The following is a 57,671-nucleotide window of genomic DNA, read 5'->3' as shown; positions in this document are numbered from 1 at the left end:
GCTGTGACCCCTCCTTTCTTCGTTGACTGGAATGGCGACACGGACTTCAACTTGGGTCAAGGCTACCTTGTTTCCTACGAAGCACCTGAAACTACAAAAACATTTACCGGAGTGTTTAATACCAATGATGTCAACAAAACTAATCTCACTAAAAGCGGAGATAAGTATAGCGGATGGAACCTGCTGGGCAACCCGTTTGCAAGTTCATTAACCTGGGGCGATGGGAACTGGACACTGGGAGATGTGGCCGAAGTTGCAAAAATTTGGAACAATACCGGAAGTTATTCCGATATTATCAATGATATTATCCCAATGGCACAAGGTTTTATGGTTCAAGTAAACACTACAACCAGCCTAACCATTCCTGCTGCTTCACGTGTGCATAGTTCACAGCCATTCTACAAATCAGGCCATGAGCAACTATTATTGGTAGCTGCTGAAACCGATCACGGTACGGCACAGGAAAGCAAGATTATGGTTAATCCAATGGCTACCGAAGGTTTTGACTTTAAATACGATTCACGCTTCCTGGCAGGTTATGCTCCATTGTTTTACTCGGTAGTTGGTGATGAGCTTCTCTCTACCAACAGCATTCCCAGTATCGAAGCGGGTTTGGATATCCCCTTCGGCTTTGTGAAGAATGCAGCCTCTGCCTTCACCATCGAACTGAAAGAAAGCACAGCAAGTCGTGCAGTTTATCTCACCGATAAAAAAACGGGTACGGTAACCAACCTCAGCGAAAAACATGTTTACAGTTTCACGTCAAGTGCCGGAGATGATGTAGACCGCTTCCTGGTGTCGTTTGGTGCCGTCGGTATCGACCAGATTGCTACCAATGAAGGCGCTAATGCTTATGCATACGACGACATAATTTACATAGAAACGCCTTTGAAAGAGCGGAGCTTAGTAAATGTGTTTAACATTTCCGGACAGTTGGTATTGCAGGGCAAAACGGAGGGCAGCACGCTCACAACCCTCGATGCATCATCATTACAAATGGGCATCTATGTGGTGCAAGTAATATCGAACGAAAAAGGAATCAACCGCAAGGTGTTCATCACGAAATAAGAAGATTTTAAGTTGCAACTATCTATAAACGAATAAAATACTTTAATATGAAAAAGACAGGAAAAATCACTAAAGGGATTCTGCTGCTCACTTTGTTTTTGGGCTGGGGATTATTTGCCAACGCTCAGATGGGTGATCCGCCGCTGCCCCCGGGTGGCGGACATAACCAAAACAACAACCAACCTCCGGGTGGTGGAGCTCCTATCGGCAGCGGCGTTGCCATTTTGCTTGGCCTGGGCGCAGCCTATGGCGGACGCAAAGTGTATAGCCATTGGCAGCAACAAGAAGAGACGATAGAGGAATAGCAATTCTCTTTTTAAAATTTAAAAACTCCCGCCGGAATAAGCCTGCGGGAGTTTTTTTTATGGAAATCAGGAACAGAAAATATTAGTAATTATTTGGTTGGCAACGCTTCCACTAAATTGTTTCGATCCCTTCACCAGTTCACCTCCACCAATGCCCCATCCCCGACACGGAGAAGGGAGCTCTCTTTCGTAGAATAGCGGGAAAACCAAACGAAGCGTTTTGTTTGGCGAACTCCTATAAAACCCGGCAGAAGTGCTTTCCTCTCCAAATGGAGAGGGGTCGGGGGTGAGGCAAAAAATTAAGTTTTCAATTTCCTTAAAAGCAAATATTTATTCGTGCTAATTCACAAAAATTCGCGTGAATTCGCGGATTGTTTTCTTGCCCGCGAATTACCGAAGATACTAATCGGATCGATCATTTTCGGTAGCATGTTTTTCTTTTTTCATTCGTTTAGGCCCATACCAAAGCCAAAATCCTGTAATTGTAAACGTCAGCAGGGCAAGCCCCATAATGGAAGTGTAAATTAATTTGATTGGTCCGCCGGTAGTTCCAAAATATTGGTCAAGGATTGAGCCATCATGAATACCTTCAACAAGATCGGAAACTCTTGTCTGGACGTTCAAAACCTCTCCTGTAGTGCCGTCGAGCTGAATCCCCCAATATCCATCAACAAAAACGAATTTAACAATCCCGTATTTTTTTCTTATGTCAATTTTCACAAGCTCAACCGATAATTCAGATGAAACGGAGTCGTGAAGGACATTGCAGGCAATGGTATGCAAGCTGTCGAGAGGGAGCCAATTTTTTAAATCTGTTGATGTACCAACAGGCGTTTTTGGCAAAATCAAACCACCACTATTCTTTTTCCATCCAAGCATAAGTCCTGTGGTACAAACGATGAAGAGAAAAATGAAAAGAGCCGCACCCAAAGCTCTATGGATTTTTCTAAATTCACGCAATAATTTAGTTTGTTTTTTCCTTTTTCTTTTCCGTATCATCATTGGACATCATTAATTTGCCAAAACTATAAAGGTTTTGCACATGACACGTTTCTCTCCGTCGTTTCATTTTCTGCTTTCCTGGCGCCATCGGCAGTTTCACAGGTAAGATTTCAAATTCAAGATTCCCCGGTCTTTTAACTATTTTCGCAGATTGAAAATGACAATTACGCTACTTTGAAAAAAGCCATTGTTTCGGTTATCAACGATCTTGTTACCGACCAGCGCGTTAACAAAAGCTGCCTGGTACTGCAGGAGCTGGGCTATGAGGTGCTGCTTGTGGGGCGCCGCCGCAAACGAAGTCTGCCGCTGCCATCTCGCCCTTATGCCATGCACCGCATGCGGCTGCTCTTTGAACATGGGCCGCTGTTTTACGCCTGTTACAACGTTCTGCTTTTCTTTGTGCTGCTCTGGCGCCATGCCGATCTGCTCTTTGCCAACGACCTCGACACACTGCTGCCCAACTATTTGATTTCGAAAATCAAAAACATTCCAATCGTTTACGACAGCCATGAATATTTTACCGAAACGCCCGAACTGGTCAATCGCAAGTTTGTGCAGGACGTCTGGAAAAAGATTGAAGCCACATTGTTGCCACGCATCAAAACGGTAATCACCGTCAACGACTCGATAGCCAAGCTCTTTCGCGAAAAATACCACAAAGAGATTCACGTGGTGCGCAACATCCCGCCGCAGCAAAAGGATGCTTCTGCTCCGGCTCCGGTTTCATTAAAGCTTGCCAACGACAAGCCCATGGTGCTGTTGCAGGGATCGGGCATCAACATACAACGCGGCGCCGAAGAGCTGGTGGAAGCTATGCAATATGTGCAGCGCGGACAATTGCTGATTATCGGCGGTGGCGATGTAATCGGACAGCTAAAGCAGATGACACTTGACCTGCAGCTCACCGACAGAATAACTTTTATGCCACCCATGCCTTTTGAAAAGCTACGCAGCTACACCCGCCTGGCTACAATCGGACTTTCGATAGATAAAGATACCAACATCAACTACCGCTATTCGTTGCCCAACAAGCTCTTCGATTACATCCATGCCGGCGTACCCGTAATGGTGTCGCCGCTTACGGAAATAAAAAAGATAGTGGATAAATGGCAGGTTGGCGAAATCATCAGCAGCCACGAGCCGCGCAGCATCGCCCTTCACATCGACGCTATGCTAACCGACACCGAAAAGCTGCAGCTCTACCGCCAAAACTGCCTTGCAGCAGCAAAGGCGCTCAACTGGGAAAACGAAAAGCAGGTTTTGATAAAGATTTTAAAACAATATGTCTGAAAAAAAACTCCACATTATCTCCTTCGACATCCCCTACCCTGCCAACTACGGCGGTGTGATAGATGTTTTTTATAAAATAAAAACTTTAAAAAAAGCTGGCATCGGCGTCTTTTTACATTGCTATGCTTACGGACGCAACGAATCACCGGAACTTGAAGCGCTCTGCGAAAAGGTGTATTATTATCCCCGCCGCACCGGCTGGCGCACCAACATAAGCCTGAAACCCTACATCGTAAACAGCCGGAGGTCGGAGCAGCTTATCAAAAACCTTTTGGCCGACGATTATCCGATCCTTTTTGAAGGGCTGCATTCGTGCTTTTATCTTAACGATCCACGTCTGGAGCAGCGCACGAAAACCTATCGCGAAAGCAACATCGAGCACCATTATTATTTGCATTTGGCTAAAGCCGAAAAAAATATTTTTAAGAAACTTTTCTTCACCATCGAAAGCTGGCGGCTGAAGCGCTTTCAGGAAAAATTAAAGTACGCCGACCTGATGCTGGCGGTGTCAGCTAGCGATACGGCCTATTTGCAGAAGCACTTCCCGCAGCACCACGTCGAATACCTTCCGAGTTTTCATCCCAATGACGATTTTGAAGTACAAGCAGGCAAATCCGATTTTTTTCTTTATCACGGCAAATTGTCGGTGACAGAGAATTATAACGCTGCCGAATATCTGGTGGAAGAAGTTTTTGCCGGGCTACCGGAGCAACTAGTGATTGCCGGCATGGATCCGCCAACGCATCTCATCCAAACATGCAGCAACCACAAAAATGTACGCCTCATCACCAACCCGGACGATGCAACGATGTTTGGTCTTATTCGCGACGCACAAGCCAATATCCTGGTTACCTTTCAACCCACCGGTCTCAAACTCAAATTGCTCAACACGCTTTTCAAAGGCCGTTTTTGTATCGTAAATCCTGAAATGGTGCAGGGCACCGGTTTGGACTCACTGTGCGAGATTGCCTGCTCTACCGACGAACTCAAAGAAAAAATAGCATTGGTGGCTCATAAAGATTTCGACATGCAGGAAGTGGCAAAACGACGAGAAGTGCTGATAAAAAATTATTCCAACACAACAAATGCACAAAAGCTAATTACGTGGGTTTTTAAATAGCGATCCACGAATTCACTCGAATTAGGCTAATGAACACGAATAGGAAAAAGAGTTAAAAGTCACACCGTGAATAACGTCAGGCCAATCCACAAATATCCTGAAAAAGTTGTTTCTGCTCAAATAACATTCACGGTGTGACTGTTATAGGAAGTGACTTTTCAAAATATTCTTCAATAAATAAATTTGCCAGCTTAATAAAAAATAATATCTTTGCCGGCCAATTGAAACAGAAAAGTTCTTTACAGAGTTAAAAATATATTGCGGGGTGGAGCAGTGGTAGCTCGTTGGGCTCATAACCCAAAGGTCATAGGTTCGAATCCTATCCCCGCTACTAATACCAAAAAAAGCCGGTACCATCACAGTTACCGGCTTTTTTGTTCTATGCTATCGCACAAAGCGAAAGTATTGGATGATGAAATTTGAAACCAAAAACGCTGCAAACAGTTAATTAAAAAAGCGCACTTATGTCACACAAAGCCGGATTTGTTAACCTGCTCGGGAAGCCCAACGTGGGCAAATCGACGCTACTCAACGCGCTGGTAGGCGAAAAACTTGCGGTGATCACAAACAAAGCGCAGACTACCCGCCACCGCATCAAAGGCATCGTGAGCACCGACGACTATCAGATTGTTTTTTCGGATACTCCCGGCATCCTGCAACCACATTACAAACTGCACGAATCGATGATGGATCAGGTGCGTGAGGCACTCGAAGATGCCGACATCGTGCTCTACATTGTGGAACCCGGCGAGAAGGAACCTGCAGAAGGAATCAAAACGCTCGACTCGGAAAAAGGCCAGCAGCTCATTGTCGTGATCAATAAAGTGGACACACAAAAGCAGGAGCAGGTGCAAGAATCCATCAACCACTGGTCGGAGATTTTTCCGAATGCTTCGGTGATACCGGTTTCGGCGTTGCACAATTTCAACATCACGGCAGTGCTCGAACAAATCGTTGCCAAACTGCCAGAGCATCCTGCCTATTATCCCAAAGATGAGCTCACCGACAAAAGCTATCGGTTTTTTGTTTCGGAAATCATTCGCGAAAAAGCATTGTTGCTCTATCGAAAAGAAGTTCCGTATTCCGTGGAGGTGGTGGTAGATCAATTTAAAGAAACGGAAAGGCTGGCACACATTGAGGCCTTTATTTATGTAACGCGCGAAACCCAAAAGATCATCATCCTGGGCAAGGGCGGCAAAGCCATCAAGCAGTTGGGAACGCTTGCGCGAAAAGATATCGAAGAGTTTCTGGGTAAGAAAGTTTATCTGCAATTGAGCGTAAAAGTCGACAAAGACTGGCGCGACAACGAACAAGCCCTGCGACGCTTTGGATATTAGCAGTATAGGTTTGTCCGAATCCTGCAATCATTTTGAGAGTTTTAAGCATTACATTTTTAATATTAAAAAAATAAAACATGGCAAATATCCTGGCAATAGTAGGCCGGCCTAACGTGGGCAAATCGACACTTTTCAACAGACTCACCGGCCAACGCGCCGCCATCGTGGAAGAAACCAGCGGCGTAACGCGCGACCGCCACTACGGGCAAAGCGACTGGAACGGCAAGCGTTTTTCGGTGATCGACACGGGCGGCTATGTGGTAGGCTCCGACGACATCTTTGAGGGAGAAATCCGCAAACAGGTTGATCTGGCCATGGAAGAGGCCGATGTAATCCTGATGGTGGTAGACTCCCGCGACGGTCTTACACCCCTTGATCAGGACGTAGCCGACATCCTGCGGCGCTCACCAAAAAAGGTTTTTGTAGCTGTGAATAAAGTAGATAGCCCAAAAAACGTACATGAGATCGCCGAATTTTATTCTATGGGGCTGGATCAGATTTTCCCGGTATCGGCCATCAACGGTGGCGGCACCGGCGATCTGCTCGATGAAATTGTAAAGCACTTTGAGGAAATCCCCGACGACAACCTGGACGACCTGCCGCGCTTTGCAGTAATAGGCAGACCCAACGTAGGCAAATCGTCGTTCATCAATGCGCTGCTGGGCGACGAACGAAACATTGTCACCGATATTCCCGGCACCACCCGCGACGCCGTCAACACACGCTACAACAGCTTCGGCTTCGATTTTCACCTGGTGGATACAGCAGGGCTGCGCAAGAAAAGCCGCGTACACGAAAACATCGAGTTTTACTCGGTGATGCGCTCGATTCGCGCCATCGAAAACAGCGATGTATGTCTGCTCATGGTAGACGCCACCACTGGTTTTGAAGCACAGGACATCAACATTCTGCACCTGATCGAGAAAAACAGGAAAGCAGTGGTGATGGTTATTAATAAATGGGATTTAGTTGAGAAAAGTTCCAATACACATCTGGATTTTGAAAATGAAATCCGCAAAAAGACGGCACCTTTTACCGATTATGAAATCGTTTTCACTTCGGTCATCAGCAAGCAACGCATCTTTAAGGCGCTGGAAGCCGCCAACGAGGCCTTTCAAAACAGCCGCCGCCGCGTTGCTACTTCGAAACTCAACGATTTACTGCTGCCCATCATCGAAAGCTCGCCGCCACCCGCTACCAAAGGCAAATATGTGAAGATAAAATACATCACACAGTTGCCGACCAAATTTCCGGCATTTGCTTTTTACTGCAACTCTCCGCAGTACGTCAAAGAGTCTTACACTCGATTTTTGGAAAATGCAATCCGCAAACATTTCGATTTTAAGGGCATTCCGATACAACTTTATTTTAGAACTAAATAAACGACGCCTGCTATGGCAGATGGGGTAAGAATAGATAAATGGCTCTGGGCTGTGCGTGTTTTCAAAACGCGGAGCCAGGCCGCTGATGCGTGTCGCACGGGAAAAGTGGTGATTGCAGGACAACCTGTAAAAGCTTCGCGTGAAGCAAAGGTTGGCGACGAAGTGGAGGTAAGAGTAAGCCCACAGCTAACGCGAACACTTCGCGTGAAGGAGCCTTTGCAAAATAGGGTAGCTGCCCGATTGGTGCCCGATTTTGCCGACGACCTCACCCCACCCGAAGCCTACGAACGCCTCAAAATCATCAACCAACTTAACTTCGAGCGCCGCGACCGGGGAACCGGAAGACCAACTAAAAAACAACGCCGCGACATCGACCGGCTCAAAGAGGAATAAAACGAAATTACAAATGACAATAAAACAACCGCCGGAAGTCGGTGTAAACAATCACAAATAAATCTCTATATTAAAAATCCAATATTTAAAACCTCAATGGAATTTTGAGTTTTAATTTTTTGGATTTTATTTGTTTTTTTGAATTTTGCTATTTGATATTTAAAAAACTATGCTTACGCAACGACAGCTTTTTTTTGAACATGTGGCTCTGCCCTCGCTATTTCCGATGGGACTTGAGATTGTTTCGGCCGAAGGTATTTACATGTATGGCTCCAATGGAACACGCTACACCGATCTGGTTTCGGGCGTTTGTGTCAACAACCTGGGGCACCGCCATCCGGCCATTGTGCAGGCGGTAAAAGATCAGTTGGACAAATACATGCACCTGATGGTGTATGGCGAATTTATCCAGTCGCCGCAAGTAAAGCTGGCGCAGTTGCTTACGCAAAAGCTGCCAACATCGCTCAACTCTGTTTACTTTGTTAATTCGGGCAGCGAAGCTGTGGAAGGCGCGCTAAAACTGTCCAAACGCATAACAGGTCGCTCCCGCCTCATCGGCTTCACCAACAGCTACCACGGCGGCACACACGGCGCCTACAGTATGCTGGGCAACGAACAACTCAAAAATGCCTATCGTCCACTGCTGCCTGACATCGAATTTCTACGTTTTAATAATTATGACGACCTCAAACGTATCGACAGCAAAGCGGCTTGTGTGCTGGTAGAACCCATGCAAGCCGAAGCTGGAATCATCGTGCCGGACCAGGAATATATGATGGCACTGCGCCAGCGATGCACCGAAACCGGAACGCTGTTGATTTTTGATGAAATACAAACAGGGTTTGGCCGCACCGGAAAATTATTTTGCTTTGAAAATTATGGCATCGTCCCGAATATTATCTGCATGGCCAAAGGAATGGGTGGTGGCATGCCCATCGGCGCGTTTGTTGCCGACAAAAAGTTGATGCTCGCTTTTACCAACAACCCCGACTTCGGACACATCACCACCTTTGGCGGGCATCCGGTGAGCGCCGCAGCAGCGCTGGCCAACCTGCAGGTGCTTACCGAAAACCCCGAGCTGATAGCTGAAGCCGACGAAAAAGGAGCGCAGTTTGAAAAGGCGCTTTCGCCACATCCTGCCGTAGTAAAAGTGCGCCGAAAAGGGCTGCTGATGAGCATCGAGCTGAAATCTCCTGAGACAAATGCACGTGCTATGAAACTTCTGCTCGACGAAGGCATCGTCACCGACCCATTCTTCTTTATGCCGCAGGCTTTTCGCATCGCGCCGCCGCTTATCATCACCCGCCAACAAATCGACGAAAGCATCGGGAAAATATTGCAAGTGCTGGATAAGGTTTAAAATCATCCACCAATTCACACCAATTAAGCTAATGAACACGAATAATTAGCGCTAATTTGCTTCTTTGGCGGAAATTCGCAGACAAAGGATTTTAACCATTATCAATTGGAATTCTGAATAATTTTTCCATCCCGAAAGATTAATAACTTCAAAATAAAATTTCTCTTTGCGCGCCCGACAATCCAACAGCTTTCTCATTTCGTACCGTCTTATTAATTTCATCCCGGATTCGGCGCCAGCGAAATAGCTTTGGTTACAGCCATGAGGCCGTAGCGTTTGCGGATGCGATCGAGCGCCTGGTAGAGACTCACCATTTCGGGCGTATCCTCGAAGAGGTCGAGTTGCTGCACGCCACTTACCAGATGGCTGAAGCGTACTCCTATGAGGCGAATGAGCATGCGCCGCTGGTAGAGCCGCTCGAAAAGCTCCAGTGCCACACGCGTAAGCACATGATCGAATGAGGTGTAGGTGATGGTTTTTTGCAGGGTGTGGGTATCAAAGTTGGCATAGCGAATTTTTACCGTGACGCAGCCGGTAAGCTTCTCTTTCTTGCGCATTTGGAAAGCGATTTTTTCGATCATCGTACTCAGCACTTCACGCAGGCGCTGCACGTCGATGGTGTCCTGCTCAAAGGTAGTTTCGGTGCTGATGGATTTGCGCTCGGAGTAAGGCACCACAGGCGCGGTATCGATACCGTTGGCTTTCTTCCAGATGTCAAGACCATTTTTGCCCATGAGCTTCTCCATCATCTCAGGCGGTATCAGGCTCAGGGTGCGAATGTCGGCTACGCCCATCGAACGCAGCAACTGGTAAGTCTTGAGGCCTACCATCGGGATTTTGCGTATAGAAAGTGGTTCGAGAAAAGGACGCACCCGCGGCTGCTCTACCTGCAGCTCGCCGTTAGGCTTGGCCTCGCCGGTGGCTATTTTCGACACGGTTTTGTTTACCGAAAGGCCCAGCGAAATAGGCAGTCCCGTTTCGCGTATGATGCGTGCCCGCAGCTCGTGCGCCCATTTCATTGCACCAAAAAAACGCTCCAGCCCCGTCAGGTCCAGGTAATGCTCGTCGATAGAAGCTTTTTCGTACAGAGGCGCCTGCTCGGCAATTACCTCGGTAACCAGCCGCGAGTACTTGCTGTAGTTCTCCATGTCGCCACGCACCACCGTGGCATGGCTGCACAGATTCAAAGCCAGTTTCATGGGCATAGCCGAGCGCACTCCAAAACGCCGCGCCTCGTAGCTGCAACTGGCCACCACTCCCCGATCGCTGGAACCGCCAATAATCACAGGCTTTCCCTCCAATGATGAGTTCATCAGTCGCTCCACCGACACAAAAAAAGCGTCAAGGTCCAGATGGACAATCGTGCGGCCCAGGACGGGAAGGTTTTCGTCGGTCAACATTTTCTTAAAGTTTCTATTGGTATTCCGAAAAAAGGTTTACTTTTGATTATTTTTTAATCATTATTTCGGCTACAAGATAAACATCTCGAAGTTGCCAACAATTGATTGTTAATAAATATTTGGAGGTAAAAAATGCATTTCAGCACCAACATCCGCTTATTGCGAAAGCGCAAAGGCCGCACCCAGGAAGATGTAGCAGCGAGCCTAAACATCAAACGTTCGACCTACAACAATTACGAAAACCAGATCGCGCGGCCAGGCATCGACAGCCTGCTGATTTTTTCGGATTATTTCGGCGTGGCCATCGACACACTTATCAAAGTAGACCTACGCAACCTCACGCCCAGCCAGCTCTCGCAGCTCGAGAAAGGCTACGACGTCTACATCCGCGGCAGCAGCCTGCGCGTACTGGCTACCACCGTAGATCAGGAAAACGACGAAAACATAGAACTGGTGGGCGAGAAAGCACGCGCAGGCTACACCAATGGCTTTGCCGATCCGGAGTTTATCCGCATCCTGCCCACCTTTAAGCTGCCGTTTTTATCGAAAGAAAAAAAATACCGCACCTTTCAGATTCAGGGCGACTCGATGCTTCCCATCCCACCCGGATCGTACGTTACAGGAGAATTTATTCAAAACTGGAACTTCATCCGCAAGGGCGAGGCATGCATCATCCTCACGCTAAACGAAGGTATCCTTTTTAAAGTCGTCGAAAACCAAATAGAAGAGAAGGGTTTGCTGCGCCTGCACTCGCTCAACACCAACTACATCCCTTACAGCATCCACATAAGCGAGATCAAAGAGGTTTGGAAATTTGTTCATTACATCAGCGCCGAGCTACCCGGACAAAGACCCACCGAAAACGAGATCATCGACAGCATCCGCGAGATACAAAAAGATGTGAAGGGGATTAATGAGAGGATGAGTTCAATAGAGAAATCCTAATAGCCATAAAGGAATTGCGTTAGAAACTACATGCTCAATATCATCTCTTACAACCCAGGCGTCGGGCGCACCCTCCAGTTGTTTTGATGTTTTAGCCTTTCCGCCAATTTCCAGCAGTATTTTGTCGTCCACCAGGAAATCGCCTGTCTTTGGCAAGGTTACATGATGGGCCATGCTCAGGTGGCTCAGCGCAAAAGTTTCGCGCAAGGTACCCATCGAAGGCTCCTGACTGCTAAGAGCGTATAACAGATTGCAGTTATTCAAAAAGATTTTTTCAGGTTTTTGTAATGCAGCTATGCTCTTACCTGCGGGATAAAGCAATTTTAGTAATCTTGCTTCATCAAGAAAATATAAATAGTTGGCCAGTGAGTTACGATGTATGTTGGTTTTTTCGGCCAGCTTTACCAGGTTTGGCTTAAATGGAACCTGCTGCGCTATTATGATAAGAAGCTGCAGGATTTTTTTTCCGTTTCTTATATCAAAGCCTTGCTGGTCTGCCATGTCGTACTCCACAATAAATCGGGTAAGCTGGCGCAGGCGCTGCAGGTATCCCTCCTGGTCTTCGGTATAAAACGGATAATATCCAAATTTAAGATAATCGCCAAAATGCTGTAAAGGACGAAAATCAGGTGGCAGGCTCAATTTATTTTTTTGCTCCGTGTCCATTATCACTTTCAGGTCGATTGGCTCCATCTTTATTATATCCCGAAAATCGAGGTACTCACGATAGGATAAGCCTACGAGTTCGTGCATCAAGGCGCGGCGGCTCAGATCGCCTTCTTGCCGCGAAATATCTATGATGGATGATCCTGTGAAGATGATCTGCAAATCAGGATACCGGTCGTAGATAATTTTTATTTCTTTTCCCCATTGGGGATATTTATGAACCTCGTCCAACACCAGTATCTTTCCACCCTCTCTGTAAAATTGGGCTGCCGTGTCAACCACTGTATTGGTTAAGAAATAGAGATCGTCAAGTGTAAAGTAAGCGGCCTTGTTTGCTGGACTTTTCTGTTCGTTGAGCCACTGAAGCAACATGGTAGTTTTGCCCGTACCTCTGGCACCTTTGATTCCGATAAGCCGATTGTTCCAGTTAATTTTATCAAAAAGGTATCTTTTAAATTTCAGGGATACCTTACTGGTTAACAGTTCTGATTGATTAAGCAATTCGTACATAGCACAAGTGTTTGTGCAAAAATACAATATTTTGCACATCCGGATGTGCATTTTTGGCTTTTATTAAAGTGGAACAAGGTATGAGTGTTAGTCTGAAATCACTAGAGAAGTCTTTTTCACTGCGGAAATGCCACTGCTCCGGCGATAATGAAAAGAAAAAATCATGATAAAATGATTACCTATCAGATTAAGTCTATTTTTGGTTCCTAAAAATTAGTAAGCTGTCAATTATGAAAAAAAAACTACTTACATTCATTACTCTTCTGATCGTAACTTTGATCGGCAATCTTGCTTTTCCCGCTCCTGTTAGCCTCGAGAAGGCTCAAACTGTAGCTATCAACTTCTTAAAAGTTGATGCTAAATCATCTACACTTTCCCTGGTATATACCAGAAAATCTTCATTCTATGTCTTCAGTCACGCCAACGGATTTGTAATAATCGCTGCTGATGACCGGGTTGAACCCATTCTTGGGTACAGCACAGAAAGTACATTTCTTGTGCCTGAAAACAATACCGACACTATCGTCGGAAATAACTTTTGGGGATGGATGCGAAACTACGAAGCACAGATTGCTTACGTGGTTGAGAATAATATCTCTGCTACGGAAGAAATCACTGCATCGTGGCAATTGCTAATAGATGGCAATAGTCAAAATCCGAAAGGAGGAGTAGGCTATTCAACTGTTGATCCTCTTTTAACAACTACCTGGAATCAGACTTGGCCATATAATGCAATGTGTCCTGCCAATCCCTCGGGGCCTGGCGGTCATGTTTACACAGGCTGTGTAGCCACGGCTATGGCTCAGATTCTCAAGTATCACAATTATCCTGACCAAGGATTGGGAAGTTATGGATATACATGGGGGTCTTATCCCTACAGTGGTGCCGACTTTGGAGCTACCACATATAATTGGACAAACATGCCCGATAATATTACATCATTAAATAATGATGTAGCTACCATTATGTACCACGCTGCTGTCTCTGTAGGAAGTATGTGGGGACCTGGAAGTACTGGCGTAGGATATTCAAGTGATCAGGACCCTATGACAAGGGCCTTCCTGAATTACTTTAAAATGGCATATTCTACGATCAGTTATGTCGAGAAATCGGCATATACTGATGACCAATGGAATACCTTGATACAAGGGGAGCTCCTTGAGAGTCGTCCCGTTTATTACCGTGGCGATGGTGTAGGCAGCCATGCCTTTGTCTGTGATGGCGTTGATGATGCAAATATGTACCACTTCAACTTCGGTTGGGGAGGAGCGTACAATGGCTACTACACCGTAGCTTCCATCAATCCAGGAGGCTATAACTTCACAAGCAACCAAGATGCTATCATCGGCATACAACCCAATGACGGCAGTACCTTGGTAGAAGACGCTACCTGGGGTTCAGTTGAAAAAAACAGCAATGTTTGCATTCCCGATGCCATAACCCTGACCATAGATCCTGGTGCCACAATAAGTTTTGGAGAAAACTGTAAACTCCAAGTATTTGGCCAAATCACCTCAATAGGTGATAGTAGCAACTATGTGGTCTTCACCGCAGCGGACACAAGTCTAGGCTGGAGTGGTATCAAGTTTGATAATGGATACATGGGAGGAGAGGTGATGGCGGACAATGATACCAGTAGATTGAGCTATACCCAAGTGGAGTATAGTCAGAACTCTGGTATCTATTGTAAGAGTTTTGGTAAAGTACTCATAGACCATAGTAAAATCAATAACAATTATGTTGATGGTTGGGGTGGTGGAATTTCCGTATGGTATACTGCCATTAATATAACTAACTCTGAGCTCTACAAGAATCATGCCACAATTAAGGGGGGGGTATTTATATTAATAATAACAACAATTTACCTGCTACCATTAGTTACAATAACCTCTACAACTGTTCATCAGATATAATTGGAGGGGGAATATATTTAAACAACGTCAATTTGTCGTTAAATAACAACACCATCATTGGCTGTCAAGCTGTCTTAGGGGCGGCAATTGGAATGATGTTTGGAAGCCCAACACTGAGCAATGAGAAATACTGCAACAACGTAACGCCAGATCCTGGCTATGGCACAATATACATCGAAAGTGCTAATCCGAATATTGTAAACAGCCTCCTTGCTAATAATACAGCAAGTGGGATTTATATGGAGAATTCCATGTCTAATATAATAAACACTACCATAACAAACAATAACACTAATTACGCAGCTGGTATGGTTTTTGATCTAAATTCAGATGCAAACGTCAGAAATTGCGTTATTAATGGAAACGAAGCAAACAATCCTATGTACGGCAATCAAATCCTTATTGTTGACGATGAATCAGACCCTTATTTTGATCATTGTAATATCCAAGATGGAATAGGTGGTTTTGGTGGGCCTGGTAGTAGTAATTATGATTCCACCCACTACACCAATAACATCGATGCTGATCCATTGTTTGTGGATCCAAGTATCGGTGCGGGGGCTGGATATAATGGATTGACCGCTGATTGGGGACTCCTCGTAAACTCGCCATGCATAGACGCAGGTGATACTACGGGAATCCTACAGCTACTCCCACTACTGGATTTAGCAGGAAATCCTAGGATTAATGGCACCATTGATATGGGTGCCTATGAATATGTAGATGTTCCGATTCCGTTAGCTATTCAAGCAATAGCTATGCCTGATACCATTTGTCAAGGAGAAAGTTCTTTACTACGTGCTATAGCTTCAGGTGGAACTGGACAATATACTTACAGCTGGACATCTAATCCAGCTGGATTTACTTCTACACTGGCTAATCCTGTTGTTTCCCCAGACACCAACACTATCTATTTTGTGGAAGTAAATGATGGAAACACTTTCATCAGTACAGATGTATTGGTAACTGTAAACACTAGTTTACCGGTCAGTGTTGATATCGTTGTTGATAACAACCCCGTCTGTTCTGGAATAGCTGTAACGTTTACTGCTACTCCTATTAATGGTGGATCCTCACCTACTTATCAATGGAAGAAAAATGGAATTATTGTTGGTACCAACTCACCAATATATTCTGTTATTCCTCTGAATGGGGAGACGATAAACTGTGTTTTAACCTCTGATTTACCATGTACAACTGGAAATCCCGCTACTAGCAATGCTATAACCATGATTGTTCATGCTTCGCCAATTGTAGAAGCTGGTAACGACCAAAGCATTGCTTATGGAAGTTGGACAGTACTAAATGGTTCAGCTTCAGGAGGAAGCGGTAACTATAGTTATCATTGGGAACCAGCAGCGATGTTGATTAACGCCAACATGCAAAACCCACAAACAATAAATCTTACATCATCAGTAATCTTTACCTTGACGGTAACTGATGTAGCTACTGGATGCACAGGGACTGATCAGGTAATGATTACAGTTACTGGTGGACCATTAGCAGTGACTGCTTCTGCAAATCCAGCATCTATTTGTCAGGGAGAAACTTCTCAACTCACTGCACTTGTTTCAGGTGGCAGTGAAAATTATACCTTTAGTTGGACTAGCAACCCAGTTGGATTCGTCTCTACATTGCAAAATCCAATCGTATCACCTATCATTACAACTACCTATACGGTGCAGGTGTATGATGGGTATAATACCGCCAATGCATCTGCTTCAGTTGGGGTAAATCATTATCCCCTACAGGCGAATAAGCCTGTTGGTGCAGATAGCATCGATCTGAACTATGTGAGTAGTTCTGAATACTCAACCGAGCCGCTAAGCAATGTTAATTACTATTCTTGGATTCTCGAACCTGCCCACATGGGCAGTATTTCAGGTAGCGGGACTGAGATTACCATCACCTGGAGTGGAACGCTCGGGCAAGCAAACCTGAGTGTGGTAGGCGTAAACGATTGTGGTCAAGGAGCGGTTTCCCAACCCTTGATTATACAAATAGATAACAGTGTAGGAATTAAAACCCCTGCGCTGTATGACCTGAAAATTTTTCCAAATCCGTCCACAGGAGTTTTCACGATTTCTTCCTCCAAAAGCATATCGGCAGTTTATCTGTACGATGTGAGCGGGAGAATTTTTAAAAGTCTCTCTGAACCGTTGCATGAAGGAATGTCCGTTACAATGGATTATTCCTATCTGCATAGCGGCATTTACTTCGTTCATGTGTACATGGAAGAGCAAATTGCGGTGCGAAAGGTAGTGGTGAATTAAGAATGGATAGGCAGAGCCTATAAAAATAAAAAGACCGAGGCTCAGCCTCGCCCAAACACCGATATTTTATTTCCTTCTGGCGTTGCAGGTAATTGCGCTAAGCCTTTTAAACTTCGCCATTCGATTTTCTGCGGTTCGATTGTTTTAGCCCCCTAAGAAGTTGGACAACGAATCTCGAATGTTGAAGTGGGCGATGTTCGATGAATCATGATGCTCCGAAAGAAGAGGAAAAAAAGAATAGAAATTGTGCTCAGCTCTTTGCGCCAAGCGCCTTGCTTTTTTTCCTTCGATATTCGATATTCTGCGGTTCGAAATTCAAAATTTGATAATCTTAAGGGTTGCATCCCCTTCAGGGCTGCGAACCCAGTGGTTCTTCCAACTTATCGACCCACCAACTTCTTCACCTCACCAGCGTTGCCTGATAGGTCTTCTTATTTCCCCGCTCGTCAGTTACCTCCAACTTCAGACGGCTGCTGCCTTTGGGCATTCGCTCATCGATGGTATAAATGAGCAGCTTATTTTTGGCATCATAATCCATCAATATCCATTTATCGTTGATGGTGCCCCGATAGTCGGCAATCCCCGAAAGGGCATCCTCGATACGAAAGGTGATATTTTTTTGACCTGAAACATTTTTGCCATTGGCAACATTTACCGCAGCAATGGTCGGCGCCACCGAATCGATGACCACAGCGTAGTTTCCAAACGAACGTATCGGAGTCACCAGCCAGCCCTCCTCCCACTTTCCGCCAACAGGAATCAGGTCGCCTTTGAGCGGCACCTGCACCACCAGCGCTTTGCTTGCGCTGCCTGATGGAAGACCCTGAGGCTTCAAATATATTTTACCGTAATCGTGCATCGGCGCGCCCGAATGATTCACTTTGTAAAGTGGCGTATAAAATCCTTCGCCCGCAGCCGATTGGGAAAAAGTAAAGCTAAGCGTGTCGTAAAGCGTTCCGCGCGGAAGTTCCAGCCTGAAGTCGTCAGCCGAAAACTCATTGTCTGAATCCCAGTCAAAAACTGTTAGTGTTTTTGGATTTACCACCTGCTGCATCGCATTCCGAAAATCCGGCGGTACCGCCTGCGCATAAAATGTCAGCACCGAAGCGTTGCCACTGGCATCCTCCGCCACATATTGCACCCGATGCAACTTGCCGTCGGTAAATTCGATCAGCCCGCGTTTAGAGCGCGTTTCGTAGATGGACAATTTGTTGCCTGGCGCTATGTAAGTTTTCTGAAAGCGCACCCTGCGGCGTGCATAGTCGTCGTAATCAATCAGGCTGTTGATGTAACGTGATTCCTCAAACGAAAAACCATCCAACCGATGGCTGTAAAATTCGACAGAGTCCACCAAAAGACGTACGGCATACACCCCATTTTTGTTGCTGGACTCGTTGAGTAAGTCGTATGCATCTATGCCAAAATAAAATGTCCCCGAAAGGGAAATTGTGTCGCCATCTTTCAGACGGTAATTCGGCCCCCACCCAGCCAAAGCAAACTCTGTGATTTTGCTGCGCCCATTGACGTGACTTTGTTTTCCGACAGGATAAACCTTCATGCGTTGCATCGTGGGACGGGTAAAGTCGCGAATGTCGAAGCCAAACAACTGCGGGTTTACCGGAATTTCGCCCTCAGTTTTGCGCAGTTCAAAATGCAGATGCGGCCCCATCGAACTTCCGCTATTGCCTGAAAAAGCTATCACCTGGCCTTTTTTTACCCTAAACTGCTCCGGTTCTGGAAAAAGATTTACAGCAAACGATTCCAGCCTGTATTGCTCAGCGCGCAACCAGTGCGCCAGCGAATCAGCAAAACGGTCGCAGTGCCCATAAACCGAGGTGTAGCCATTTGGGTGATTGATATAAACGGCCTTACCAAAGCCTCCCGCCGACACCGACACGCGCGACACATAGCCATCGGCCACAGCAAGAATAGGCTTTCCGATAGTGCCACCCGTTTTGATGTCGATGCCCGAATGAAAATGATTGTTGCGCAGTTCGCCAAAAGTCCCCGACAGCAGCATCCTGAAATTCACCGGCGCACCAAAATAATCTTTCGGAAACTCCTGCTGCGCCTGCACCCAAAAATGCTGAGCTAATAATAGCGCCACAATCATCAACAACTTATTCCTCATTATTATCCAGAATTTTTATCAGTTCATACATATTATCAATTACAAACTCAGCTTCGGGGGCATTCCCATAAACATGTTTCTCGTCCAACAGAATGGCGGCCATTCCGGCCTTTTTAGCTCCGACGATATCTTTCTCGTAGGAGTTGCCAATCATCACACAAGCCAAAGGTTCTGTTTCCAGCGCCTTTGCCACAGCTTCAAAAAATCGCGGGTCAGGCTTTTGGTAACCCAGATCGGCAGAAGCAAAAAAATCGTCGAAATATCTCTCCACATCCACGCGCCGCAACGCCCTGCGCATGGCGCTCACATCCGAAAAATCGGCGCTGGTAGCAATGGCGCAGCGGTATTTTCCACTGAGGATCATCAACGCTTCTTTGGCGCCCTCTTTCAGCGCCACCTCGGGCCAGTCGGCCATAGCGCCGGGCAAGCCGTAGTCGTACATCACCGTGTCTCCCCAGTCGAAAATTAATACTTCCACCGATTTATTCATTTGCAATTTTTATAAAAAGGGCCTTTTTAATAAGATCAGTAGGGGCGGCAAAACCAAGCTTTCCTGTTTAAATGCTTCCTGGGTTTCAATAGGCAAAGCCTATAAAAATAAGAAAGAACGAGGCCAAGCCTCGTCCAAACACCGGCTAGCCATTCTACTAAGATTTTTCATTCCTCCGGTTATAAAAATCCTGATACCGTGTACTTCGTCGACTCCTTTTGAAGGGTTGCATCCCTCAGGGCTGCGAACCCAGCGTTCAACACAATCTGATAACCTTATTCTTTTTAGAACGACCGGATGATCGTCAGGAAGTCATCTGCTTTAAGGGAAGCGCCACCAACCAAACCGCCATCAACATCGGCATTGGCAAAAAGCTCGGCGGCATTTTTGGCATTCACCGAACCACCATAAAGTATCGATATCTGCTGTGCCACCTTATCACCAAATTGTTTTGCAAGAAGTCCACGAATAAAAGCGTGCATCTCCTGCGCCTGTTCCGGAGAAGCCGTAACGCCGGTACCTATGGCCCACACAGGCTCATAAGCAATCACAATCTTCTTCATGACTTCCTCGTCCAAATGAAACAACGACTGCGAAATCTGCTCTTCAATCAATTTAAAATGGCCTTCTTTCCTACGAACTTCGAGCGGTTCACCACAACAAAATATCGGAACCAACTCACGACTCAACGCCAGATCGACCTTTGTGGCAAGCATGGCGGCATCTTCCTTAAAATATTCGCGCCGCTCGCTGTGGCCAATGATTACATACTCTGCACCCACCGATTTGATCATATCCACACTCACCTCGCCGGTGTAGGCGCTTTTTTCTTTGTGGCTGCAGTTTTGGGCTGCAATGTGCACCTGTGGATTATGCTTAACATGCTCTACGGCAGCAGCCAGCGTGATAAATGGTGGGGATAATACAATTTCCATCTCACCCACTTTTTGCTTTGGAGATGTTTGCTCCAGGCCTTTCATCAGATCATTGATCAACAAAATCCCTTCCTCAAGGGTTGTGTTCATTTTCCAGTTTCCGGCAGCTATTTTCTTTCTCATTTTATTTAGATTTTTAAATTAACAAATAAGCCTGCAAAGCTACTACGTTAGCACCGATTAACAAATACGCGCATTGTACTTTAATAATTTTAAACACTGATGTCCGGTTAAATATTTCATAAATGTAAAAACCCCACTATCGGTAGAACCTCTACGAGGTATTGAAGATTTGAGGGTTACTTTTGTGCTACAATACTAAATCGCCTACGGCGAATTCCGCTTAGCGGATAAAGTATTGTAGAATAAGGGTTTAATGTTTTCTCAAATTCCGCGTAGCGGATTAACAAGTTTTTGCCGGACAACAGTGAATTTTAAACAGTGTTGGACATAAAAATTCAGGGAGGATTTAGATGTTTACTCATGACGCGCTTTTAAACAGGATAATGAAATGCAAAATACAGTTAACTATTTGAATGAAATTTGAAAATTTCTATTGTGCCGTCAGGCACACAATATGGGTAGAAAAAGTAATTGTGAAGAAATCTCGTCCCGTTTGGGACGAAATAATTCGTAGCAATGTCATTATCTACCCATAGAGAATCTATAAAGGGATGACCATCTGTAGTTCTATCGTTAAATTCAAACCACCCAATAGGGATTATTCTTACCATTTATAAAAAAAACTGCTGAAAACCCACATCCCTCAGGAATCGAGAATTGCAATGATTTTCAGCAGTTAAAACCAATAAACGGTTACTCAATAATAAGCATTAGAAAGTAAGCCGCAGCGATCCGATGAAATTAACTCCCGGTGCAACAATGCCCGACGAATAGGGTCGGTAGCGCTGATCGGTAATATTTTCGACGCCTGCGGTAAGCATCAGATAATCGGTGAGCTGGTAAAGCATTTTAAAATTGAGCGTGTACCACGAAGGCGAATACGGATTTCCATCGTTATCAATTGCATACATGTAATCCTTTTTTTGCTCAGAGGGCGCCATATCATCATAAGAAGTCTCCCCATTAAAAACTGCATACAAATCAGCTTTCAAGCGCGCGCGGGTGTAGGTAACATGAAACCGGCCATACCAGGGAGCCGCATGACGCAGCGGTGCAGTGCTGCCATTGTCAAGCTCTTCTTCGCCATGCTGATAATTGAAATGCCCTGCCAGACCAAATCCTGCCGGCAGATCAGCTTCTGCATCGAGCTGAAAACCATAAACAAAGGCGCTGGCAGCATTTTGTATGGCCTGAACCCCACTTAAAGCGCCATCGTACATGATGCTGTCTTTGCCATCAAGCAGGAAACTCCGTCGCACCAGCGCATCGTCGAGATGGGTGTAAAACACCGACAGATCAATTTCGAGGAAATCGGCAAACCTGCGCGTGACGGATATCTCAGCATTGTAAGCATATTCTGGCTTCAGGTCAGGATTGGGAACCACCACCGAACCCGGCTCCGAATCGAATACCTTGCCGGCATCGTCGATGTTGGGTGCGCGAAAACCGGTGGAAAGGTTGGCACTAAAAAGCCAGTTGTTGTCAGTTTTTACGCTGATGCCTGCACTGCCGGTGAGTGCGCCATTGGTTAGACTGGCCGATGCAAATGGAAAAGGATAGTATGTCCTATCAAAATCAGCGTCAAGCGTAATCAGGTTGTAACGCAAGCCACCCTGAAATGTAACGTGCCGGTTGAAAGCATGCACATAGCTGGTATAGGCCGCATAGCTGTTGTAGGTGGAGCCGTCGGGATAGCGCGAAGCGGCTGGAACAACCTCATTGGTTTTGATGTTCTCATCGTCGCCGGTAGAACGCACTTTGTTGAGCGCCATTTCCAGGCCATAATAAAGCCGGTTCTTCACATCGAATCTCTTATCAAAATCCAGGTTGGCCGTCACCACATCCACTTTCTCAGTGCGATTGGTGAGCCAGGATTTGCCAAAGTCGCGGTCGTGGCGGCTCTCCTCAAAATATTGATGGGCAACAGTTAGAGCAGCTTTGTCATAGATTCCGGTAGCTTTCTGTGTGGTAATGCTAAGATTATTCATCATCCACACTTGTGGGCCATAGTACCATTCGGCAGAACGCAGCTTGCCTTTCTTATAGCGAATCAGCCTGTCGTAACGCGGAACATCCGAAGTAGCCGAATAATGAAAGCCATAGTTGAAATCCCAGTCTTTGTTGGGCTGAAAACGCACCTTCTGCATTACGTTGAATTGGCTGTAGCCGGTGGCCACCTGTACTTTGGAATCGCTGTTGGCAACAACGGAATCCTGCCCATTGATACGCGTGGCATATTCCGGTCGCAAATATTCATCGGGGCCATTGCTTCCCATTTTCAGATCGTCGAAGTTAGTGTAGCTGGCGCTGGTGCGCAATGCCCATTTTTTCCAGCCAACATTTACATCAAAATGGCCGGTCATTTCGTTGCTTGCCGAAGCGTAACGTGCCACGGCGCTTCCTTTTACCAGCGGTTTTCCGTCGACGGAAAGCAGTGGTTTCAGTGTATAAAAATTCATTACCCCGCCGATTGCATCGCTGCCATAGATAACGGCGCCGGGGCCATAAATCACCTCGGTGCTGCTCAGGGCAAAAGGATCGACATTGATGACGTTTTGCAGGTTACCGCTGCGAAAGATTGCATTGTTCATGCGCACGCCGTCCACAGTGATGAGCACGCGGTTGGCAGCAAAGCCACGGATCATCGGGCTGCCGCCTCCCAGTTGGCTTTTCTGCATAAATACGCCGCCGGAGAGTTCCAGCAAATCGGCGGCGGTGGCAGGATTTTGCAAAACAATCTGCCCCGGGGTAATGGTGGTGATCTTGTTGGGAACTTCGCCGCTTTGCTGTTCCCAGCGGCTTGCCGACACCACCACCTCATCGAGATAAATCTGCGACGGATCGAGCATCACCACAAAGGCATGCTGCTGCAGGTCAACCCAGCTCATCGTGCGGCTTTGATAGCCAATGAGGCGGATAAGAATATCTCTGTCGCCATCAAAATCCGAAACATCAGCCTGGCCGCGCACGTTGGTCACAGTCGAATGATTGCCGGCAATGCTGTAGATAGTTACAAATTCGAGTGGTTGCTGGGTCACATTATCTTTTACGGTGAGATTTTGCGCAAAAGACACAGCGCCCCAGAGAATAGTTAAAAACAGTATGAAATATTTTTTCATTATTTGAATAGTAAATTTAGTTTCTTGATAAAATAAATACCTCTTGCATCAGCCGAGCCTTGCTAATTGCTGGCTCCAGATTATCCACACCAAACTATCTGCGTAAAGCAAACGCTGGATTATGAATCTGAAAAGCAATAACAAACAGACACAACAGACGTGTGCAAGTTGGAAAAAATTGAAATTAAAAACAAACTAAACCTTGGGAGGCGGAGCGGCGATGGCAGGCTGAAAAGTAATAAGGCTGAAAGGATCTGTCGAGGACAATAATACCCTCAGAGAAAAACTGTCAGCAATTGGTTTTGACAAATCATTGCAAAACCAATTGTATGCTGGTCGAATATGATTATTTGCAGCTGCCGCCGGATACGACTTTTCAGGATTAACGATTTTGAGGAGTTTTTTCACCAATTTTGTCTCATGATGATCGTGCACGCAGGCGATGTGCACAGAGTCGCCTTTAGTTACCTGGCGCACCACATCGTACATCTCACCACGGTACATAAATTCCCGCGCGTGCACCCAGCTCACCTCTTTGGGCATGTTGCGATGAAACACGAAATGCGTGAGTTCGCTGTCATCCACACCTTTCTTTAACCGTTCTTTCATATTCGCCCTGGCTGCCGACTGCTGCAGCTTTAACAAAAAAAACATACCGGCACCCTGACTCAGGATCAACATCACGAACAATATGGCGGTAGCTTTTTTCATTGGCTGCAAAACTAAATATTTGTTTTATTTTGCAGATCGTCAAAATATGAAAAATTTTGCCATGTCTAACAGCACAGTAATGAAAACAGATACAGAGCTAAAACATGATCAGCTGATAAATTTGTGGGATCAATTTAATGCCCGGGCACAGGAGCATCTTTTTGTGTTTTATCATCAAAAAATAAACGACCTGAGCCAACTCATCAGCAGCTACCGGCAGGAATACAAAAAGCTGGAGAAGAGCATTGCCCAAACCGATGATAACATTGGGAGCTTGCGCTATTTCACTGCCGAGATATTTAAGCTGTTGATGGAGCATCAGCAACGTATGCTCTCGACTGACACTACACAAATTACAGGTAATTATAAACAAGAGCTCGAGGCGCAGCTCAAAGAGATGCCGCGGACGCTGCAGCCGCGCGAAATTTTTACACCCTATGCTATCCATCGTACAGACACGCCGCTAATCTGGTGGCGCAAGGTGCGGATCAATAGCCGCTTTAAAGTAAAGAAGATTTCAAAAAAAACCGTCAATCCACTGCGACGCCTTTTCAAAATGAAACCTTACGATCTTGTAACCTGGCAGGTTCGCAAAGTTCCATTCAGGCTGATGGCAATGCATTATCTGCACACGCGCCTGGCCGAAATGCTGGCTCCTGTTACCTGGAAGTTTATGCTTGAGACCAACAAGGTATTGATGCAGTTGTGGGCATTCGATAATAAAATGGACGAAGCAATACAGCAGTGGTTGACAAAGGGCGAAGGATCAGCAAAACCCGCTGAAGCAATTCATCCAGAGGAAGCCGACGCCCTGATGGAAAAGTTGCAGGAAGAATTGCAACAAATAGAAGCGAAATATCAGGATGAGATTCGTCAGCAATTAGCAACGGCTGCAAGAAAAATGGACGATGCCCTGGTCATCGTCGATACGCCTGATCTAAGTCTTAACCGCCTGAATCCACGGCGCCTGGTAGCAGAAAGCCAAGAGACATTTCAAAAATTCGATACCGAGTTGCATAAATGGGAGAATACCCAACGCGCCCTTTTCGACGACTGGGCCGTGGACGTGGAGATTGTTCTACTCTATTACCACGTGCTCACTCAGCTCGGGGAGCTGCGCGGGCAAATAGACTCCTATATTGAGAGCAGGCTTACGCCGGATTTCGAAAAGTTACGTAGCTTTTTAAAGGCTTCGGGCAACCGGCTAAAAACGAACGGGAGCGATCTGCAGCAGTTAGCACCGTTGCTGGTGAAAGAGCGGCAGAAACTAAACCGTGAGCTAATAGATAAATTATTGGCACAAACCATCGAAGTGCTTTCGGTTGGTTTCACTGAAGATATTCTAAGCTTCGAGAGCAAGATGCTGGCTACTTCCGATCAGATCAGCGATCGGCGCAGTTTTGTTAAAAACATGAATTACGAAAAGGGCGTCCGCGATAGCGAAGTCAGCTATATTTCGCCACGCGAATTGTTGCAATTTGAAGCTTTGCCCCATTTCCGAAAGGAAATTCAAAAAATAAATGCTCAGATACGCGAGATGCTCGAAAACGTACGGCTCAAACTGCTGGCCTTGGGAACCGTTGCAGATTTCAGCCTCGAATCAGCCATCATGCTCCCCGACCAAAAACAGGTTACAGTTGATGAAGTTCTGGTAGTTACCACCGAGGGATATACGCGTGCCGAAGACCATCTCAACCAGGCCATTGCCCTCGTCCGCAGCATTTATGATGAGCCTCTGACCAATCTTCAACAAGCGGTGCACGTATTCAACACCGAGATTCAAAAGCTTAAAAATACCGATAATATCTTCGACCTCAACCTGCGCATTGCTCGCATCAAAGCCATCAACCGATCCAAAAAATTACAGCAAGATGCCCTGGCATGGATACGAAACATTGTTCCCAAAATAGGAAATATGCTTCGCAACAGGTTTACGGATACTTACGCATGGGTAATGAAATGGCGCCTTCGCATAGGCTTCGCGCCACCCCGCAAACAGATTTCGTACGAGCTTACCGAATTCATCAGTCAGTCGGAGCAGTCGCTAAATAAGTTGCCATTCGTGTATCAACGCCTTTACCAGCTCCGCCCCACCGATGAGGATCGCTTTTTTGTAAATCGCCACAGCGAACTCGACCAGATGAAACTGGCCCTTGACGACTGGCAGAAAGAGCGTTTTGTAACGGTGGCCATACTGGGCGAAAAAGGCAGCGGCATCACATCCTTTATCAATTATTACCTGCGCGATGCCGCTCCAACCATAGAGATCATCCACGAAGCACCAACAGACCGAATATCTCTGGCGCACGATTATCTGCGATTTTTTGAGAATCTGCTGAAGGTCGAAAAGTTTGAAAACAACCGGCAGATCATCGATCATCTCAATGACCGCGCCGACAAGCTGATTATTATCCTTGAAAATATGCAGCGGTTTTATCTTAGAAAAGTCAATGGATTCGAAAACCTCAAGATGTTTTCTGAACTAATAATGCAAACCTCCCGCAAAGTATTCTGGATCGCCAGCTTCACCGTACACGCCTGGGACTACTTAAATCTCACCATCCGCATCTCCGACCAGTTTGTAAGAGAAGTAAGGCTCAAGCAGCTCGACGAAGTTACCATCATGAATATCATCCTGAAACGCAACAGCCTGAGTGGATACAAAATCAACTTTGAGCCTTCTGATGAAAATATTACCGCACGTAGCTTCAAAAATCTCAAAGAAGACGAAAAACATGGCTATCTGCAAAAACAATATTTTAAGGATCTGCGCCATCTGTCGGATGGAAACATAAGCCTGGCGCAACTTTACTGGCTTCGCAGCATTCACAGCATTACCGACGACACCATCACCATCGCCTCCATCCACGAAATAGATGTTTCGTTTGTAAAAGAATTGCCCGCCAGTTATTTCTTTATCCTGCATGCCATCCTGGTGCACGACAGCCTATCCACCGAAGCTTATGGTGATATTTTCAACATACCGGCTACTCAGGCACAAAATCTATTGATGCCATTGCTCGAAAAAGGGCTGCTGATGCAGAATGGATATGTTTATACCATCAACCCGATCATTTTCCGACAGGTGGTGAGTTTATTGAAATCACGAAATTTTATCAACTAAAGTCATGGCAAGAAATATTTTTATATTGCTGATAATACTGCTGACAAACTCCGGTATCATGGCTCAGACCGACCCGGTGGCTAATGTCTGTGTGGAAGTAACAATCAACGATAGCGTTTACAAAACCCAAACAGCGCTGCCTGATACGGCACATGCCGAAGCCACTCACGCCGATTCGCTCAGAGGCCAGGGTCGCAAATTGCTCAGCGACATCAACGAAAACGTTCCTACCAAACCCAAGGATGTATTTAATGCCATCTCTTTTTCCAAAATTTTCTGGACTGTCATCCTGCTGCTTATTGGCTATTATCTAACTAAGTTATCGATAAAAATTTTGGACTTGGTGAGCGAAAAAAGCGTCAGGCTGCGCATTACCATCAAGAGCGTCATACCGGTGGTGCGCATCATCATTTGGACAATCATCATCTTCGCCATCGTCAAAGGCATTTACAATCCGCCTTTTGAAACGGTGATTGCCGTTACGGCTTCGGTAGGTATCGCCATAGGTTTGGCTGCACAGGATTTGCTCAAAAACGTATTTGGTGGCGTAGCACTGCTCATCGACCGTCCGTTTCAGGTTGGCGACAAAATAGAGACCGGGAAATATTACGGAGAAGTTATTGAAATAGGCCTGCGCGCCACACGCATCGTAACGGCTGACGACTCAACCGTTTCGGTGCCTAACGCCGAGCTGATGAACTCCTCGGTGTCCAATTCCAACAGAGGGGAGCTAAACTGCCAGGTAGTGGCCGAAATTTATCTGCCCGTCAACGTCGATACGCAAATGGTGCGCAAAATCGCCATTGAGGCAGCGCAGGTGTCGCGTTTTGTCTATCTCAACAAACCTATTGTTGCTATTTTTTTTAATGAGGTAGTAGAAGTCAGATCCTACCTCAAACTCCGCCTAAAGGCATATGTCCTCGACGTCCGCTACGAGGCTCAGTTTAAAAGCGACATGACCGAAATCACCATTCGCGAACTGATCAAAGAAGGAATTATTAAAAAAGAAGAACTGTTTTAACAGAGAATCTGAAAATCCAGGAAACCCAAACCTGAAGGCCTGGGCTATGGATATTCGGGATATTATTCAAAACCATTTCTACAAAAATTAAAAACGAGACCACCCACGCGGTGATCTCGTTTTTAATATTAATACAGAAATAAGTGCCGTGATTTATTGCCGCGTCACCTTTTCCACTTGCAGGCCTTCGTTTGTTTGGATCACCAAAACATACAAGCCGCTGGTGAAGCCGGATAAATCCACGGAAGTGCTCGTGCCGTCCCAACGCTGATAGTCCATCAGGTTGCCGGTGCTGTTATAAATCCAAATGATGGAACCCGGATCGTAGGCGGGACCATTCACCTCAAGATGCACTATACCATTTGTAGGATTGGGATAAACGGTGGTAATTGTTTCCGCTTGTGATGCCTGCGGAATACTGGTGTAAAGGCCGGCATCTATCGGCGACTCCGAAAATATTACCAGATTACAAGCCACGTCCAGAAACGGGTTGTAGCCATCGTTGCAATCGGGACAAGTAGTTCCGGTAATGCAATTGGGATTGTTGGGATGACAATAATCCACATAGTCTTCGTCGAAAATATATTTAAGTTCTACGTTGGGCTGGTTGATGTAGGGCGTCATGTTGTAATCAAACCAGGGAGCAATCAATCCGGGGCACCAGCCGGCACGGTTGTGAAACCAGGTGCCGTTTTGTGGCTGACAGCCATCGGGATTGGGATTACAAATCTGCCAGTTGTGCTGGTCAAAAGCTTCCACTCCGTTTACCCAAATATGGTGGGTATCTTCGTGAAACTCCGCAGCATTGCCGGTATTGTTGTCGCCCCAGGCATGGCCGGTTCCCACCAGTTTGAGTGTTGAACCGCTTACGCCTGCAGGAAATGAAAAACTATAAGGCTCTACCGGCTGCAAGTTACCCAGGTCGCCAAAAGGATATTCCTGGTGCCACACCGGACTAACAGCGCTATACTTGTGATCGGGAGTGCCGGTATGATAATACAATGAGAGATTCCACAAATATCCATTGTCGAAGGTCACACAATTGATGCGGAATTTCGTTTTGCCCTGCAATATCCAGCGGTAGTCGGTGAGGTCGATGCTATGCGAACAAGCTTTGCTATAGGGCGTAATGTAGCGGATGATCTCAATCCATTTTCCATTGGGACCCAAAGCCTCCACGCGTGCAATACGATCCCACTCGCCGCAACCTCCGGCAGGACAAGCCAGCTCAAGGGTTCCGATGATTTGACCAAAAGCACCCTGATAGCTCGGCAGTTCCGCCTCGACAATAGCTTCGGGAATGCTGGTATAAATCCATACATCGCTAAATGCGGATACATCCTGATCGGTAACGTTCTCGGTGACGTTGATCTGTGCGATTTTGGTGTTTGCAGCGCCATAATTATTGGTAGAAACCACACTTACTTCGTAGCTGCCAAAAGCCGGCGGCCGCCAGTAAGCGGTATAATAGCCGTTGAACCAGTTGATAGGAATAATCGTTTCGCCATCGATCATAAATTTTACGGATTGAATACTAAACAGATGCTGGTTGTCGATCATCGAATAGGTTGCTAACTGTATCATGTCGAGACCGGGAGCAAAAACGTCGCCCTGCAGCGGGCTGCGCAGGTCGAGTTCGGGAGCATAGGTGTAGGGATTAATCACCAAAAAAGTATTGAAGAGGTCGGCAGCCGGCTCATAAGTTTCGTCGCCAGGCTGACTGGCTTTTACCACTACTTCGCCTTCGGTTCCATCGAGTGTGACGACGTTGCCTTCTATGGTTGCCGGTCCTGAAACAATGCTGAAAAGCACTTCCAAGCCCGAGCTTGCTTCGGCAAAGATTTCAAAAGGTTCGTCGATGGTCAGATGGTTGGGAATCTGCGAGAAAGTGATTGCCTGAAACCCGGGATTGAGGTCGCCGCCAAAGTTGGAGATATCGCCCTCCATGGCAAAGTTCATCAGATCGGCATCGCGTTCATCGCCACCCGTTTCGCTTATGAGTTTGGTAATGGTGGTGTTATTGCCACCAGGCACGCCCTGATTAAATTTGTAATAAAGCACCAATCCTTCAGGGGTACCAGATATTTCATTATCGACAATATCCTGCACCTCGCTGGCCGAAAGCGCTATATTCCACGCCGATACTTCGTCGATGCGGCCGCCATACACAAAGTTGAAACCGGCACCCAGCGGACTCTTGCCAATGGCAAAAGGCATACTGGCATTGGTGAGCATACCCGAAGCCGGTGAACTACCTGCAAGAATGCCGTTGACGTAGAGTTTCACGGCAGTGCCATCATAGATCCAGGCAAAATGCTGCCACACCTGCGGCACAACCGTATAGGCCGGAGTAACAAACTCGCACATTCCACCGGTACCCGCCAGGCGGCATTCGATGATGCCATCGTTGAGAATTATCATATAGAAACCGCTCGACCCATCGCGAAAGCCCATCATGCCCTGACCGTAGGCCAGCTCGTCGCAATAAAACCAGCCGGTGATCGAGATGGCAGTTTTATTCACCACATATTGCCCGCCGCCTTCGAGTATCGCAAAGTCGTCTACACGGTCGAAGTGCAGATATTGGTTTGATTGGGAGAACCCCTCCCCTGCCCCGGCAATCATGATCGCCATCAGCAGCCAGATGTAGATTTTTTTCATAATTTTAAAGTTTTAAATGTCAGTATTAATAAGCTGATTATTCTATTTAATAAATTCTTAGTCTTTAATGCATCTTACCGAAAAAGCATTTTCGCGGCTGGTGTTGCCTTTTTTTATGTCGGCATGGGTGTAGGAAAGCAATCTATAAAAAGCGTCTGTTTCGCCGTCTGGTGTGGCTGTCCAGTACCAGCCGCTTTGATGCAAATGCTCATACTGCACTGTTTCGGCGTGGCGCATTCCACCGGGAAGCGCCGTAAACCCAACCGTATTGCCGGCTCCGGTATTTGGATTCAACCACGGGACGAATCCTGTCGCTTTCATCCGTCCGCCAGCGTTGCTTCCGCGCCACCCCTTGACAAGCCATACGCTGTCATTTTGGTTGTAAATGCTGTCGAGGTTGACTTCGAGCTGCCGCCACTCGGCGTCATCCGGGATGTGCCATCCTTCGGGGCAAATGCCACGCTGGCTGCTATCGTTGTACTGCATCATCTCATCCCAGGTATAAAGTGCACCATAAACTTCGCAGTTAGCCAGTTCGTTGCGATAGCAATACTTCTCGATGGTATCGTTATTTTTGGCGGTATCCGTTGCAGCTATCATAACGCCCACATCCAGGTTTTCGCGAAGCCAGCACTGGTCGCCAATTTTTACGGTATGATACGTGCGCCCGGCATAAACTATTTCGGAGGCACCCGGGCAGGGCGTTCCTGTATTTTGTGGCTTAGGCGCCGGCGTTGCATCATCGGAGTCATTGCACGAAAGTGCGAACAACATTATTGGAAGAAACCAAAACCATTTTCTGTTCATCATCATTTTTATTTATTAATTATAAAACCTTATTCCATCCACCAAACTTTCACGGTGGAGACATCGCCTCCCATCACAGCGCTTTGCGCCGACCAGTTAGTGCTGTTGTGCTCCGACTCGCTGGGCGGATACGGAAGCCTGAAAAAATTAAGCGGTGCGCCTACGCGGGGTGTTCGGTTGGTGCGTCGCACCAGACTGTAAGCTTCCCACGGCTGACGGAAAGCATCGAGCCAGCGCTGCTCATAAAGCAAATCGAGCTTCTCTTCGTCGTTTTCCAAAAAGAAAATCTTATTGGCCGCATCGTAAGGATTGGCTTGTTCGTAAAGCGGAGAGGTGTAAAGCCAGATAGCAGAATTATCATGCATCTGATCCCAAAATTCCATCGATGCAATTACGCCGGTAAAATATTCGGCAGAGGCCTCATTGGCATCCTGCGGCATCCCGATCCCACGAAAATAAGCTTCCGACAGAATAAAATGATATTCGGCGCCTGTGATAATAATCTCCGGGACATCGTTTTCGTCGCGGATCAGATAATAATTGAACGGAGAATAAATGTTATCTGTCCCTTTGATGGTATAGTTCTGGTCGCGATGCAGGCCATAAGGAATGCCGCCTGCCGGAGGAGTATTGGCATCGGGAATTTGCGGAAACGCCTTCCAGTTGCCGGCATTGTTGGTTTCGAAAAAGAGGAAAGCCCTGGGGTCGAAAAAACCACTTCCGTTGATGCTGTCGTTGTTGCTCATGGCGTCGCGGATGGTGGTACCCATGCGCAAATTTTTGTGTTCGCGAAACGACCAGTTGGTGCTTACGCGCAGCCAGTTTTGTTTGCGGGGCATCATCACCACATTTTCGGCACCTTTTATCACCGGTAGATTATTGTTGATGATGTCGCTGATAATTTCGGTTGCCAGCTCGGGACGTTTTTCGGCAATACGCATGGCGTGGCGCAGCCGCAGGGAGTTTGCAAATTTCCTCCAGCGCAGCAGTTGCCCGTCGAAGAGCTTGTCGTAAGCCGCGATGCTATAAAAAGTGCCGCCGGTAGAAGATTCGGGCTGCAGGCTGATATGTTCCGAGGCCCATTTTAGTTCGTCGAGCAGGAAAAGATAAATATCCTCCTGGGAGTCGTAAACAGGGTGCAAAAACTCAGTTCCTTCGTAGCCGCGTCCTGCTCCAAAAAAAGGCATGTCGCCAAACAAATCCGTTACGCGGAAAGTCTTATAAGCCAACAGAATTTTCACCATAGCACGCACATTGTCGAGCGAGTCGGGATGTGCCGGGTTGTCGATGGCTTCCAGCCGCCGCTCAATGTCGCGGATGTGCGCCAGCGCCACATAATAATCTGTCCAGGTTTCTTCGGTGCCAATGCTCAGATTGGACCAGGATTGGCTGGTGAGTGCCGCCAGTTGCGTTTGTGGATAAAGTACTTCGTTGTGTATATAAAACTGCTCGTTCCAGCCCAGACGCAACGAAGCCGTTACGTTGTTGAACAGCGGCCCAATGCTGGTGATGGTGGTGGCATAGGGGTTTTTGTTGAGTTCCTCAAAATCTTTTTTGCAACCAGCAAAAACCAATAAAGCGGTGGTAAGTGCTACCAACAATATTTTATTTTTTATCATTATAAAAATCTTTGAAAATCATTATCATTAAAAAAATTAAAAAGAAGCGGTGATGCCAAACGACACGGAGCGTGTGCCGGGATAGGAGGCCCACTCCAGTCCCTGTGCGTTGCCCGATCCCATCAGACCTTCCGGGTTTATCTTGTTAGGCAGCGACGAGTAAATATAAAACAGGTCGCGTCCCACGATATTTACCGAAAGACTCTGGAAGATTTTCGTCTTTTCCACCACCTTTACCGGCACATTGTAAGAGAGCGCAATTTCGCGCATCTTCACCCAGGTATTGTCCATAATGCCGGGCTTAGAGATCACTTTTCCCCATCCGCCGGCATTGGGCATGTATTTAAAATAATAATGCACCACTTTATCGTTGGGGGTGCCGTCTTCGTAAACGCCGGGCAAAATCACACCCACATTACGCGTCGCACCGTCTTCGTCGGTATAGGGTAGTCCGCCGCCCTGACGTTCCAGGAGGGTTTCGGGCGCCTGGCCGGTTTGCATCGCTATCACCTGCGAGCCGCAGTAGATTTCGCCACCCCATTTGGTATCGATAAGCGTGGAGAGCGTAAAACCTTTATAGATAAAACGCGTCGACCAGCCGCCGATGAAATCGGGTGAGGCATTCCCGATAGGCACACGGTTGTCGGTAATTTTATAAGTGGTTCCGTCATCAGAAAGGATGGGCTGACCATTTTCATGGTAAACGTAGTCGTAGCCCACGATGGTTCCATACTCGTCGCCTTCGCGCACGGCAATGGCCGGGCCGTTGAGACCCCAGATGTTGCCCAGCTCAAGAGGTTCGGAGCTTTCGCCCAGACTTAACACATAGTTGCGGTTGCGGCTGAAGTTTAATCCTGTTTCGATAACCAGCGAAGCGCGGTTAAAAATCACCAGGTTCATGATCACTTCAAAGCCGCTGTTTTCGAGTTTTCCGTTGTTAATCACCGTACCGGTAGCTCCCGAAGAAGCGGGCACCGGCAGGGTAAGAATCTGGTTGTCTGAGATGATATGATACCAGGTAAAATCCAGGCTCAGATGCTCGTCGAACATACCCAGTGTAGTTCCTATCTCAAAAGATTTGGCCTCCTGGGGCGCAAGATCCAGCGGAGGAATGATGCGGTCGAGCGAAGAGGTTTGTGTATTGCCGAAAAGGCCTGAATAATATACGTAATCGAGCTGGTAAGGCTGTGTGTCGGTGGCGGCTTTGGCCAACGAACCTTTTATTTTCCAAAAACTCAACACATGACTTTTAATACCAAAAGCTTCGGTGGGAATAAAACTCATCGAGAGGGAAGGGTAAAAATAAGAGTTGCTGCCGGGGGGCAAGGTCGACGACCAGTCGTTGCGGCCGGTAATCTCAGCAAAAAGGTAATTGTCGTAATTCAGATTCAAGAAACCATATATCGAGTTGATGTCTTTGTCGTTGCGTTCTTCGCGGCGACTGCCGTTGCTATAGATGATCTGCTCCGGATTTTCGAAGTTGGAGGAGGTAAAAAGCCACGGGTCAATCCATTTGCCACTCTTGGCACGAGTGCGATAAAAGCGCCGCTGGTATTGGGTGCCACCCACCGATAGTTTGGCGCCCAGCTTACTACCGAAAAGCACATCGCGATAAGCGGTAATCAGGAAGTCGTTGTTGAAAGTTTTAAGACGCGAAAGTTCATTTTCATAAAAGCCATCCAGGATGCCGGCGATGTCGGCAGGATTGTTTCGGGTTTCGCGCTGGTCGGTGGTAAGGTCGAGGCCAAGCCGTCCGGAAGCTATTAGCCAAGGGGTAATTTCCCAGCTAAGCCCGAAAGAGCCGATGAGTTTATCGCGCGAAAGCGTCGTGTTGTTGTTGTAAAATTCCCACCAGTTGTAGGGCGAAATATACTCGAACGGATAGTTGCCGCCCCAATCGTTGCGGCTGCCATCGGGATTGGCATAGTTCTTAGATTCGATGCCTTTCCAGCTGCGCGGCCACGAATAGAGCGATGCCTTGCTGAAGGAACTGAACGACTCGCCAATGTTAGGGCTGTTCAGCCGGTTGTAATTGATATAGGAAATGGCTACGTCGGCTTTTAGTTTTTGAGAGATGTTGATGCTTGAACCCAGGTTTACGGTAGTCTGATCGTAGTTGCTATTGGGAATGATGGGTTTATGATCGGTACGCGTAAACGACACACGGACAGTTCCCATGTCGCTGCCACCGGAAAAGGCAACATTGTGCGTGCCGCTGCTGCCATCGCCAAAATATGACTTCAGATTGTCGGGTTGTGGCGACCAGGGACGCATTTTTCCATCCCACCATTTTACCATCTGGCCGTTCATTTCTGGTCCCCATGAAACGGAACTGCCATAATATCCGAAGAGCTCAGAGGTAGGCTTCTCGAAGGGACCATTGTTGGTGTGCGAGTTGGCCGGATACAAAAAGGTACCCGAGCTGTCCTGCTGAAATTGCGGCTCCGAGAGCGTCAGCGGGCCACCGCCACCATAAACGTTCTGCACAGAACGATAGCGGTAAGGGTTGATAATTTTGTAGTTGTAGCTGTAGCTGATGCCAAGACCTTTTTGTTTTTTGCCGCGCTTGGTGGTGATCAGCACCACGCCGTTGGCTCCTTTCGATCCGTACAAAGCGGAAGCTGTAGGTCCTTTTAAAATGTTCATTTCGGCTATATCCGCCTGATTGATATTGTTGATGGCCGATCCCCAGTCCTGACCGCGACCGATGTCGGTGAGGCCGGGTTGATTTTCGAGTGGCACACCATCCACCACGATGAGGGGCTGGTTGTCGGTGGTGAGGTTGTTGTTGCCACGAATAACGATACGTGTGGTGCCACCTTCCACACCGTCGGGCGACGAAATCTGCACTCCCGCTGAGCGCCCGCTAAGCGCCGATAATACGTTGGATGAGTTGGACTTTTCGAGCGTGGCACCTTCAAAGCTCTGGGTGGTGTAGCCTATCTCCCGCTTTTCGCGTTTTATGCCCAGCGCCGTCACCACCACCCCTTCGATGTTTACTGCCTCAGGTGTGAGCACCACGCTAATTTTGGAACGTGCGCCTACTTTTTCGGTAGCGGTAAAAAAACCCATAAACTTAAAAACCAATGTGTCGGCAGGAGCAACACCTGCAAGTGTATAGATTCCTTCCACATCCGTGATGGTGCCGCTGTAGGTACCTTTGATATAAACCGACACGCCGGGTATTCCCAACCCATCGTCGGCAGAGGTAACCCGCCCCGAAACCGTAAGTTCCTGTCCATTAAGGATTGAAACACCGAGCAGAAATAGCAGGGTTAGTAGTAATTTTTGCTTCATTTCACAAGTATTAATTGATGATCTTTTTAGAGTCGCCCAAAAGTATTTATTGACACTATTGTATTATGCTTTAGCCAGCAAATGTAATGAAGCAAATGAGATGATTAACATTTTTTTTAAAAATTTTCTGGTCGTGTCTGAAGCATGGCGCGTGGCGCTTAGCGCAAATAGCATACGTGGAGTGCGAATCGAAGACTTGGGTGGATGGGGTTTGGGCGGGGCTTTACCTCGCCCGGTCTATTTTTACAGGCTGTGCCTGTGTGTGTTTTTTAGATCGTTGAATTGAAATTTAAAATCGGATGTCGCCCCAGGTTGTGCATGGCGCGTGGCGCTTGGCGCAAATAGCATACGTGGAGTGCGAATCGAAGGTTTTGGACGGACGGAGTTTGGGCGGGGCTTTACCTCGCCCGGTCTATTTTTACAGGCTGTGCCTGTTCAATCACTTAAATATTTAAAGGATAAAGGCAGGTTAAGCCTGCAAAAATAAATGCAGCTCAGGTGGTGGTTGAGCGTCGGCTGGTGAGCGGTGGCTGGTGAGCGTCGGTTGGTGAGCGTAGTCGAACCAAGTCGAAACCAGCATAAACTGAACGGCAAAGTGCGTGTACAAACCACAAGAAGCTATGGACGAGAGTAAGAATTCTGATGACATGCAACTTTTTTTTTGGCTCGCAACTCATTTCTCACCTCTCATCTCTGCCGACTACCGACTTCTTAATATCCGTATTTTCCTTTCCATCTTGCATGCAGCCACTTGCGCACTTCTTCTTCACGGGCATTCTTGCCGGGATCATACAGACGGGTGTTTGCGATCTTGTCGGGAAGGAAGTCCTGCAGCGCGAAATTACCTTCGTAGGCGTGGGCATATTTATACTCTTTGCCATAGCCAATATTTTTCATGAGTTTAGTGGGCGCATTGCGCAGATGCAGCGGCACGGGCAGGTCGCCGGTTTTTTCGACCAACGCCAACGCTTCGTTGATGGCCATGTAAGTGGCGTTACTTTTGGGCGAAGTAGCCAGATAAACAGCCGTTTGTGAGAGAATGATACGCCCTTCGGGCCAGCCGATTTTGCTGATGGCATCGAAGCAGGTGTTGGCAAGCAGTAGCGCATTGGGATTGGCATTGCCAATGTCCTCGCTGGCCAGAATCACCAGCCGGCGGGCAATAAATTTAGGATCTTCACCTCCGGCAATCATGCGTGCAAGCCAATACACGGCTCCATTGGGATCGCTTCCGCGGATACTTTTGATGAAGGCTGAAATCACATCGTAATGCTGCTCACCGCCTTTGTCGTACATGGCGATGTTTTGCTGAATGGTATCGAGCACCAGGCTGTTGGTGATGCGGATTTCCGATTCGCTGAGCATTGCTTTTACCACAAGTTCAATGGCATTAAAAAGCTTACGGGCATCCCCTCCCGAAACACGCAGCAGCGCTTCGTCCTCATCAATATGGATATCCCGCCCCAGCGATTCACCAAGATAAAGCCGCGCACTTTCGAGCATTCTCTTCAGATGTTTTTCGTCAAGCGATTTTAGGATATAAACCTGGCAGCGCGAGAGCAATGGCGAAATAACCTCAAACGAAGGGTTTTCGGTTGTTGCGCCAATCAGCGTAATTACTCCCGTTTCCACCGCACCAAGCAACGAATCCTGCTGCGACTTGCTGAAGCGATGTATTTCGTCGATAAACAAGATGGCACCAGGTTCATCTTTGGCTTTTTCGATGACAGCACGAACCTCTTTCACGCCTGAGTTTACGGCGCTAAGGGTATAAAAAGGCCTGTTTAGTGTTTTTGAAATAATGTAGGCCAACGTAGTTTTTCCTACGCCGGGTGGGCCCCACAATATCATCGAGGGCAGGTTGCCCAACCGGATGCTGCGCTGCAAAATGGCTCCTTCGCCCAGCAGATGTTCCTGACCGATATAGCCTTCGAGCGTTTCAGGACGCAGCATCTCAGCCAGTGGCTTTTGTGTATTCATTGCGTAAAGCAGTTATTTTTTGCAAAGATAGCTGTTTGATCTCCTGAAAAGGGTCAACCATTATTCCAGCCTTTTCTTGCGCGTACCCGACGAGAAGAAATCGTCGAGACTGTAACCCGAAGCGATAAACCGCCGCCGGTTGAGGAGATAAAAATCGCGTATGGTAAGAATAGAAACGGCGAAGGTGACGCCATAGTTGAGGGTGCGTTGTTGTTCTACAAAAAGTTGCCCCTCATAGGGCAGGTTTGAATTGTAGCGCTGCTGGTGGCTATCGTATTCTGGTTTGATAATATTGATGAAGGAAGCGGAAGCCAACTTGGCTATGCCCACCAGTTCCAGGTTCGACTGTCCGTCGCGCATGGCGAGCACCGTACCGCCGCTTATGCCTTCATTAAAATTGGCACTCAACAAAAACACACCCTTTTTGCCGATGTTTGGGTTGGCAACTATGCCACGGCTCACCATCTGAAAACCGGATGGAAAACCAAATACATACACCACGCTACCCCGGTCGAGCATCCGGTCGTCGCCCGCAGCATAATCAAAGGCCGGCAATTTGTCATTTGTCAAACGCTCACTTTTTGTACCCAGAAAAGCGATATCCAAATCATAGTCGATGGCAATAATGTCGAAGGGTTCGGTCACAGAGTGCTCCTGGATAAACTGTGTTTGCCTACGCTTGATGGCAACACTTTCGATGCCCGCCGCCGTATTGGGAGTCAGCGGTTCGTAATAGGAGATTACGGTGTCAGGAAAATCGAAAATGTGGGCGCAGGTAAGCAACACCAGTCGGTCACCACTGTTGCGCAGGAGTGTGGCGCTGCCATGCACCGACTCGCTGAAATTGGTACGCATTGTTGTTCGCCGTTGAAGCATCCCTGCAGCCAGATCAGATTGTGTAAAAAATATAGCTGTATCGATGTAATACCGGTCGTACTCGGCCAGGCAATACATTTTGAGGACGCTTTCGCTAATATTATCGAGTGCACGCCCAAAAGCCGGTCCGGGATATTCGGTGTCGTAGCGGCCATCCTTATCCGAAGCGCCCGGCATCATTACGATCTGCCGGCTGCAGGATGCACCAAATCCCACCAGCAATATCAATAGCAATATTATTAAAAGGTGTTTTTTCATTTTAAAATAGAATCGTATCAATAATGTTCCTGCATAGTTTGGTCAAATTATCAAAAATGAAATTATCGAGCAGCTCCAAAATATTTATGCCGCAGCCTCCGCCATTTCTGATGGTTTATTAAAATAACAAATCTAACGGCATTTGTTTTTTGTCAGATGTTTTTTTTACCTAAGAAATTAAATCCGTAACATTCTCCACCGTCATCGCTTTAAGCGGATTGTTGGTATTGATAAAGATATCGGCAAGTTTTGATTTTTTCTGCTGAAGCTGCATAATTTTCTCTTCCACGGTGCCGACGGTGATAAAACGATAGGCCATCACATGGCGGGTTTGCCCGATACGATGCGCGCGGCTGATGGCTTGCAGCTCCGCCTGCGGATTCCACCATGGATCGAGTAGAAACACATATTCGGCACTCGTGAGGTTAAGCCCCGTGCCGCCGGCTTTGAGCGAGATAAAAAAAATATTTCGCTTATCACCCTCCTCAAAACTACGGATGGCAGCTGCACGGTCGTGGGTGCTTCCTATTAGCAACGAATATCCGGTTTTTTTTCTGTCGAAATAATCAGTGAAAATGCGCAGATGCTTTACAAACGATGAAAAAACGAGCACTTTATGACCTTCAGCAATCAACGTTTCGATGTTCCACACCACCTCATCAAACTTTCCTGATCCCGCCTGATAGTCACTATCGGTAAGAACGGGATGGTTGGCTATCTGCCGCAAACGGGTGAGCGCTTTTAGCACGACGATAGCCGATTTGCCGACGCCTTGTTTTTCGATATTGTCGAGAATAAAGTTGCGGATTTTGGCTTTTTCCTGCTGGTACACCTGCTCCTGCTCGGGCGTCATCTCGCAATAGATGTATTCCTGGCTAAGCTCCGGCAGTTCTTTCTCGACCTGTCGTTTGGTACGGCGCAAAATAAAAGGCCGGATGAGCTGCTGCAACTTTTCCTGCTTTTTGCGGTCATCATGTTTTTGGATGGGCGTTGCAAAAAATCGTTTGAAAAAAGCATGCTCGCCCAGCAGACCGGGGTTAAGAAAATGCATCTGTGACCAAAGGTCGGAAAGCGAATTTTCGATGGGCGTGCCGCTGAGTGTCACACGGTGATCGGCTTTGAGCCTGAAAATGACACGCGCCATTTTGGAAGCCGGATTTTTTATCACCTGACTTTCGTCGAGGATGATGTATCCAAAATCGAACCTTGAAAGTTCATCAAAATCGTTGCGGATGGTTCCGTAGGTGGCAAGAACCAGGTGTGCATGCGGAAAATACGGCAACAAATCGTGGCGCTGTGACCCGGTGTAGGTAAGGTAACTGATGTGCGGGATAAATTTCCGGATTTCAGCCTGCCAGTTGTGGATAAGCGAGGCCGGCATGATCACAAGCGAAGGTTTGCCCGTAGCGATCTGCTCATCAGCCGAAGCAAACAAATCAAGCTGTCCGTCCGTTGACGGCGGCGCTACTGTTATCAGCTTTGTGGTTTTGCCAATATAGTTCAGCAGCAAGGTAAGCGCTTGCAACGTTTTCCCCAATCCCATATCGTCGGCCAGGCATCCGCCCAGATGTTTTCTTCGCAGAAAGTCGAGCCACCGAAAACCCTCCAACTGATAGCTGCGCAACTGTGCCTGCAATCCTTCGGGAGGATCGGGCGGCGCTGTGTCTGGCGGCAAATTCCCGGCCGCCGTCAGTCGTTTAGCACCATCGAAGCCACCGATAGAAAGTGCCGAAAGCAAAGAGCCGTGCCACTTGCGCACTCTTATAACATCTTTTTCGCGTTGGCCAAAGGTCAGCAGATCGCTGAAATCGGCAAACCACGACTCCGGCAACACTGCAACACGCCCGTCGGGAAGGCGGTATTCGCGGATACCTTCGAGCAGATGCTTGCGCAGCTGCACCAGCGGTATCTCAAAATTTTTACCAAAACGCGCCACCGCATGCACATCAAACCAATCCTGGCTTTCGTCGCCACGCACCACAATCTCCGTCGAATCTGTGTAATAAGTAATGTTTCCGATCTCCTGCGAAAGCAGAAAACCCTGCTGTTTCAGCGTCGTAGAATGTTCGTTGAGCCAGTTGACCACCCGATGTGGCGAAAGCTCTGAATCTATCTGGAAGGTATTTTCATACACATTTTTTAACCTGAGGCTTTCCAAAAACGACACTGTTTCAGCCTCCCAATTTACATCCCGATAAAAAAAATCGAAAGCATACGCATCTTCTTCTTGCGAAAAATTTACAACTTTCACCTTCCCTTTCTGCGATTTTAGGATTTGATCGCCATATTTAAATTGTAAGAAAAGCGAAGGCAAACCTTCTATATCCAAATCGAGTGTGAGCATCGGGTACTTTTCGGGCTGCTGATGCCGCACCGGGAAACCCTGCGCGATGACCGGAAAGTCGCGAATGCACTTTTTCACGAAAGTGCTGTAATAACGCTTTTCATGCACCGGCGGCACACTGATAAATTCTTTATTAAAAAAGATAGCAAGCTTGCGGCCATCCACCTGCTGGCGGAAATGATACAACGTTTTGTTGAGCAAAAGCCAGCAAGGACTATCTGTTAAAATAAGGCCGTCGCCGCCTGTAAGGTGGACGCTGCGCCCCTCATGGCTGATATTTTGATAATAGCGTGTTTCATTTTTAAGTTTTATAAAATTGAAGATTACCTCGGCTGGCTCTTGTGCTACAAGCACAAAATCATCTTTATAGACCACATTTTTTGTTTCCCTAATAAACACAGGAATTTTGTTTAGGCGCGCCAGCTCCAAACATTGGTTCATCTGTTTTTCGATGTAAGGTCGCACAAACTGTGCGATGTAGCCATCGGTAAGCCGCTCGAGATAGGTGTGGGCAGTAGCCTTGGTAAAGCGCTTCGCCAGATTTCGGTCAGAGTAGTTTTCGGTAAGGCTGATGATCTCTTCTTCGTGCGGCGCCAGTTTGCCACGATAATTGCGACTTTTCTCCACCGAAAGCCTGTCGTGAATGGTATAATAATGTTTGCCGCCGCCTCTTATCAGATAAGGGTGAAGCAGCATCCCTAATTTTTCGTGTGTTTGTATGAAAAGCGAAAATTCAATCTGCATATCTTCGGGTAAAACCCGCAAAGATAGCGGCTTCTCCACATCGAAAGACAAACATTTTAGCAATATTTTTATTTTCTTCTTGTTTAATTCAAAAACACGCTGTTATATTTGCCGCGCCATTTTGAGAAAAAGGCATTGATGCAATGAAATATTAAAAATCGATTGTTTAAATAATTTTCTTTGTGAAATGGAAAAGAAAACGGAAAAAAAAAGGGTGATCAAAAACATCGACACTATCTCCGATGAGGTAAAAGAAGCTATCCGGGCAAAATATCCTGATGGCTGGGGAAACCATGTGCTGCGCGTGAACAAAGGAAATAATGAATTTTTCCATGTGATCACCATCGACACTGAAGATACCAGCTACATGATCCGTGTTAACGTAAAAGTTGACTCGGTGGAGGAACTCGAAAAACTCGAGAATCAGGATTCCGGCGGTGGCAGCGAAGATGATGATGACGATACCATTGCCGGCGGCGAGGAAGATATTCAGGACATCAGCGATGAGGATTAGGGGAAACCCCAAATCTTACTAAATCAATATCCAAATTAATCTCAAAAGCCAAACTCTTCCGCAGTTTGGAATTTGGAATTTATTCTCCGCCTTCTCTTCCAAATGATAGCCGTAAATTGCATGTTAAAGTTTTCTAAATCTGAACCTTACTTCGCTATCCATTACATTTACGGGTAATTTTGCCGCCTTATTAAAACCCGTAACGAATGCGTTGTATCGAAAGAGAACACACCGATCCTTATTTTAATATCGCCGCCGAAGAGTATTGCTTACGCGAATTTAACGACGATATTTTTATGCTTTGGCGCAATGATCCCTGCATCATCGTGGGCAAGCACCAAAATACGCTGGCTGAAATAAATTTGGAGTATGTCGATCAGCATAACATCCCGGTGGTGCGACGAATCACTGGCGGAGGCACCGTTTTTCATGATTTGGGCAACATCAACTTTACCTTTATCCGCAATGGGCAAACCGATGAGTTGGTCGATTTCCGTGGCTTTACAAAGCCCATCCTGGAAGCCTTGCAAAAAATAGGCATCGATGCACGCTTCGAAGGCCGCAACGACCTGACCATAGAAGGGAAAAAGTTTTCGGGCAACGCCGAACATGTTTATAAAAATCGTGTGCTGCACCACGGCACGCTGTTGTTCTCATCACAACTTACCGATCTGAGCAGCGCTCTGAAAGTAGATCCGCATAAGTTTATAGATAAAGCTGTGAAGTCGGTTCGCAGCCGCGTAACCAACATTGCCAGCCATCTGAAGAAACCTATGGATGTGCTTACTTTCAAAAATCTAATCCTCGAACATATCCGGCAATCACATCCTGAAATGGAAATTACCCGTTTTACGGAAGATGATATTAAAAAAATAAACCAGCTTGCCGACCAGAAATACCGCACCCGCGAATGGAATTTTGGTTACTCGCCCCGCTATAATTTTCAACGAAAGATAAAAGCCGAGGGCGGTAACATCGAATTTAACCTGGAGGTAAAAAATGGCACCATCGAAAAGATAAAAATCTTCGGCGACTATTTCAGCCTGCTCGATACCGCTGACATTGAGCATCTGCTCGAAAACGTGCCGCACGATCGCCAGGCCATCAAGCAGCGGCTGCAAAGCACAAACCTGCAGCACTATTTCAAAAACGTAGCTACCGAAGAGTTTTTGGATGGAATGTTTTGATAACACTCCGCCCCTACTGCATTTATCAACTAATGAAAAATTTAAAAACCCATAATATGATGAAAAAAGAAGTAATTTTTGAAAAACTTTGGAAAGGTTATACCGAAATAAACCCTTCGGTACAAAAGATTCACAATCTTTTTGAAGCTTCGGGCGAAACAGTCCACAACGACCACATCGCTCTTCGCACCTTTAACGATCCACGGGTAAACATCGATGTAATAGCACGCCCTTTCGTTGAGGCCGGCTACGAACCCAAAGGCGAATATCAGTTTGAAACCAAGAAACTATTTGCCCGCCACTACGAGCACAAGAGCGACCAAATGGCACCGCGGGTTTTTATCAGTGAGCTGAAGACCGAAGAATTCAGCCCTGAATTGCAAAAAGCTGTGAAAGCTGCCATCGATAAAATTCCGGCGGCTCAATTAAAATCCGACGAGCTGATCTTTGCCGGCAATCTTTGGGGAACACCTTCATTTGAGGTGTACAAACAGTTGCGCGATGAGTCGGAATACGCAGCCTGGCTTTACGTTTATGGCTTCTGTGCCAACCACTTCACCGTTAGTGTCAACTACCTGAAGCACTATGACACCGTGGAGAAAGTAAACGAGTTTTTGAAGAAAAACGGCTTTCAAATGAACGATGCAGGTGGCGAGATAAAAGGTACGCCGGCAGAACTCCTTGAGCAATCAAGCATAAAATCGGAGGTGGTAGCTGTGGATTTCGAAGAAGGCACGCACGGGATTCCAGGATGCTACTACGAATTTGCACGTCGCTATCCCGACAACGATGAAAAACTCTATTCAGGTTTCATCGCCAAATCTGCCGACAAAATCTTTGAAAGCACCAACTTTTACAACAAGAAGAAGTAATAGAGATACTTTATCAAACATAATAGCGCACGCTGCTGATAAAAGCCAGTTCGTGCGCTATTATTTTTTCTCATCACCACAAGTTTACTACTTTTGCCTCCACTAAAAGGAAAGCCTGTACTTTCCTGAGCTATGAAATTCAAAATGCAACACGTAAAGGTTGCTAAGGGCATTGGATATTAATAACTACATCGATATGAAACATTTCACTCTGCGCCGGAGCCACATCGCGCTCCTGGCTTTACCTATCATTATGTTGCTTGCCAACGGTTGCAACCGCCACGACGCCTCGCCACCGCCACCTCCAAAAGTACAGGTTGTAAAGGTCGAACGCCGCGATGTATCCATTTATCAGAACTATGTCGGTCAGATTTATGGGTTACAGGATATCGCTATTCGCGCCCGCGTAGAAGGTGTGCTGGAAGCCATACATTTTAAAGAAGGCACTTTCGTGAAAAAAGGGCAATTGCTCTACACCATCGACCCGCTGCCATTGAAGACCAGAGTAGCTGCGCAGATGAGCGGTGTTGCTCAGGCCAAAACCATGCTTGCCAAAGCCGAGAGCGACCTGAAACGCATCAGACCACTGGCCGCCAACAATGCTGTGAGCCAGCGCGATCTGGACGCTGCCGTGGCACAACGCGACGCAGCACAGGCTACCCTTGAAGCTGCCGAAGCCAACCTGGAATCAGCCGATATCGAGCTTGGCTATTCGCTCGTCAAAGCGCCCATCGACGGAATTATTGGAAAAACAATGGCCAAAGTAGGCGACCTTGTAGGCAGAAGCCCCAACCTTGTTGTACTCAACTACATCTCTAATATTGATGAGGTGATAGTAGAATTTTTTCTGAGCGAACAGGAATACCTCAACTATGCCCGGCACCTTAAAAGTATAAAGGACAATGAAGTAAGCGCCGTTGCTCCTGAAGCCCTCAGACTCATCTTAGCCGACCAAAGCATTTATCCTGAACCCGGAAAGCTCAACTTTATCGACCGGCAGGTAGATCCTTCTACCGGAAGCATTTTGCTCCAAGCTTCTTTTGCAAATCCCGACAAACTACTGCGCCCCGGACAATTTGCACGCATAAAAGCAAGAGTAGGGTTTGGGCCACAGTCCACCGTTATTCCGCTTAAAGCGCTCAACGAATTACAGGGACAATACAGTGTGTTTATTGTAAACGACAGCTCTAAAATAGAAGTGAGATCCGTGAAGCAAGGTTCCTTTTATAATGATTATGCGGTGATTACCGAGGGGCTGCAAGGCGATGAATTAGTAGTAATAGAAGGGCTACAAAAGATGAGAAGCGGCAGAAAGGTCGATCCGCAGCTGGTTACATATCAATCGAAGGTGGAAGAAATTAACAACAACAACGATGGAAAAAAGTAACTTATTTGTACGGCGTCCTATTTTAGCCATGGTGATCGCCATCGTAATCATGGTGGTGGGGTTGGTATTTGTTACGCAACTTCCTACCGAACAATATCCCGACATTGCTCCGCCAATGGTTTCGGTGGTCGGCTCATACACCGGCGCAAGCGCTATCAACGTGGAGCAATCGGTGGCCATGCCCATCGAGCAGCAGGTGAATGGTGTGGATAACATGCTTTATATGAAATCCGTCAACGCCAACGACGGCACAATGTCGTTGCAGATCACTTTTGATATTGGCAGCGACCCGGACATGAATACCGTGTTTACCCAAAATCGCGTTTCGTCGGCTACACCCAAGCTACCGGAATCGGTAAAACAATATGGATTGAAAACGGAGAAATCGTTTGCTTTTCCTATTCTTGCCATCACGCTCAGCGCCGACAACGATCAATACAGCCAACAATTTCTTGGCAATTACATGGCCATTAATATAAAGGACATCCTGGCTCGTGAGCCTGGCGTAGGACGTGTAGATTTGTTGGGATCGAGCGAATATTCCATGCGCATCTGGGTAAAACCCGACCGGCTTGCTTCGCTCGACGTTACCATTCCGGAAATTGTGAATGCCATCAGATCGCAAAGTGTCATTGTTCCGGGTGGTAAGTTTGGCGCTGAACCAGCACCACCAGGCACGGAATTTACCTATACCGTGCGCTTACCCGAGCGATTGAAATCGGAAGAGGAGTTTGGCGACATAGTGGTACGCATCAACGAAAATGGCTCTCAGATTAAAATCCGTGACCTGGCCTCAATAGAGCTTGGTGTTGAATCCTACAATTCCTTTACGCGGTTGAATGGTAAAAATTCCGGCATGTTTATGATCTATCAGGCTCCCGGCTCCAACGCCGTTGAGATTGCTGAAAACCTGGGCAAACGCATGGATGAATTATCAAAAACATTTCCGGAAGGCATCACCTACACCGTTTCCCTCGACTCGACCAGAGCCATCACCACCGGCATCAAAGAGATTTTCGAAACCCTCATCATTGCATTGCTGCTGGTAGTTTTGGTAGTGTTTCTATTTATCCAGGATTGGCGGGCAACGCTCATCCCCACCATCGCTATTCCGGTATCGCTCATTGGTGCATTTATCGCTTTTCCTCTGTTGGGATTTAGCATCAACGTACTCTCGCTACTTGGTTTGGTGCTTGCAATCGGTATCGTGGTGGACGATGCTATTGTGGTGGTAGAAGCCGTACAAGTAAATATCCAAAACGGCATGAATTCGATAGATGCCACCAACAAAGCCATGCGTGAAGTTACCTCACCGGTAATTGCCACCACACTGGTATTGGTGGCCGTATTTCTTCCGGTAGCGGCTATGGGCGGCATCACCGGACGACTCTACCAACAGTTTGCCATCACGGTAGCTATCTCTGTGCTATTTTCAGCACTAAACGCGCTCACGCTCAGCCCGGCACTTTGTGCCCTTTTACTACGCAACCCCAAACCTTACAAAGGACTTCTTGGCAAATTTTTCGCCGGCTTCAACCGTGTGTTCGATAAAACCACCGACTCTTACACCACCTTTGCCGGACACTTTGCCCGCAAGATGAAACGCGGCGCCATATACATCCTCATCATTGTGGTGGCACTGGTTTTTGTAGGAAAAGGTGTTCCGGGAGGCTTCATCCCCGAAGAAGACCAGGGTTATTTTATGGTCAATATCCAACTTCCCAACGCAGCCTCGCTGCAGCGTTCGGATGTGGTTACACGTGAAATCGAAGAGATGCTCATGGAGTTTGAGGAAGTGGAATATGTTACCTCCGCCGCTGGTTACAGTCTTATCTCCGGAGCATTGTCAAGCAATACCGGTTTTATGTTTGTATCGCTTACCGACTGGAGCGATCGCAAAAGAACGGCTCTGGAGATAGTGCGTGCAGTAAATAAAAAACTGGAAGGTGTTATGGGAGCGCAAGCTGTTGCCATGGGACCACCCGCTATCCCGGGGCTGGGAAGTGGCTCTGGATTTTCGATTGTGCTACAGGACAAAGGTGGCGGCACACCCGATTACCTGGCAGAACAAAGTATGCAGTTTATCCGGGCCGCCTCTGCACGACCCGAAATTGCCAACATTTTTACAACCTATAGTGCCAGCACCCCGCAGCGTTATGTCGACCTCGACCGCGATATGATTCTCAAGGCAGGTGTTAATCTCAACGATGTTTACACTACCATCGGAGCTTTCCTGGGCGGCGCTTACGTAAACGACTTCAACCGTTTTGGGCGTCTTTACAAAACTTATGTGCAGGCGCAGCCCGAATACCGTATCAATGAAGAGCAGATCAATCTGTTTTTTGTAAAGAATAATAAGGGTCAAAGTATACCACTTTCGGCATTTGTAGATGTTAAGAAAATCTCCGGCCCCGACTTCACCAACCGTTTCAACCTCTATCGCTCTGCCGAGCTTACCGGCAACCCAGCCCCCGGCTATAGTTCCGACCAGGCGCTCGATGCGCTCGAAGAGGTAGCTGCCCAAATACTGCCCGCCGATATGGGCTACGAATGGGCCAACATGTCGTATCAGGAACGAAAAGCTTCCGGTACCGGCAACGTCGTATTTCTCTTCTCACTGCTATTCGTCTTCCTCATTTTGGCGGCACAGTACGAGAGCTGGTCGCTGCCTTTGAGCATTCTGCTGGGGACGCCTTTCGCTTTGCTGGGAGCAATGCTCGCCTTGCTCATTGCACGCATATTTAGCGAAAGCTATGAAAACAATGTCTTCGCGCAAATTTCGCTGGTGATGCTTATCGGAATGGCTGCCAAAAACGCCATCCTTATCATCGAATTTGCCAACCTAAGATTCCAGGAGGGACTGTCGCTGTACGAATCAGCCATGGCTGCCGCTCGTCTGCGTTTCCGCCCCATCCTCATGACTGCTTTCAGCTTTATCCTGGGCATCCTGCCACTGCTGGTAGCCAGTGGTGCCGGCTCCGAAGCCCGCAAGGTGATGGGTATGACTTTATTCGGCGGAATGTTATTAGCCACGGTACTTGGCGTACTTTTCTATCCAATGCTTTATATTTTGATAGGAAAACTGGCCGGCTACGAAAAGAAGAGAGATAAATTAAACGCCGAAGAGCAGACTATAAAATCGTAACACAACACAGGCATGAATACGCAACGACAAATTATTATAACCCTTGTGCTGACCGTGGTGCTGATGAGCGGCTGTATGGTAGGACCGAAATACCAAAAACCGGCACCCGGCATCCCTGCCGCTTATCGTTTTGATCAGGCTACTGCCGACACGGCCTATAACCTGCGCTGGTGGGAACTCTTCGACAACCCGGTGCTCGACACCCTCATTGCGCAAGCGCTCCGACAAAATACAGACGTCCGCATAGCTGCCAGCCGCGTGGTACAAGCACGACTGGCAGTGGGTTACACCCGTGCCGACGCATTTCCGCGTATTGGCTACGATGTCAGCGCCACGCACGGCAACTTTTTGGGCGCTCAAAAAACCAGCGATCCCGTCAGCTTTTTCTATGGTGCTGCCAACCTACAATGGGAAATCGACTTCTGGGGAAAATTCCGACACGCTACTGCTGCCGCACGCGCCGAGCTACTGGCCACGGAATATGGTCACCAGGCTGTCCAAATTGCCATCATTACAGAAGTGGTGAACGTTTATTTTCAGCTTCTCGATTATCAGGAGCGAATTGAGATAACCCAGCAAACGGTGCAAACCCGCGAAGGTTCGCTCGACATCATCCAACAACGTTTTAACGAAGGAGTGGTAGCAGGCATCGACCTAAACCAGGCACAGATACAACTGGCGGTAGCCGCCGGCGCATTGCCACAATACGAGCGGGCCATTGCACAAACAGAAAATGCTTTGTCATTTCTGTTGGGACGCAATCCCGACACAATCATTACCGGACAACCACTCATGCAACAATCCCTGCCACCTGAAATTCCGCCGGGATTGCCTTCGGAGCTGCTGCTGCGCCGTCCCGACATTGCGCAAGCCGACGAACTTCTACGGGCGCAATACGACAGAGCTGGCATGGCGCAAGCACTGCGCTTTCCTTCCATCAGCATCACCGGGTTACTTGGACTGGCCAGCAGCGATCTCTCCACGCTCACCAGCGGTGGCGCGGCCTGGTCGGTGGGTGGCGGTTTACTGGGACCTGTGTTTAATTTTGGCAAAAACAAGCGCCGTTTTGAAATAGAAAAAGAACGCATCACCGAGGCCGGAATCCAATACGAAGCTACGGTGTTGCAGGCTTTCGCTGAAGTGGAAAGCGCACTCGTGGCCATCGAAACCTACGGCAGACAATATCTGATAAAAGAACAAGAACTGACTGCTGCCAAAAATGCCTCTATGCTCTCCAACGAGCGATATGATGGCGGTGAGACATCCTACCTGGAAGTGCTCGAAAGCGAGCGCACCCTTTTTCAGGTGCAGGTGGAGATGTCGCAACTGCGGCAACTATATCTTTCGACCTACATCAACCTTTACCAGGCACTTGGTGGAGGATGGATTACACCGGAGCAGTAGAGAATATTCGTAAATCAGCAGGCAGAGAAAATTCATAAATTTTCTCTGCCATCCCGACTTTGAAAAAAAGATCAGGGAATTAGTTTAAAACAATGGCTGCTGCCAAAATTTTTTTTGGATTGTCTCAATGCGTCATCAATAACCAAATAATATACGCAACGTAAATCGAAGCCATCAACGCACCCTCCAGACGGGTGATCTTTTTGCCACGCCCTACCCAAACGAAAAACACCACCACCAGATTGGAGAGAATCATCACCCAAAGGTCGATGCTCAAGGTGGCACTGAATGGCAGCGGATTAATCATTGCGCTAACCCCTAAAATCAGGAAAATATTGAAAACGTTCGATCCCAAAGCATTTCCGATAGCGATGTCCGAATTTTTTCGCATTGCCGCCAGCACCGAAGTAATTAGCTCGGGCAGCGAAGTAGCCACCGCCACAATAGTTATCCCCACCAGCGCCTGACTCATCCCGAAAGATTCGGCAACATGCACGGCACCTTTCACCACCCAGTTGCCACCAAAATACAATCCGGCAACGCCCACCACAATCATCAGCATCGACTTCCACAGAGCATATTCTTTTATTTCATGAGCTTGCTGAGCTTCGTCGCCTGTTTTGCGTATAAAAAAATAGGTGAACAACAGGTAACCTATCAGCAACGCAAGTAGCACCAGCCCTTCCAGAAAATCGATGACATGACCAGCCGCTAAAGGCTCCAGATTAATATAAACCAGCAATCCCAACACCAGTGAAGCAATTAGGCTGATGGGAACAATGGTACGCATGACCTTGCGGCCGGGAATAATCGGAAGTATCATTGCGGTAATGCCAATGATCAGCAGCGTATTCATGATGTTGCTCCCCATCACGTTGGTGATGGCCAGATCGGTTTGCCCGCGCACCGACGCAAAAACATTGATGATCAACTCGGGAAGTGAAGTGCCCAGCGCCACGATGGTGGCACCTATCACCAACGACGACATCTTAAAATGCTTGCCCACCGAACTGGCGCCCGTAACAAGAATGTTTGCCCCAGCAATCAGTATTACAAATCCCACTACAAATAGCACGTACACCATAAAACAGACATTAGCTAATAATGATTACCTACGCTTTTTTCAGACTTCAAAACTAATAAAACCAGCGTCAGTAGCCGGTGTGAAAACCTACAAATAACGATAATCTGACAACCAATAACCTATTTAGTAATTGCGTTCGCCAAAAATGAGGCTACCTATGCGCACCATGGTGCTGCCCTGCGCGATGGCAATTTTATAGTCGCCCGACATGCCCATACTGATCTCGCTAAAGGCAGAATCGTCGGCGAAATATTTCGTCTTTATCTCATTAAATATCCGATGCAAATGCGCAAACTCACGGCTAACCTGTTGCATGTCGTCAGTGTAAGTGGCCATGCCCATCACTCCGGCTATCTGCACTCCCGTCATCTCTGCCAGATTTACCTTCTGCAATATTTCCTCAGCCTCCGCAAGGTCAAGCCCAAACTTGGTATCCTCTTCGGCTATATGAAACTGCAGCAGACAAGGCACGCGCCGCTGTACCTTCTTCGCTTCTTTGTTGATGTTGCGCAGCAGCTTCAGGCTGTCCACAGCTTCAATCATGCTCACAACAGGAACCAGCATCTTCACCTTGTTGCTTTGCAGGTGTCCGATAAAATGCCACCGGATGTCAGCCGGCATTTGCGCCTGTTTTTCAACCAGATCCTGCACTTTATTTTCGCCAAAAATCCGTTGTCCGGCATTGTAGGCCTCCATCACCGTTTCTATTGGTTTGGTTTTCGACACCGCTACCAGCTTCACTGTTTCAGGAATCTCTTTGCACAATCTGTTCAAATTTTCTTTTATATTCATCTTCATTTCTTTTTAGTAGTTATTAATCAAAATATTTTTTGGATGGTTCATAAAATTCCATCCTTTACATCTGGGAAATACGCCTGGCAAAATTCAGAATTTAAATTCGAAATTCAATTTCCCGGTAATTGATTTCGCCCCGTTGGAGCTGAAATTTAAAATTCGAGATTCAGAATTCATTCAATTTTTAATTCCTACATCCTTCATCGTCATTCGTAAATCATTTTACCGATTATCAACCGCACCCTGCAACATAAACAAAAAAGCCGGCTGCTGTTGCCAGGCCGACCTTTTTGTTTTTGTGAGTATCCGCACCGCAGCTTATTTGCCGGGGCACATCTTCACAACACTTTGTTTGATATTTTTATCACCATAGGCTTTATCAAAAGCATCGCTGAATTTTTTAGCCAGCATTTTGGCCTTGGTATCGTAGGCCTGCTTGTCGACCCAGGTATTTTTGGGCTTCAAAATTTCGGCCGGCACTCCCGGGCATGATTTGGGAACATTCAAATGGAAAAACGCATCGTATTCATATTCAACACTGGCAAGCGAACCATTCAGAGCAGCATCTACCATTTTGCGTGTCAGGTTGATGTCCATGCGTTTTCCGACGCCGTATGCACCGCCACTCCAGCCTGTATTAATAAGGTAAACCTGTGTTTTGTGTTTCTCCATTTTCTTACCAAGCATATCGGCATAAACATCGGGATTGGCTGGCATAAAAGGCTGTCCGAAGAAACGCGAGAAAGTAGCCTGCGGCTCTGTAACACCGGTTTCGGTGCCAGCCAGTTTACTGGTATATCCCATCAAAAACCAAAGCATGGCCTGATCTGCGTCGAGACGGGAAACTGGAGGCAGCACGCCGTAAGCATCGGCGGTGAGAAAAAGGATGGTGCTCGGATGTGTGGAAACCGACGACTCCTTGATGTTTTTCAAATATTTAAGCAGATACGACGAACGTGAGTTGGGGGTAAAACGATCGTCGTAATAATCGAAAGTGCCATCAGGATAAACCATAGCATTTTCCACAATCGAACCATGATTCAGATAATCGTCTTTGTGCATCACAGCATCGTAGATGTCCGGCTCTTTCGACGGATCGATGTCGATCATCTTAGCATAACAGCCATTTTCGAAGTTGGCAATACCGTTGTCATTCCAGCCATGTTCGTCGTCACCAAGCAGCGCACGACTGGGATCGGCCGAAAGGGTGGTTTTACCGGTTCCCGACAATCCGAGTAGCAGCGCTGATTTCCCGTCAGGACCTTCGTTGGCCGAACAGTGCAGCGGCAGGATGCCTTCGAAAGGAAGCAGGAAATTCATCACGGTAAAAAATAACTTTTTGATGCTGCCGCAATAGGCCGAGCCGATGATTACACCAAGCTTGCGATCCATATCCATTGCAACCGCCATATCGGAGGTGCTGCCGTCGGGCATCTTACGCAAACGGCCTTCGTATTTTTTGCTCTCGAGTTTGTCGTAAGGCAAGGCCAGGAGCTGAAAGCCGTTTTGATAAAAAATACTTTTATTAATATCTTTAGGAATAGGTCGAAACATGTTGTCCACAAACAAAGAGAATAAGGCCTTGTCACAGACCATTTTTACGGGCAGTGCATAACTACTGTCGGCACCACTCACACGATCGGTTTCATATATCCTCTCTTTTTTGCTAAGAATCGCCAGCGCATCCTCAAAGAGCATGTCAAAAGTTTCTTCGGTGATTGGTATGTTGTTGGGCGACGACCAGTCGATTTTGTCCTGGCTTTCGGCACGTTTTACCACCACGGTATCTTTGGGCGATCTACCGGTAGATTCCGGTGGCGTCCAGGTGGCCAGAGCGCCCGACTCCGAGACCATTGCTTCGCGGTTGTCGACTGAGTCGCGTATCATCTCACGACGCGCAATGTTAACAAGTGCTTTGGGATGATTGCGTACAAGGTTTTTGATCTTTTCGTTCATTGAAGATTTATCCATGATAAGATGTATTTAAAATTTTCGGATTAAAAATATTTGAAGCAAGTTGTAAAAGTTCAAACTTACACTTTGTTTTAAAGTCAAACGACAAATTTCCGACTTTTTATTCTATCTGCCTTTCAATTTAAAGAAAATTAACGACAATAGCCAGGGTTCAAAATGCAACAAAGGCTGCCACGGAAATTCCGTCGGCAGCCTTTGTCTATTTATTTGTCAATAAAACCGGCCACTTTATTTTGCCTTTTTCTTACCGGCTTTTTTGTCTTTCTTTTTGTTGGCTTTTTTCAGCATCTTTTCTTTTATCTGAGCCTGCGCCGACGCCAGACGTGCAATTGGCACGCGATAAGGCGAACAGCTTACGTAGTCGAAGCCGAGGGTATAGCAAAACTCAACGCTCGAAGGTTCGCCACCATGCTCACCGCAGATACCGATCTTGATATTCGGGCGGGTCTTGCGGCCTCTCTTCACTGCCATACGCATCAACTGGCCAACGCCTTCCTGATCGATTACCTGGAATGGATCTACTTCGAGCAGATCTTTCTTAAGATACACATCGAGGAATTTGCCAGCGTCGTCGCGCGAATAGCCAAACGTCATCTGTGTGAGGTCGTTGGTACCGAAGGAGAAAAACTCGGCCGATTTAGCGATCTCATCAGCTACCAGAGCAGCGCGTGGTATTTCAATCATGGTTCCCACCATAAAATCGATGCAGTCGTTTCTCTCTTTAAACACTTTGGCGATGGTTTCGCGCACAATGTCTTCCTGCATCTTCATCTCGGGCAATGTACCAGTGAGCGGAATCATGATTTCAGGCTTGGTCACAACGCCACGCTTCTTGAGATTTAGTGTTGCTTCGATGATAGCACGTGTCTGCATCTCCGAAATTTCCGGATAAGTATTGCCCAAACGGCAGCCACGATGACCAAGCATGGGATTGACTTCACTCAGTTCTTCCACTTTTGCTTTTATCACATCCAAACTTACACCCATAATCTCAGCCATTTGCTGTTGGCCTTTTTCGTCGTGAGGCACAAACTCATGCAACGGCGGGTCGAGCAAACGAACCGTAACGGGCAGGTCGTGCATGGCTTCAAAAACTCCTTCGAAGTCTTCACGCTGGATGGGCAGCAGTTTTTCGAGTGCTTTGCGGCGTCCGGCTTCGTCATCAGCCAGGATCATCTCACGCATTGCTTTGATACGCACGCCTTCAAAAAACATGTGCTCGGTACGGGTAAGGCCGATACCATGTGCACCAAAATTACGAGCTACCGTAGCATCCTTTGGCGTATCGGCATTGGTACGAACCACCATTTTCGAATAGTGATCAGCCATGTCCATAAGTTTACCAAAGTCGCCGCTGAGGTCAGGATCAATGGTTTTAATTCGTCCTTCATACACTTCACCGGTAGAGCCATTGAGCGAAATCCAGTCGCCTTCTTTGAAAGATTTGCCACCGGCTACGAGTGTGCGTTCTTTGTAGTTAATTTTAATTGTGCCTGCACCCGACACGCAGCATTTTCCCATACCGCGAGCCACAACGGCAGCGTGTGAAGTCATACCACCACGAGCGGTGAGGATGCCTTCTGCCACATGCATTCCGCTAAGGTCTTCGGGCGATGTTTCAATACGTACCAGCACAACCTTATTGCCTTTAGCAGCCCATTCTTCGGCTTCGTCAGCATGAAAAACAATTTGTCCGGCGGCAGCACCAGGCGATGCGGGCAATCCTTTGGCCACGACGTTGGCATTCCGAATGGCTTCTTCTTCAAAAACAGGGTGGAGCAACTCATTAAGTCTATTGGGGTCCACGCTCAGTAGTGCTTCGCGTTTTTTCAATTTTTTCTCTTCGAGCATGTCGATGGCAATTTTTACCATGGCAGCGCCCGTGCGTTTTCCACCACGTGTTTGCAATATCCACAACTTACCATCCTGTACGGTAAACTCCAGATCCTGCATGTCGCGATAGTGATCTTCGAGTGCTTTTTGTGTTTCAAAAAGTTGCTTATACACCACAGGCATCACCTCTTCGAGTGAGGGAAAATCCCGTTTACGAACTTCTTCGCTAATCTCCTGCAGGGCAGCCCAGCGCAGCGATCCTTCTTTGGTTA

General features: G+C 47.1%; 39 protein-coding genes and 1 tRNA gene (2 of these 40 cut by a window edge). 20 read left to right on the top strand and 20 right to left on the bottom strand.

Annotated elements, in window-relative coordinates; all coding sequences use genetic code 11:
• Nucleotides 1-1,068, top strand: partial view of a choice-of-anchor J domain-containing protein gene (locus VFC92_07755; GenBank protein ID HZK08081.1) — the 3' portion only. It extends 4,986 nt beyond the left edge of the window; only the last 1,068 of its 6,054 coding nucleotides appear in the window; the start codon falls outside the window, past its left edge; it ends in the stop codon at nt 1,066-1,068.
• Nucleotides 1,069-1,115: 47 nt separating this feature from the next.
• Nucleotides 1,116-1,373: a hypothetical protein gene (locus VFC92_07750; GenBank protein ID HZK08080.1), complete on the top strand. Its 258-nt coding sequence runs from the start codon at nt 1,116-1,118 to the stop codon at nt 1,371-1,373.
• Nucleotides 1,374-1,775: 402 nt separating this feature from the next.
• Here the strand turns inward: VFC92_07750 and VFC92_07745 are convergent, their stop codons facing one another.
• Nucleotides 1,776-2,375 (bottom strand): PepSY-associated TM helix domain-containing protein, encoded by a 600-nt coding sequence (locus VFC92_07745; protein HZK08079.1) that lies wholly within the window; start codon nt 2,373-2,375, stop codon nt 1,776-1,778.
• Between the two features lie 174 nt (nt 2,376-2,549).
• Here VFC92_07745 and VFC92_07740 point away from each other — a divergent pair, with 174 nt between their 5' ends.
• The 7 genes from VFC92_07740 to VFC92_07710 all read left to right on the top strand — a co-directional run bounded on the left by VFC92_07740 (nt 2,550) and on the right by VFC92_07710 (nt 9,257).
• Nucleotides 2,550-3,665 carry a glycosyltransferase gene (locus tag VFC92_07740; protein HZK08078.1) on the top strand — a complete coding sequence of 372 codons (1,116 nt, stop codon included), beginning with the start codon at nt 2,550-2,552 and terminating at the stop codon, nt 3,663-3,665.
• The gene (locus VFC92_07735; protein ID HZK08077.1) at nt 3,658-4,785 is read left to right on the top strand and encodes a glycosyltransferase family 1 protein; all 1,128 of its coding nucleotides are present in this window, start codon (nt 3,658-3,660) and stop codon (nt 4,783-4,785) included. The genes VFC92_07740 and VFC92_07735 overlap by 8 nt, the downstream gene beginning before the upstream one ends.
• Nucleotides 4,786-5,044: 259 nt before the next feature.
• Nucleotides 5,045-5,116, top strand: a tRNA-Met gene (locus tag VFC92_07730).
• Between the two features lie 133 nt (nt 5,117-5,249).
• Entirely contained in the window at nt 5,250-6,122 is an 873-nt protein-coding gene (era, locus tag VFC92_07725) for a GTPase Era (protein ID HZK08076.1), read from the top strand.
• A gap of 77 nt (nt 6,123-6,199) precedes the next feature.
• The gene (gene der / locus VFC92_07720; protein HZK08075.1) at nt 6,200-7,504 is read left to right on the top strand and encodes a ribosome biogenesis GTPase Der; all 1,305 of its coding nucleotides are present in this window, start codon (nt 6,200-6,202) and stop codon (nt 7,502-7,504) included.
• Between the two features lie 12 nt (nt 7,505-7,516).
• Entirely contained in the window at nt 7,517-7,897 is a 381-nt protein-coding gene (locus VFC92_07715; protein HZK08074.1) for a S4 domain-containing protein, read from the top strand.
• Nucleotides 7,898-8,066: 169 nt separating this feature from the next.
• Nucleotides 8,067-9,257, top strand: coding sequence for an aspartate aminotransferase family protein (locus tag VFC92_07710; protein HZK08073.1), 1,191 nt, complete (start codon nt 8,067-8,069; stop codon nt 9,255-9,257).
• 218 nt (nt 9,258-9,475) lie between these two features.
• On the opposite strand, the gene dinB is transcribed toward VFC92_07710, so the two are convergent.
• Nucleotides 9,476-10,657, bottom strand: coding sequence for a DNA polymerase IV (dinB, locus tag VFC92_07705; protein ID HZK08072.1), 1,182 nt, complete (start codon nt 10,655-10,657; stop codon nt 9,476-9,478).
• Between the two features lie 132 nt (nt 10,658-10,789).
• Between dinB and VFC92_07700 the strand changes: the two genes are divergently transcribed.
• Nucleotides 10,790-11,602: a LexA family transcriptional regulator gene (locus tag VFC92_07700; protein HZK08071.1), complete on the top strand. Its 813-nt coding sequence runs from the start codon at nt 10,790-10,792 to the stop codon at nt 11,600-11,602.
• Here VFC92_07700 and VFC92_07695 read toward each other — a convergent pair.
• Nucleotides 11,585-12,778 (bottom strand): AAA family ATPase, encoded by a 1,194-nt coding sequence (locus tag VFC92_07695; protein ID HZK08070.1) that lies wholly within the window; start codon nt 12,776-12,778, stop codon nt 11,585-11,587. The genes VFC92_07700 and VFC92_07695 overlap by 18 nt on opposite strands.
• 230 nt (nt 12,779-13,008) lie before the next feature.
• On the opposite strand from VFC92_07695, the gene VFC92_07690 reads away from it, so the two are divergent.
• Both VFC92_07690 and VFC92_07685 read left to right on the top strand, forming a co-directional pair.
• The gene (locus VFC92_07690; GenBank protein HZK08069.1) at nt 13,009-14,691 is read left to right on the top strand and encodes a C10 family peptidase; all 1,683 of its coding nucleotides are present in this window, start codon (nt 13,009-13,011) and stop codon (nt 14,689-14,691) included.
• Nucleotides 14,616-16,964: a T9SS type A sorting domain-containing protein gene (locus VFC92_07685; GenBank protein ID HZK08068.1), complete on the top strand. Its 2,349-nt coding sequence runs from the start codon at nt 14,616-14,618 to the stop codon at nt 16,962-16,964. Before VFC92_07690 ends, VFC92_07685 begins: the two co-directional genes overlap by 76 nt.
• A gap of 400 nt (nt 16,965-17,364) precedes the next feature.
• Here VFC92_07685 and VFC92_07680 read toward each other — a convergent pair whose 3' ends face one another.
• From VFC92_07680 to VFC92_07660, 5 genes are all read right to left on the bottom strand, one after another.
• On the bottom strand, nt 17,365-19,095 hold the full coding sequence (locus VFC92_07680) for a M23 family metallopeptidase (protein ID HZK08067.1): 1,731 nt from the start codon (nt 19,093-19,095) through the stop codon (nt 17,365-17,367).
• The gene (locus VFC92_07675) at nt 19,085-19,585 is read right to left on the bottom strand and encodes an HAD family hydrolase (GenBank protein HZK08066.1); all 501 of its coding nucleotides are present in this window, start codon (nt 19,583-19,585) and stop codon (nt 19,085-19,087) included. Before VFC92_07675 ends, VFC92_07680 begins: the two co-directional genes overlap by 11 nt.
• A 284-nt stretch (nt 19,586-19,869) precedes the next feature.
• Nucleotides 19,870-20,643, bottom strand: a complete 774-nt coding sequence (gene tpiA, locus VFC92_07670; protein HZK08065.1) for a triose-phosphate isomerase — start codon at nt 20,641-20,643, stop codon at nt 19,870-19,872.
• A 710-nt stretch (nt 20,644-21,353) separates the two neighbouring features.
• A complete protein-coding gene (locus VFC92_07665; GenBank protein HZK08064.1) occupies nt 21,354-23,762 on the bottom strand; it encodes a TonB-dependent receptor in 2,409 nt (802 codons plus the stop codon).
• A 195-nt stretch (nt 23,763-23,957) separates the two neighbouring features.
• Complete coding sequence (locus VFC92_07660) at nt 23,958-24,473, bottom strand: hypothetical protein (GenBank protein HZK08063.1); 516 nt, start codon at nt 24,471-24,473, stop codon at nt 23,958-23,960.
• Nucleotides 24,474-24,552: 79 nt separating this feature from the next.
• On the opposite strand from VFC92_07660, the gene VFC92_07655 reads away from it, so the two are divergent.
• Both VFC92_07655 and VFC92_07650 read left to right on the top strand, forming a co-directional pair.
• The gene (locus tag VFC92_07655; protein ID HZK08062.1) at nt 24,553-27,597 is read left to right on the top strand and encodes a hypothetical protein; all 3,045 of its coding nucleotides are present in this window, start codon (nt 24,553-24,555) and stop codon (nt 27,595-27,597) included.
• Nucleotides 27,598-27,655: 58 nt separating this feature from the next.
• The gene (locus tag VFC92_07650; GenBank protein ID HZK08061.1) at nt 27,656-28,618 is read left to right on the top strand and encodes a mechanosensitive ion channel family protein; all 963 of its coding nucleotides are present in this window, start codon (nt 27,656-27,658) and stop codon (nt 28,616-28,618) included.
• Between the two features lie 153 nt (nt 28,619-28,771).
• On the opposite strand, the gene VFC92_07645 is transcribed toward VFC92_07650, so the two are convergent.
• From VFC92_07645 to VFC92_07610, 8 genes are all read right to left on the bottom strand, one after another.
• Nucleotides 28,772-31,279 (bottom strand): LamG-like jellyroll fold domain-containing protein, encoded by a 2,508-nt coding sequence (locus VFC92_07645; GenBank protein ID HZK08060.1) that lies wholly within the window; start codon nt 31,277-31,279, stop codon nt 28,772-28,774.
• Between the two features lie 57 nt (nt 31,280-31,336).
• Entirely contained in the window at nt 31,337-32,092 is a 756-nt protein-coding gene (locus tag VFC92_07640; protein HZK08059.1) for a fibrobacter succinogenes major paralogous domain-containing protein, read from the bottom strand.
• Nucleotides 32,093-32,115: 23 nt separating this feature from the next.
• Nucleotides 32,116-33,705, bottom strand: a complete 1,590-nt coding sequence (locus tag VFC92_07635) for a SusD/RagB family nutrient-binding outer membrane lipoprotein (protein HZK08058.1) — start codon at nt 33,703-33,705, stop codon at nt 32,116-32,118.
• A 36-nt stretch (nt 33,706-33,741) separates the two neighbouring features.
• Entirely contained in the window at nt 33,742-37,002 is a 3,261-nt protein-coding gene (locus VFC92_07630) for a SusC/RagA family TonB-linked outer membrane protein (GenBank protein ID HZK08057.1), read from the bottom strand.
• Between the two features lie 469 nt (nt 37,003-37,471).
• Nucleotides 37,472-37,651 carry a hypothetical protein gene (locus VFC92_07625; GenBank protein ID HZK08056.1) on the bottom strand — a complete coding sequence of 60 codons (180 nt, stop codon included), beginning with the start codon at nt 37,649-37,651 and terminating at the stop codon, nt 37,472-37,474.
• 62 nt (nt 37,652-37,713) lie between these two features.
• Nucleotides 37,714-38,982 carry a replication-associated recombination protein A gene (locus tag VFC92_07620; protein HZK08055.1) on the bottom strand — a complete coding sequence of 423 codons (1,269 nt, stop codon included), beginning with the start codon at nt 38,980-38,982 and terminating at the stop codon, nt 37,714-37,716.
• A gap of 60 nt (nt 38,983-39,042) precedes the next feature.
• A complete protein-coding gene (locus VFC92_07615; GenBank protein HZK08054.1) occupies nt 39,043-40,116 on the bottom strand; it encodes a serine protease in 1,074 nt (357 codons plus the stop codon).
• Between the two features lie 169 nt (nt 40,117-40,285).
• On the bottom strand, nt 40,286-43,267 hold the full coding sequence (locus VFC92_07610; protein HZK08053.1) for a DEAD/DEAH box helicase: 2,982 nt from the start codon (nt 43,265-43,267) through the stop codon (nt 40,286-40,288).
• A 124-nt stretch (nt 43,268-43,391) separates the two neighbouring features.
• Here VFC92_07610 and VFC92_07605 point away from each other — a divergent pair, with 124 nt between their 5' ends.
• The 6 genes from VFC92_07605 (at nt 43,392) to VFC92_07580 (ending at nt 51,713) form a co-directional block, all read left to right on the top strand.
• Nucleotides 43,392-43,718, top strand: coding sequence for a hypothetical protein (locus tag VFC92_07605; GenBank protein ID HZK08052.1), 327 nt, complete (start codon nt 43,392-43,394; stop codon nt 43,716-43,718).
• A gap of 206 nt (nt 43,719-43,924) precedes the next feature.
• Nucleotides 43,925-44,905, top strand: a complete 981-nt coding sequence (locus VFC92_07600; protein HZK08051.1) for a lipoate--protein ligase — start codon at nt 43,925-43,927, stop codon at nt 44,903-44,905.
• 56 nt (nt 44,906-44,961) lie between these two features.
• Nucleotides 44,962-45,777, top strand: coding sequence for a DUF1338 domain-containing protein (locus tag VFC92_07595; protein HZK08050.1), 816 nt, complete (start codon nt 44,962-44,964; stop codon nt 45,775-45,777).
• A gap of 196 nt (nt 45,778-45,973) precedes the next feature.
• Nucleotides 45,974-47,164, top strand: coding sequence for an efflux RND transporter periplasmic adaptor subunit (locus VFC92_07590; GenBank protein HZK08049.1), 1,191 nt, complete (start codon nt 45,974-45,976; stop codon nt 47,162-47,164).
• Entirely contained in the window at nt 47,151-50,309 is a 3,159-nt protein-coding gene (locus VFC92_07585; GenBank protein HZK08048.1) for an efflux RND transporter permease subunit, read from the top strand. Before VFC92_07590 ends, VFC92_07585 begins: the two co-directional genes overlap by 14 nt.
• 12 nt (nt 50,310-50,321) lie before the next feature.
• The gene (locus tag VFC92_07580) at nt 50,322-51,713 is read left to right on the top strand and encodes an efflux transporter outer membrane subunit (protein HZK08047.1); all 1,392 of its coding nucleotides are present in this window, start codon (nt 50,322-50,324) and stop codon (nt 51,711-51,713) included.
• 124 nt (nt 51,714-51,837) lie between these two features.
• Here VFC92_07580 and VFC92_07575 read toward each other — a convergent pair whose 3' ends face one another.
• The 4 genes from VFC92_07575 to ppdK all read right to left on the bottom strand — a co-directional run.
• Entirely contained in the window at nt 51,838-52,797 is a 960-nt protein-coding gene (locus tag VFC92_07575; protein ID HZK08046.1) for a calcium/sodium antiporter, read from the bottom strand.
• Nucleotides 52,798-52,920: 123 nt separating this feature from the next.
• On the bottom strand, nt 52,921-53,589 hold the full coding sequence (locus VFC92_07570) for a YggS family pyridoxal phosphate-dependent enzyme (protein HZK08045.1): 669 nt from the start codon (nt 53,587-53,589) through the stop codon (nt 52,921-52,923).
• A gap of 321 nt (nt 53,590-53,910) precedes the next feature.
• The gene (locus tag VFC92_07565; GenBank protein HZK08044.1) at nt 53,911-55,563 is read right to left on the bottom strand and encodes a phosphoenolpyruvate carboxykinase (ATP); all 1,653 of its coding nucleotides are present in this window, start codon (nt 55,561-55,563) and stop codon (nt 53,911-53,913) included.
• A 231-nt stretch (nt 55,564-55,794) separates the two neighbouring features.
• Nucleotides 55,795-57,671: the 3' portion of a pyruvate, phosphate dikinase gene (ppdK, locus tag VFC92_07560; protein ID HZK08043.1), read on the bottom strand. It continues 913 nt past the right edge of the window; the window shows 1,877 of its 2,790 coding nt (coding positions 914-2,790); its start codon lies off the right edge, out of view; its stop codon occupies nt 55,795-55,797.

Source organism: Bacteroidales bacterium, assembly GCA_035647615.1.
Classification (GTDB): domain Bacteria; phylum Bacteroidota; class Bacteroidia; order Bacteroidales; family 4484-276; genus SABY01.
This window is presented reverse-complemented; position numbering and strand designations above follow the sequence as displayed.

Excerpts from the sequence above, each read along its gene's own strand:
- VFC92_07565 (HZK08044.1), bottom strand. The coding sequence starts at position 55,563 with ATGGATAAATCTTCAATGAACGAAAAGATCAAAAACCTTGTACGCAAT.
- VFC92_07690 (HZK08069.1), top strand. The coding sequence starts at position 13,009 with ATGAAAAAAAAACTACTTACATTCATTACTCTTCTGATCGTAACTTTG.
- VFC92_07695 (HZK08070.1), bottom strand. The coding sequence starts at position 12,778 with ATGTACGAATTGCTTAATCAATCAGAACTGTTAACCAGTAAGGTATCC.
- VFC92_07575 (HZK08046.1), bottom strand. The coding sequence starts at position 52,797 with ATGGTGTACGTGCTATTTGTAGTGGGATTTGTAATACTGATTGCTGGG.
- VFC92_07735 (HZK08077.1), top strand. The coding sequence starts at position 3,658 with ATGTCTGAAAAAAAACTCCACATTATCTCCTTCGACATCCCCTACCCT.
- VFC92_07655 (HZK08062.1), top strand. The coding sequence starts at position 24,553 with ATGAAAACAGATACAGAGCTAAAACATGATCAGCTGATAAATTTGTGG.
- VFC92_07630 (HZK08057.1), bottom strand. The coding sequence starts at position 37,002 with ATGAAGCAAAAATTACTACTAACCCTGCTATTTCTGCTCGGTGTTTCA.
- tpiA (HZK08065.1), bottom strand. The coding sequence starts at position 20,643 with ATGAGAAAGAAAATAGCTGCCGGAAACTGGAAAATGAACACAACCCTT.
- VFC92_07710 (HZK08073.1), top strand. The coding sequence starts at position 8,067 with ATGCTTACGCAACGACAGCTTTTTTTTGAACATGTGGCTCTGCCCTCG.
- VFC92_07585 (HZK08048.1), top strand. The coding sequence starts at position 47,151 with ATGGAAAAAAGTAACTTATTTGTACGGCGTCCTATTTTAGCCATGGTG.
- VFC92_07650 (HZK08061.1), top strand. The coding sequence starts at position 27,656 with ATGGCTCAGACCGACCCGGTGGCTAATGTCTGTGTGGAAGTAACAATC.
- VFC92_07715 (HZK08074.1), top strand. The coding sequence starts at position 7,517 with ATGGCAGATGGGGTAAGAATAGATAAATGGCTCTGGGCTGTGCGTGTT.
- VFC92_07675 (HZK08066.1), bottom strand. The coding sequence starts at position 19,585 with ATGAATAAATCGGTGGAAGTATTAATTTTCGACTGGGGAGACACGGTG.
- VFC92_07745 (HZK08079.1), bottom strand. The coding sequence starts at position 2,375 with ATGATGATACGGAAAAGAAAAAGGAAAAAACAAACTAAATTATTGCGT.
- VFC92_07605 (HZK08052.1), top strand. The coding sequence starts at position 43,392 with ATGGAAAAGAAAACGGAAAAAAAAAGGGTGATCAAAAACATCGACACT.
- VFC92_07660 (HZK08063.1), bottom strand. The coding sequence starts at position 24,473 with ATGAAAAAAGCTACCGCCATATTGTTCGTGATGTTGATCCTGAGTCAG.
- VFC92_07680 (HZK08067.1), bottom strand. The coding sequence starts at position 19,095 with ATGAGGAATAAGTTGTTGATGATTGTGGCGCTATTATTAGCTCAGCAT.
- VFC92_07665 (HZK08064.1), bottom strand. The coding sequence starts at position 23,762 with ATGAAAAAATATTTCATACTGTTTTTAACTATTCTCTGGGGCGCTGTG.
- VFC92_07625 (HZK08056.1), bottom strand. The coding sequence starts at position 37,651 with ATGTCATCAGAATTCTTACTCTCGTCCATAGCTTCTTGTGGTTTGTAC.
- VFC92_07570 (HZK08045.1), bottom strand. The coding sequence starts at position 53,589 with ATGAATATAAAAGAAAATTTGAACAGATTGTGCAAAGAGATTCCTGAA.
- VFC92_07595 (HZK08050.1), top strand. The coding sequence starts at position 44,962 with ATGATGAAAAAAGAAGTAATTTTTGAAAAACTTTGGAAAGGTTATACC.
- VFC92_07635 (HZK08058.1), bottom strand. The coding sequence starts at position 33,705 with ATGATAAAAAATAAAATATTGTTGGTAGCACTTACCACCGCTTTATTG.
- dinB (HZK08072.1), bottom strand. The coding sequence starts at position 10,657 with ATGTTGACCGACGAAAACCTTCCCGTCCTGGGCCGCACGATTGTCCAT.
- VFC92_07590 (HZK08049.1), top strand. The coding sequence starts at position 45,974 with ATGAAACATTTCACTCTGCGCCGGAGCCACATCGCGCTCCTGGCTTTA.
- VFC92_07645 (HZK08060.1), bottom strand. The coding sequence starts at position 31,279 with ATGAAAAAAATCTACATCTGGCTGCTGATGGCGATCATGATTGCCGGG.
- VFC92_07640 (HZK08059.1), bottom strand. The coding sequence starts at position 32,092 with ATGATGATGAACAGAAAATGGTTTTGGTTTCTTCCAATAATGTTGTTC.
- VFC92_07750 (HZK08080.1), top strand. The coding sequence starts at position 1,116 with ATGAAAAAGACAGGAAAAATCACTAAAGGGATTCTGCTGCTCACTTTG.
- VFC92_07615 (HZK08054.1), bottom strand. The coding sequence starts at position 40,116 with ATGAAAAAACACCTTTTAATAATATTGCTATTGATATTGCTGGTGGGA.
- VFC92_07700 (HZK08071.1), top strand. The coding sequence starts at position 10,790 with ATGCATTTCAGCACCAACATCCGCTTATTGCGAAAGCGCAAAGGCCGC.
- VFC92_07580 (HZK08047.1), top strand. The coding sequence starts at position 50,322 with ATGAATACGCAACGACAAATTATTATAACCCTTGTGCTGACCGTGGTG.
- era (HZK08076.1), top strand. The coding sequence starts at position 5,250 with ATGTCACACAAAGCCGGATTTGTTAACCTGCTCGGGAAGCCCAACGTG.
- der (HZK08075.1), top strand. The coding sequence starts at position 6,200 with ATGGCAAATATCCTGGCAATAGTAGGCCGGCCTAACGTGGGCAAATCG.
- VFC92_07600 (HZK08051.1), top strand. The coding sequence starts at position 43,925 with ATGCGTTGTATCGAAAGAGAACACACCGATCCTTATTTTAATATCGCC.
- VFC92_07620 (HZK08055.1), bottom strand. The coding sequence starts at position 38,982 with ATGAATACACAAAAGCCACTGGCTGAGATGCTGCGTCCTGAAACGCTC.